At 41.8% G+C, this 57671-nt stretch carries 51 protein-coding genes and 1 pseudogene (1 of these 52 running past the window's edge); 26 read left to right on the plus strand and 26 right to left on the minus strand.

Features of this window, described 5'->3' with window-relative positions:
* Together PQR79_RS02885 and PQR79_RS02890 are read left to right on the plus strand one after the other, a co-directional pair.
* A partial coding sequence (locus PQR79_RS02885) for a transposase (RefSeq protein ID WP_274408377.1) occupies positions 1-277 on the plus strand: 277 nt, incomplete at its 5' end.
* Between the two features lie 336 nt (positions 278-613).
* A complete protein-coding gene (locus PQR79_RS02890; RefSeq protein WP_238104296.1) occupies positions 614-1015 on the plus strand; it encodes a hypothetical protein in 402 nt (133 codons plus the stop codon).
* 940 nt (positions 1016-1955) lie between these two features.
* Here PQR79_RS02890 and PQR79_RS02895 read toward each other — a convergent pair.
* Together PQR79_RS02895 and PQR79_RS02900 are read right to left on the minus strand one after the other, a co-directional pair.
* On the minus strand, positions 1956-2249 hold the full coding sequence (locus tag PQR79_RS02895; RefSeq protein ID WP_238104300.1) for a type II toxin-antitoxin system RelE/ParE family toxin: 294 nt from the start codon (positions 2247-2249) through the stop codon (positions 1956-1958).
* Complete coding sequence (locus PQR79_RS02900) at positions 2249-2488, minus strand: type II toxin-antitoxin system ParD family antitoxin (protein WP_238104302.1); 240 nt, start codon at positions 2486-2488, stop codon at positions 2249-2251. The genes PQR79_RS02895 and PQR79_RS02900 overlap by 1 nt, the downstream gene beginning before the upstream one ends.
* Positions 2489-3022: 534 nt before the next feature.
* Here PQR79_RS02900 and PQR79_RS02905 point away from each other — a divergent pair.
* Complete coding sequence (locus PQR79_RS02905; protein ID WP_238104304.1) at positions 3023-3325, plus strand: hypothetical protein; 303 nt, start codon at positions 3023-3025, stop codon at positions 3323-3325.
* Positions 3326-3888: 563 nt separating this feature from the next.
* On the opposite strand, the gene PQR79_RS02910 is transcribed toward PQR79_RS02905, so the two are convergent.
* Entirely contained in the window at positions 3889-4899 is a 1011-nt protein-coding gene (locus PQR79_RS02910) for an AraC family transcriptional regulator (RefSeq protein ID WP_238104306.1), read from the minus strand.
* Positions 4900-5054: 155 nt separating this feature from the next.
* Between PQR79_RS02910 and PQR79_RS02915 the strand changes: the two genes are divergently transcribed.
* On the plus strand, positions 5055-7244 hold the full coding sequence (locus PQR79_RS02915) for a molybdopterin-containing oxidoreductase family protein (protein WP_238104308.1): 2190 nt from the start codon (positions 5055-5057) through the stop codon (positions 7242-7244).
* Between the two features lie 465 nt (positions 7245-7709).
* On the opposite strand, the gene PQR79_RS02920 is transcribed toward PQR79_RS02915, so the two are convergent.
* Complete coding sequence (locus PQR79_RS02920; RefSeq protein WP_238104312.1) at positions 7710-7910, minus strand: hypothetical protein; 201 nt, start codon at positions 7908-7910, stop codon at positions 7710-7712.
* Between the two features lie 158 nt (positions 7911-8068).
* Positions 8069-8803 carry a glutathione S-transferase gene (locus tag PQR79_RS02925; protein ID WP_238104314.1) on the minus strand — a complete coding sequence of 245 codons (735 nt, stop codon included), beginning with the start codon at positions 8801-8803 and terminating at the stop codon, positions 8069-8071.
* A gap of 240 nt (positions 8804-9043) precedes the next feature.
* Between PQR79_RS02925 and trhO the strand changes: the two genes are divergently transcribed.
* The 3 genes from trhO to PQR79_RS02940 all read left to right on the plus strand — a co-directional run bounded on the left by trhO (position 9044) and on the right by PQR79_RS02940 (position 12231).
* Positions 9044-10060 (plus strand): oxygen-dependent tRNA uridine(34) hydroxylase TrhO, encoded by a 1017-nt coding sequence (trhO, locus tag PQR79_RS02930; protein ID WP_238104316.1) that lies wholly within the window; start codon positions 9044-9046, stop codon positions 10058-10060.
* A gap of 237 nt (positions 10061-10297) precedes the next feature.
* A complete protein-coding gene (gene yegD / locus PQR79_RS02935) occupies positions 10298-11704 on the plus strand; it encodes a molecular chaperone (protein ID WP_238104318.1) in 1407 nt (468 codons plus the stop codon).
* Positions 11705-11748: 44 nt separating this feature from the next.
* Positions 11749-12231 (plus strand): CreA family protein, encoded by a 483-nt coding sequence (locus PQR79_RS02940; protein WP_238104437.1) that lies wholly within the window; start codon positions 11749-11751, stop codon positions 12229-12231.
* Between the two features lie 56 nt (positions 12232-12287).
* Here the strand turns inward: PQR79_RS02940 and PQR79_RS02945 are convergent, their stop codons facing one another.
* The 4 genes from PQR79_RS02945 to pdsR all read right to left on the minus strand — a co-directional run bounded on the left by PQR79_RS02945 (position 12288) and on the right by pdsR (position 16914).
* Positions 12288-12713, minus strand: coding sequence for a hypothetical protein (locus PQR79_RS02945; RefSeq protein WP_238104320.1), 426 nt, complete (start codon positions 12711-12713; stop codon positions 12288-12290).
* A gap of 30 nt (positions 12714-12743) precedes the next feature.
* The gene (locus PQR79_RS02950; protein WP_238104322.1) at positions 12744-13934 is read right to left on the minus strand and encodes a cystathionine beta-lyase; all 1191 of its coding nucleotides are present in this window, start codon (positions 13932-13934) and stop codon (positions 12744-12746) included.
* A 115-nt stretch (positions 13935-14049) separates the two neighbouring features.
* Positions 14050-16221, minus strand: coding sequence for a proteobacterial dedicated sortase system histidine kinase (pdsS, locus tag PQR79_RS02955; RefSeq protein WP_238104323.1), 2172 nt, complete (start codon positions 16219-16221; stop codon positions 14050-14052).
* Positions 16222-16224: 3 nt separating this feature from the next.
* On the minus strand, positions 16225-16914 hold the full coding sequence (gene pdsR, locus PQR79_RS02960; RefSeq protein ID WP_238104325.1) for a proteobacterial dedicated sortase system response regulator: 690 nt from the start codon (positions 16912-16914) through the stop codon (positions 16225-16227).
* A 238-nt stretch (positions 16915-17152) separates the two neighbouring features.
* Here pdsR and pdsO point away from each other — a divergent pair, with 238 nt between their 5' ends.
* The 3 genes from pdsO (at position 17153) to PQR79_RS02975 (ending at position 20781) form a co-directional block, all read left to right on the plus strand.
* Positions 17153-17914, plus strand: coding sequence for a sortase-associated OmpA-like protein PdsO (gene pdsO, locus PQR79_RS02965; protein ID WP_238104327.1), 762 nt, complete (start codon positions 17153-17155; stop codon positions 17912-17914).
* Positions 17915-18001: 87 nt separating this feature from the next.
* Positions 18002-20164, plus strand: coding sequence for a marine proteobacterial sortase target protein (locus PQR79_RS02970; protein ID WP_238104329.1), 2163 nt, complete (start codon positions 18002-18004; stop codon positions 20162-20164).
* Between the two features lie 11 nt (positions 20165-20175).
* Entirely contained in the window at positions 20176-20781 is a 606-nt protein-coding gene (locus PQR79_RS02975; protein WP_238104331.1) for a class GN sortase, read from the plus strand.
* A 17-nt stretch (positions 20782-20798) separates the two neighbouring features.
* Here the strand turns inward: PQR79_RS02975 and PQR79_RS02980 are convergent, their stop codons facing one another.
* The 3 genes from PQR79_RS02980 to PQR79_RS02990 form a co-directional block, all read right to left on the minus strand.
* Positions 20799-21692 carry a LysR family transcriptional regulator gene (locus tag PQR79_RS02980; protein WP_238104333.1) on the minus strand — a complete coding sequence of 298 codons (894 nt, stop codon included), beginning with the start codon at positions 21690-21692 and terminating at the stop codon, positions 20799-20801.
* A 35-nt stretch (positions 21693-21727) separates the two neighbouring features.
* Complete coding sequence (locus PQR79_RS02985; protein ID WP_238104335.1) at positions 21728-23083, minus strand: MATE family efflux transporter; 1356 nt, start codon at positions 23081-23083, stop codon at positions 21728-21730.
* Between the two features lie 131 nt (positions 23084-23214).
* Positions 23215-24204 (minus strand): zinc-dependent alcohol dehydrogenase family protein, encoded by a 990-nt coding sequence (locus PQR79_RS02990; protein ID WP_238104337.1) that lies wholly within the window; start codon positions 24202-24204, stop codon positions 23215-23217.
* A gap of 324 nt (positions 24205-24528) precedes the next feature.
* Between PQR79_RS02990 and PQR79_RS02995 the strand changes: the two genes are divergently transcribed.
* The 6 genes from PQR79_RS02995 to PQR79_RS03020 all read left to right on the plus strand — a co-directional run bounded on the left by PQR79_RS02995 (position 24529) and on the right by PQR79_RS03020 (position 30141).
* The gene (locus PQR79_RS02995) at positions 24529-25374 is read left to right on the plus strand and encodes an enoyl-CoA hydratase/isomerase family protein (protein WP_238104339.1); all 846 of its coding nucleotides are present in this window, start codon (positions 24529-24531) and stop codon (positions 25372-25374) included.
* Positions 25375-25454: 80 nt separating this feature from the next.
* Positions 25455-26270: an SDR family NAD(P)-dependent oxidoreductase gene (locus PQR79_RS03000; RefSeq protein ID WP_238104341.1), complete on the plus strand. Its 816-nt coding sequence runs from the start codon at positions 25455-25457 to the stop codon at positions 26268-26270.
* A 10-nt stretch (positions 26271-26280) separates the two neighbouring features.
* On the plus strand, positions 26281-26523 hold the full coding sequence (locus PQR79_RS03005) for an HP1242/YdcH family protein (RefSeq protein WP_238104343.1): 243 nt from the start codon (positions 26281-26283) through the stop codon (positions 26521-26523).
* A gap of 259 nt (positions 26524-26782) precedes the next feature.
* Positions 26783-27658: a radical SAM protein gene (locus tag PQR79_RS03010; protein WP_238104345.1), complete on the plus strand. Its 876-nt coding sequence runs from the start codon at positions 26783-26785 to the stop codon at positions 27656-27658.
* 23 nt (positions 27659-27681) lie between these two features.
* Positions 27682-28290, plus strand: coding sequence for an NAD(P)H-dependent oxidoreductase (locus tag PQR79_RS03015; RefSeq protein ID WP_238104347.1), 609 nt, complete (start codon positions 27682-27684; stop codon positions 28288-28290).
* 3 nt (positions 28291-28293) lie between these two features.
* Positions 28294-30141 carry a monovalent cation:proton antiporter-2 (CPA2) family protein gene (locus PQR79_RS03020; RefSeq protein WP_238104349.1) on the plus strand — a complete coding sequence of 616 codons (1848 nt, stop codon included), beginning with the start codon at positions 28294-28296 and terminating at the stop codon, positions 30139-30141.
* 75 nt (positions 30142-30216) lie between these two features.
* Here the strand turns inward: PQR79_RS03020 and ilvN are convergent, their stop codons facing one another.
* From ilvN to PQR79_RS03035, 3 genes are all read right to left on the minus strand, one after another.
* On the minus strand, positions 30217-30711 hold the full coding sequence (ilvN, locus tag PQR79_RS03025) for an acetolactate synthase small subunit (RefSeq protein WP_238104351.1): 495 nt from the start codon (positions 30709-30711) through the stop codon (positions 30217-30219).
* Entirely contained in the window at positions 30711-32429 is a 1719-nt protein-coding gene (locus PQR79_RS03030) for an acetolactate synthase 3 large subunit (protein ID WP_238104353.1), read from the minus strand. Before PQR79_RS03030 ends, ilvN begins: the two co-directional genes overlap by 1 nt.
* Before the next feature lie 357 nt (positions 32430-32786).
* On the minus strand, positions 32787-33953 hold the full coding sequence (locus PQR79_RS03035; protein ID WP_238104439.1) for a multidrug effflux MFS transporter: 1167 nt from the start codon (positions 33951-33953) through the stop codon (positions 32787-32789).
* A gap of 419 nt (positions 33954-34372) precedes the next feature.
* On the opposite strand from PQR79_RS03035, the gene PQR79_RS03040 reads away from it, so the two are divergent.
* From PQR79_RS03040 to PQR79_RS03050, 3 genes are all read left to right on the plus strand, one after another.
* Positions 34373-36109 (plus strand): SulP family inorganic anion transporter, encoded by a 1737-nt coding sequence (locus tag PQR79_RS03040; protein WP_238104440.1) that lies wholly within the window; start codon positions 34373-34375, stop codon positions 36107-36109.
* Between the two features lie 207 nt (positions 36110-36316).
* Positions 36317-36940, plus strand: coding sequence for a 2OG-Fe(II) oxygenase (locus tag PQR79_RS03045; RefSeq protein ID WP_238104355.1), 624 nt, complete (start codon positions 36317-36319; stop codon positions 36938-36940).
* A gap of 358 nt (positions 36941-37298) precedes the next feature.
* Positions 37299-37703 carry a hypothetical protein gene (locus tag PQR79_RS03050; RefSeq protein ID WP_238104357.1) on the plus strand — a complete coding sequence of 135 codons (405 nt, stop codon included), beginning with the start codon at positions 37299-37301 and terminating at the stop codon, positions 37701-37703.
* Between the two features lie 73 nt (positions 37704-37776).
* Here PQR79_RS03050 and PQR79_RS03055 read toward each other — a convergent pair whose 3' ends face one another.
* The 6 genes from PQR79_RS03055 to PQR79_RS03080 form a co-directional block, all read right to left on the minus strand.
* Positions 37777-38109, minus strand: a complete 333-nt coding sequence (locus PQR79_RS03055; RefSeq protein WP_368389124.1) for a YdbL family probable chaperone protein — start codon at positions 38107-38109, stop codon at positions 37777-37779.
* A gap of 10 nt (positions 38110-38119) precedes the next feature.
* The gene (locus PQR79_RS03060) at positions 38120-38320 is read right to left on the minus strand and encodes a YnbE family lipoprotein (protein WP_238104359.1); all 201 of its coding nucleotides are present in this window, start codon (positions 38318-38320) and stop codon (positions 38120-38122) included.
* Positions 38321-38365: 45 nt separating this feature from the next.
* A complete protein-coding gene (locus tag PQR79_RS03065) occupies positions 38366-41512 on the minus strand; it encodes an intermembrane phospholipid transport YdbH family protein (RefSeq protein WP_274408378.1) in 3147 nt (1048 codons plus the stop codon).
* A 185-nt stretch (positions 41513-41697) separates the two neighbouring features.
* Positions 41698-42594 (minus strand): cytidine deaminase, encoded by an 897-nt coding sequence (gene cdd, locus PQR79_RS03070; RefSeq protein WP_238104363.1) that lies wholly within the window; start codon positions 42592-42594, stop codon positions 41698-41700.
* 44 nt (positions 42595-42638) lie between these two features.
* Positions 42639-44060 (minus strand): exodeoxyribonuclease I, encoded by a 1422-nt coding sequence (sbcB, locus tag PQR79_RS03075; protein ID WP_238104365.1) that lies wholly within the window; start codon positions 44058-44060, stop codon positions 42639-42641.
* A 146-nt stretch (positions 44061-44206) separates the two neighbouring features.
* Positions 44207-44416, minus strand: coding sequence for a hypothetical protein (locus PQR79_RS03080; protein ID WP_238104366.1), 210 nt, complete (start codon positions 44414-44416; stop codon positions 44207-44209).
* Between the two features lie 40 nt (positions 44417-44456).
* On the opposite strand from PQR79_RS03080, the pseudogene PQR79_RS03085 reads away from it, so the two are divergent.
* Together PQR79_RS03085 and PQR79_RS03090 are read left to right on the plus strand one after the other, a co-directional pair.
* Positions 44457-44576: pseudogene (locus tag PQR79_RS03085) on the plus strand (integrase arm-type DNA-binding domain-containing protein); the annotation flags it as partial.
* A 30-nt stretch (positions 44577-44606) separates the two neighbouring features.
* Positions 44607-45533, plus strand: coding sequence for a tyrosine-type recombinase/integrase (locus PQR79_RS03090; protein ID WP_274408379.1), 927 nt, complete (start codon positions 44607-44609; stop codon positions 45531-45533).
* Positions 45534-46115: 582 nt separating this feature from the next.
* Here PQR79_RS03090 and PQR79_RS03100 read toward each other — a convergent pair.
* Positions 46116-46676 carry a DUF922 domain-containing protein gene (locus PQR79_RS03100; RefSeq protein WP_238104370.1) on the minus strand — a complete coding sequence of 187 codons (561 nt, stop codon included), beginning with the start codon at positions 46674-46676 and terminating at the stop codon, positions 46116-46118.
* Between the two features lie 1715 nt (positions 46677-48391).
* On the opposite strand from PQR79_RS03100, the gene PQR79_RS03110 reads away from it, so the two are divergent.
* The 3 genes from PQR79_RS03110 to PQR79_RS03120 all read left to right on the plus strand — a co-directional run bounded on the left by PQR79_RS03110 (position 48392) and on the right by PQR79_RS03120 (position 50511).
* On the plus strand, positions 48392-49198 hold the full coding sequence (locus PQR79_RS03110; protein ID WP_238104372.1) for a hypothetical protein: 807 nt from the start codon (positions 48392-48394) through the stop codon (positions 49196-49198).
* A gap of 21 nt (positions 49199-49219) precedes the next feature.
* Entirely contained in the window at positions 49220-50053 is an 834-nt protein-coding gene (gene rlmA / locus PQR79_RS03115; RefSeq protein ID WP_238104374.1) for a 23S rRNA (guanine(745)-N(1))-methyltransferase, read from the plus strand.
* Positions 50054-50301: 248 nt separating this feature from the next.
* Positions 50302-50511, plus strand: coding sequence for a cold-shock protein (locus tag PQR79_RS03120; protein WP_011496716.1), 210 nt, complete (start codon positions 50302-50304; stop codon positions 50509-50511).
* 382 nt (positions 50512-50893) lie between these two features.
* On the opposite strand, the gene PQR79_RS03125 is transcribed toward PQR79_RS03120, so the two are convergent.
* The 4 genes from PQR79_RS03125 to PQR79_RS03140 all read right to left on the minus strand — a co-directional run bounded on the left by PQR79_RS03125 (position 50894) and on the right by PQR79_RS03140 (position 54321).
* Positions 50894-51793, minus strand: coding sequence for an ABC transporter ATP-binding protein (locus PQR79_RS03125; protein ID WP_238104376.1), 900 nt, complete (start codon positions 51791-51793; stop codon positions 50894-50896).
* On the minus strand, positions 51790-52623 hold the full coding sequence (locus PQR79_RS03130) for an ABC transporter permease (RefSeq protein WP_238104378.1): 834 nt from the start codon (positions 52621-52623) through the stop codon (positions 51790-51792). Before PQR79_RS03130 ends, PQR79_RS03125 begins: the two co-directional genes overlap by 4 nt.
* Before the next feature lie 91 nt (positions 52624-52714).
* Positions 52715-53368: a YceH family protein gene (locus PQR79_RS03135; RefSeq protein ID WP_238104380.1), complete on the minus strand. Its 654-nt coding sequence runs from the start codon at positions 53366-53368 to the stop codon at positions 52715-52717.
* A 119-nt stretch (positions 53369-53487) separates the two neighbouring features.
* Positions 53488-54321, minus strand: a complete 834-nt coding sequence (locus PQR79_RS03140) for a CvfB family protein (RefSeq protein ID WP_238104381.1) — start codon at positions 54319-54321, stop codon at positions 53488-53490.
* Positions 54322-54916: 595 nt separating this feature from the next.
* On the opposite strand from PQR79_RS03140, the gene speA reads away from it, so the two are divergent.
* Both speA and PQR79_RS03150 read left to right on the plus strand, forming a co-directional pair.
* On the plus strand, positions 54917-56827 hold the full coding sequence (gene speA, locus PQR79_RS03145) for a biosynthetic arginine decarboxylase (protein ID WP_238104382.1): 1911 nt from the start codon (positions 54917-54919) through the stop codon (positions 56825-56827).
* Between the two features lie 129 nt (positions 56828-56956).
* Positions 56957-57671: the 5' portion of an S-adenosylmethionine decarboxylase proenzyme gene (locus tag PQR79_RS03150; RefSeq protein WP_238104384.1), read on the plus strand. Its footprint extends 215 nt past the window's final position; the window shows 715 of its 930 coding nt (coding positions 1-715); it begins with the start codon at positions 56957-56959; its stop codon lies off the right edge, out of view.

Here is a 57671-nt window from a genome sequence, read left to right on the forward strand (position 1 = left end):
CCCCGATGAGTTTATCCGGCGTTACCTGTTGCATGTGCTGCCCAAAGGCGTGATGCGGATAAGGCATTTTGGTTTTTTGGCTAACAGTTGTCGACGTAAAAAGTTAAGCCTAATTCAACAACAAATGCCAACAAAAGCCCTTAAAGGCATCAAGGTCACTGAGCCGTTAGGGCACTGGTGTTGTCCGCAATGTGCCAATGGACGATTAATGTTTATGGGGCTGGTACCACTGCAGACCATGTTAGCGCGAGAGGCGAAGCTGAGGTTGTCAGGTTAATCAGAGACAGTCGGGCTGTCAGTTATAAAAGCAAACTTAGCTAACATTCAGTTGGGTGAGGCAGCCAAACACACCCTCAAGTGGACAAATCAGAAAATAGGACGATGAAAGAGCAATGATAAAAGATGAAGAATGACAAAACCTACCTTAAAAGGTGTAATCAGAACAGACAATTAGCCGAAAGGTTGTACAAAATACCACTACCGCAAAAAAGCAAATTCCTATAGCATAAAACATACCGATTAATTTGGATGTGGCATCGGCCAAGTCCAACAAGCGATTTATGCCTTGCAAACTGCGCAACGCATAAATACTAAAACGTTATGCGGTTAAAGCATGAAAACTCATACTATCGATTCAAGTTATAGACAGTTTTATGTCGCCGATGCTGGATTAGATCCTGACGCACCTGAAGATTGGAGTGATCAACACGTGCGCCAGCGATACAACGGGTTAGCCAACATTGTTGCTCTGTGTCCTGAAGGCGATATGACTGCAAGAGTGAAGTCTTTTGCTCCTGGAGAAAAATACCAGAGCGAACTGGAACCTGATTTTGAAGTGAGAACTCAAATAACTATTTTGAGTGGTCGGCTAGGTGTTTTTGGATGGCCAAGAGAGGCGCTTGAAGAGTATTGTGTGCAACCCGGTGAGTACCTAATTTATTTCCGAGGTTACAATCTTTGTCAGGTTAGCGAAGAACGTGATTTTTACACAGTAGAGTTCGAGCATGCCGCATAACAAGGCCCAGCAATTCGCAGCCTTTGGCTGCCGGACTCGCTACGCTCGCCGCTGTTGGCGGCGTTAGCTGTATCAATAAACTATGCGCATATTTCTTTATACATTTATCTTGTTCAGTTTTAGCTGTTCATCGAATTATATCCCTTACAAGAAAGTAGATATTGATTCTTATATTGAATTTGCCAATGCTGGTGATGTCGGATATTTTGAAGAGCAAATAGAATTAAATATTTGGCGGGTAAAATATATTGGGTTACCTAGTTCTCCATATAGTGAACTTAAATCGTTATTAAGCCAAAGATCAGCTGAACTTTGTAATAACAAAGGATTTCAATTATCAAATTACATAGAAACGGGTTCAGTGGTTGCCCATCGAACACCTGCAATTAATCGATATGTAGAAGCTGTTATCAAGTGTAGTGTGTAATACAGCTAACACATATGAGCCTTCCTCCAGTCAATAGGCGAACATAACTAATTTGACTGCTTTTGCAGTCAAATACCTTTAGTATCCAAGATGGTCAATCCACAAACTCATCTACTTCGTCTGTCATTTAGCTGTTAAATCATCGTGCTTTTAGTCACAACAGCCTACAAACAGATATAGAAGCTCTGTTAGTGCGATTTATTTTAAATGAAAGAATGCTGCCAGACGCTTTTCACGCCGTTGAAATATTAGGGTCACTATGACTAAATGGCTTTAGGTGGTAGAGCGACGCAGGATGCCCAAGCCGAGACATTTATTGGTTAACCCTAAGATGGCACTATTCAAGTCAGAGGTGCNTTTTGCACAGTTAGTTTCAGGCTCATTTAGGGTGTAAATCTTATAGCATAAAACAAACCGATTAATTAGGATGTGTCATCGGCCAAGGCCAATGTCCAACAAGCGATTTATGCCTGGCAAACTGCGCAACGCATAAATACTAAAACGTTATATTTTTCAGAGCGCGCGGTTAACATCCATACTTTTGTGAAATATTCTTACAATCAAAATTTGTTTTAATTGGTGCTCTTTATAATAAATGACGTGGCTACCTTGAGGACGTTTTCGGTAACCTTCTCTTATATAATCGCAATTAACTCCTAGCATTGGCTCACCTGCTAGTTGATGGAAAGTATTATCTAACAGTTTTAAGTAATCATTCCTTTGCGATGTTCCCCAAGTTAATTGAGTATATTTGGCTATTTTAACTAAATCATTTTTGGCTTTATTTGATAATTCAAATTTCGACATTAGCGGTTATCTTTATCCAGCTCAGAAATCAAAGAGTCATATGAATAATCTGCGACGCCACTGTTTTCACCTTCAGCTAGCATATTGCGTAAATTCATTATCTTTGTTTCCTGATCTTCTAAGACTCTTAAACCGGCGCGCACAACTTCACTTGCTGAACCATAGCGACCTGACTTAAGTTGCTTATTTATAAACTGATCAAAATGTTCGCCTAGTGTTACGCTCGTATTTTTAGCCATAATGTAAAACCCTATCGATACCAATATATATTGAATTATGGTATAAAAAATATGGCAAGGCAATTAAACGGACAAAAACAGTTGGTTTTTTGTTCGTGCCTCGCTTATTTTAACCAATAGTTTTAAGCCGCTTATTGCAGCGTTGAACTAAGCCGCTGCGCGGAGCCCAAAAGCCAGTCATTTGAACCACACTTACCTTAGTGGATTTCCCACTATCAAGGAGGTAAGTCTGTCACCCTCCCTTAAAATCAGAATGTGTTAAATAGAGTTTTCCATTTACACTAACCCCAATGGCTATTACCTCGAAAAACGCTATAAACCCGCCTAAATTACCCCTAAAGCGCACTGAAAAATTTACAAAAGGGCAAGTTAAGTAATAATCTAAAAATGACTAAACGATTGAATCAAAATATAAACTCAGATATTGTTTATTCATTAATCAACATGAGTTAAAACGAGTAATTCTACAGGCTCGTTAGCTGGCAAATCATAAGCATGGATATAAGGATCACCTAAGCACAAAGGATGCGTAAAATGAGCAAAGTGATTAAGTCAACACATGCGACCATACAAAATGGTGCGGCAAAATCAGATGGGAAGCTAACTCTTTCAGAGAGGCATATCAGCTTCGAGCCATACAATAAACAACTTGGTCTCGGCCCATACTGTTATGAGCGATCTCAAATATTGAGTGTTAAAAAGTCTAAGGCGAAGGGGGCGGGGATCTTACCTTTGTCTTCTGACGCTATTGAGATTCAATACAAAGATAACCAAAGCCAAACGTTTATTTTGGCAAGTAAGGATGAGTGGTTGGCTCTATTGAGCGTAGCCAGCTAACAAGCGTATCAAGTCGCTACCCTGAAAAGCGGGGCGCTGGGACATAAAATACGCGTTGATTAGTTTTGGTGCTTCGCCAAGTTTAAACCAATCGCCGCTACGATTTGCTGCCCCTGATGCGGGCGTTGGTATGTATGTATAATAATGGGTGGCAAATATTTCCTTGTTAAGCGCCAATAAGGTGTCATTGTTGGTAAAATCAAGTGCAGGCGATATAGCTTAAATAGTATTTGTCATACTGATGATGGTGATAAGTCATTGCTTCATTAGCTATATCATTCACGGTCATGCTCGCTTCTCTTTTTAATAAGCATCTGGTTAGACGTTCAACTCACCTAATTACGCGACTTATTCTGTTAAGTATCGTTGTTCATCAAACACCGTTTTGTTCTTCAGCATGAAATAGACTCAGCGGCCAGGCTTATGGGCCAGTGCAGACAATTATTCTTTTTTGTAATCGATTAAGGTAGTTACGTGCTTTTTAAGATAATGGTTGGTCAGGTCTCCTTTAAGATTTTTCTGGATAGATGAAAGGGGCAGTGTTCAGTTGCACTGGCTCAGACTTATGTTTGGCGCTTAATACGCTGCCTGTACTGGCTTGGGGTCATCCCGTACCATCTAATGTAGCTTCGGGTGAAAGCACTTTGGTTACTGTAGCCAAGTAATGCAGATATGTCGTTTAAACTGTAGTGGGTGCTGTGTAAATATTGATTTGCATGATGCAGTTTAATGGCTTCAAGTGTGTCACTAAATGATATAGAAGCGTGTTTTAAGCGTCGACGAAATGTTGCAGTGGAGTACCCCATAGCCTTTGCAATTGTACTCAAGTTAGTGGTGCTACTAGCCAAATATAACGGCAAGATTGCCTCTAATTGTGCTTTTAAAGAGGGTTCAGGCTTGCGTTCTATCATCAGGTTTGGTGCTTCAACCTGCACATCTTTTATGTTGACCTTGAGAATATCACTGCTAAATACTAAGCGTATGGAATCTGAACCAAATGCCACGGGGCAGCCAAAAAACTCGATGTGTTTCTTTTGTAACTTGGCATCATGTTCTTCTCGGGTAAAGTAACAACCTCGTATGGGAAATCTACCAACCATTAAGTTTCTGATTATCGATACGCAACTGGCGAGCAAGTAATTTTGAAATTGTTGCCTATGTATTAATTGCGGCATTTCAACGTGAAAAATCAGCTCTAATAGCGCCGAACTCGTTCTCACTTCAATATGTAAACCAGAGGTAATGATGTCGAAATAGTTAAGTATTCGATGCAGGGCTTCGCCAAAGGTGTTACATCCTTCTAAAAGCATAAATACCGGCCCGAGTGTATCAATTGACTGTCTCGCCGCGAGCTCAAAGGCAATTTCAGGGTAATTAAATTGGTTTGCCGCCTCTTCTAACAAACGGATGAATTTGTCGAATGCGACTAATTTGTTTTTTTGTGTGACGTCCTCAACGGGCAGTTCAACGGCTTGACAAAGCGCAGTGAGATCACCTCCATGTAACTGAACTAATTTAGGAAACTCGTGCAGAAAGCTGTTTAACAAATAAGGACTGTTATGAAGTTTGTGCATGCTTTACTCGCTAAGCTGTCGTGAATGTGGCTAACACGATCAGTGAACACAAATGGTAAAAGTGTGAACACAAATGGTAAATATAGCAGGTTATTTATTGTTAGTCTTACTGTCACTCGACTTATTAACTACTTGTTAACATTGAGGGCAGCCTAATGACGGAAACCAAACATGTATTATGCGCAACCTGTGATATCTCTTGCCAACTTGTTGCCACAAGAAAAGCGGGCGAGGCTCACTTTAAGTTAACTGGAGACTACGACAACCCTATGGCTCCAGGGGCTATTTGTGCAAAAGGCAGTTTGGCACAGACAACGTTTGAGCATCCTAACCGTCTGCTTAAGCCCCTTAAACGTGTAGGCCAAAGAGGTGAAGGTAAATGGCAAGAAGTGAGCTGGGACCAAGCGCTTGATGAGATAGCTGATAAACTGAAAAAAGTGATTGCACAATATGGCCCAGAAGCCTTTGTGGTAACCAGTGGCCCCTGGAATAGTTCAACCGAATCGGGCATGACACGAAGGTTTATGAACTTGTTGGGCACACCTAATTATCTTTCTCCTGTTGCACTTTGCCTTGGTAATACCGCCGCGGTGAACAGGCTCACCTATGGTTGGATGCCGCTTCCTGATTTTGAAAACACTCAGTGTGTGGTGGTTATGGGCCATAATACCAACAGCCAAAGTTGGGTATGGGAATACATTAGGCTGAAACTGGCAGAAAAACGCGGTGCAAAATTGATTGTTTTTGATCCCAGACTCAGCGCACAAGCGCAAAGGGCTGATATTCATTTACCCGTGAAACCCGGCACAGATGTGGCAATGTGCATGGGTTGGATTAACGTGATTATTTCTGAAAAGCTCTACGATAAACAATTTGTTGAACAGTGGTGCATCGGCTTTGATGCACTAGAAAAAAGAGTCAAGCAAGATTTTTCACTGGAGACAGTTTCGCAAATCACTGGGGTCTCTGTCGCGCTTATTCGCGAGTCCGCACGCATGTATGCTCAAGCAAATGGTGCCATTATTCCTTGGTCACCTATTACTGATCAACATGTGAGTAGCACTTCTGCCATTCGTGCGATTTCAATATTGCGAGCGATTACAGGCAATCTTGATAAACCTGGCGGTGAAATGTTGATGGGGTCACATTCTGAAGTGATCCCAGAGTCTCAGCTTGAGCTCACAGAGCTATTGTCAGAAGCACAAAAGAAAAAACAGTTAGGTTATGACAAGCATCCGGTATTTACATTTAAGGCTGCTGACTTACTCAAACAATACAGTGAAAAAGTCTTTGGCGAGGCGTACCCAAACTTGGTAAAAGGCACGCATATGGCTGTACCATCGCCAACGTTTAGTGCAATGGCCTACGGCGACCCGTACCCGGTAAAAGCATTTTTTGCGATCGCCAATAACGCCTTGATGGGTTATGGCAACCAACATTTAATAAAAAAAGCGATGCTCAACCAAGATCTAAACGTGTGTTTTGAGCAATTTATGACGCCGACAGCCAATTTATGTGACTACGTATTGCCTGGCGACTCGTGGATGGAGCGCCCTAATTTGATGGATACCTACAACTGGGCCACGATGATGATGACCTCTAATCAATTGTATAAGCCGCCAGGAGAGTGTCGCAATGTTTATGATTTTTGGCATGGTTTGGCGCATCGAATGGGCTTGGGTGAGTATTTTCCTTGGCAGTCGATTAATGAGTTATTTGATTACCGATTAACCCCGATGGGGATGGATTTTGAGTCGTTCAAAAACAAGTATAAGCTCAAACTTGAGGGCTATAAATACTATCGCTATCGTGACACAGGCTTTGCGACACCCAGTGGCAAAGTAGAGCTTTATTCGTCGGTTTTAGAAACACTAGGATGCGATCCTTTGCCTTACTACCGAAATATTGAGGTGTGTGATGAGTACCCACTGAAACTGTTTGTTGGGCTGCGCGAGCCGCAGTTTTTTCAATCTGGCCAGCGTCATAATCGAGTGCTGAGAAGGCGAAATAAGTTCCCTAGAACATTTATGCACCCTAATGATGCCAAAAAGTATGGGCTAAAAGAAAATGACTGGGCAACCATTGAAACAATTGTGGGTAAAATCCACATGTTAGTGACCTTTAGAGACGAATTTCCCGAAGGTCTGATCCGTGTGCCCCATGGCTGGTGGCTGCCAGAGGAAAAGGATCTTGGCGCATTTGAGCATAACGATGCCATTATTATCCCTGATTCCGATGATTATCTAGACAAGGAGCAGGGCATTCCGCATCTCAAAGGTGTCCCCTGCAAGATTTACTTACGTAAAGATAAGCGTGAATACATTAATCTGGAGGGCGTGCAATGAAGCAGAGGTTGAATGTCTTTAAGGCTGAGATGATGATGAAAGTGGCTGGTTTTATTTGCCAGAATCACACAAACCCCGCCATGAATAGGATTGCTAAAACACTAGGCTGGTTTAACAGAAAAAGATATGGGGCTCATGCCCTAGACTTTCTGGTCAGCGAGGATTCAATTGACCTGATAAGTGACGATGAATATGAGTAAAAGTGTTATCTCGTTGACTCGTAACATGGTCATATTTAGTTTGATGTTATCTTAAATGCTGATCAGCAAAAATCGCCCTTTGTTCCCATGCCTGTGTTTTATATGTTCAGTTGCGGAACATAACGAAACTCAGGCAAATCAGGCTAAGCCGTGTACTAATGGGTTCGTTCGCATCGTTGTGCTTATGAAAACGGTTAAAGACGGTACCAATGAGTTAATCGTATAAGAGTCGGATTGGTATTAAACCTGAACGCTTTGTTGCAAGCTATTCGTAAAAATCGAGTGGGATGAGGTTTTGATAAACGTAATAACCTAGTGGGCCCATTAACAAACTGAGCATTGACCAGACGATTCGTTGGGAATTTTTGATGTGTGCTTTTGAGGTAAAAGCGCGATAGCAAAAGTGAATATGCAACATCAATAATGCGATAAGCATAAAGACTAACGTAATATCCATATTGTTCATGTCATGTTCCTTTGCATGCTAGCAATGACTTCGTTAAGTGTAAGCCTAAGTTGAGATACTGCATATAAAAAATCAACATCCATATGCTTCTTGCAGTAAATCATTCTTACCTCACATAATTTACTGCAATTTAAGTCAGAATAATAGTCTGTAAATCATTAAATATTCATAATTTTTTCATTTTTACACAAAGGTATGATTTTTACATTTTGTTGTTGCGATTGTTTGAGCTGCATCATACTTCTTTCGGGTAACCACAATGAGTACTTATGCATGACGGCTTGAAATAGCGAACTGTTGACTAAAAGAGTTAACCAGCGATAGACATTGGGGTAGGGTAAAGCGTTAAACCAAACTGGTTCGACATTCGCAAACTGACGAATAAACGGAAAAATAGCAAAATCCGCCATGGTTGGGCTATCTGCACATAAAAATGCTTGTTGAGCTAATTTACTTTCTAATAATTGTAAAAATATTTCTGCCTGTTGGCGATACCAATTTTGGCTCTGTTCGGGAAACCTATCTGCATATTTGTATTTATCTAACCAGGGTTTAAAGTCATTGTCATTAGCATTTATCCAGATCATCGTTTGTGGTTTTGACAGCCAATCGAGCAATGTTTGGTATGCATCGGGTGTTAGCCAGGGAGAACTCAGGTCTGGGTATTGAGCCAATGAAAACTGCATTATTTCAATACTTTCTGCAATCACTTGTTGCTCAGAGGTGATTAACACCGGCACGGTTCCTTTTGCTGATACATTGAGCATCTCTTGCGGTTTATTTTTAAGTTCAATCTCACGCACGCTAGGGTTTAACTGGCTTAAGTGCAAACCAATACGGGCTCGCATGGCATAGGGGCATCGACGAAACGTGTACAAAATAGCTGAATTCATAAAGCAACTTATTAAATAGTGATGATAGTGAGTAATGTGAATTGCCGTAAATAAAAGTGGGTTAACAATATGCACTTTAACAATACAGTTTAAGGCTAATTTACTTGCAAATCGAATTTATGAGTGTGTTTTAATTGTGATTTAGGTATACTTTCCGCCGTTTTTTTTGACTTAGCGCATGGTGCGCTGTCTTTATATATGCACTGGAAATTAAGTTCCAGCCAGCGGAGTTGTCATTGTATGCAAGACATTAATATAGACCCAACATCCCCAGTTCAAGTCGTTGTGTGTGCCCTTTATAAGTTTGTTGCTTTGCCTCATTTTGAGTCAATTCGTCAGCCGTTATTGGCTGTGATGGAGCAAAACGAGGTGAAAGGCACATTATTACTGGCACAAGAAGGCATTAACGGTACCGTTGCTAGCTCACAGCAGGGGATCGATAACCTACTTAGTTGGTTAGACCAGCAACCGGGCCTAGATAATATTGTCACTAAGCTGTCTTTTGATGATGAAATGCCGTTTTATCGCACCAAAGTAAAGCTGAAAAAAGAAATTGTGACCATGGGCGTTGAAGGGATTGACCCGCGTAAAGTGGTGGGAACATACGTTAAGCCTAAAGACTGGAATGCACTGATTTCAGATCCTGATGTGGTCTTGGTTGATACCCGTAACGATTACGAAGTGAAAATCGGCACCTTTAAAAATGCGGTTAACCCCGTTACCGAAACTTTTCGTGAGTTTCCTGAGTACGTAAAACAGAATCTTGATCCTGCCAAACATAAAAAAGTGGCGATGTTTTGTACTGGCGGTATTCGCTGTGAAAAATCAACCGCGTATTTAAAAGAGCAGGGCTTTGATGAGGTGTATCACCTTGAAGGCGGCATTTTAAAGTATCTTGAAGAAGTTGAACAAGAGCAAAGCATGTGGGAAGGCGAGTGTTTTGTGTTTGATAACCGCGTGGCGGTTAATCACAGCCTAGAGAAAGGTCAATATGACCAATGTAATGCTTGTCGCATGCCGATCACCGAAGAAGAAAAGCTGACCGAAGCGTATGTACAAGGTGTGAGTTGTCCGCATTGTATTGACAAAATTCCTGCTGAGCAGCGTCAACGTTTTATTGAGCGTGAACGCCAAGTGCAATTGGCGTTGCAACGGGGTGAAGCACATATCGGTAGCGACGTTAATCAAGTGATTGAAGCGCGCCGTCAGAAAAAGGAAGCACAGCGTAAAGCGCAAGAGAAAGTGAATAAAAAATAACGCCTACTACGCCTTATTTAAAATGAGCCCAATCGGTCACGATTGGGCTTTTTTGTTGTGATTGTGTGCTCAAAGAATGCCAACCATCTGAGATAGCATATTTTCAGTACTTATTATTTAGGTTTTATTTATGGTGTTTGAGCAAAGTTGTTATTAAACCCGTATAAATGGTTTAGCAAGTGCTATAAGTGTGCTATTTTGAGCGCTTTTTTCGATTAGACGACTGAAGGTAAGCCAATGTTTGTTGGATTTGATTATGGCAGTGCCAACTGTGCAATAGGGGTAATGATTGACGGTGCGGTAACCTTACTGCCATTATCCGCCGATTCTGATTTTATGCCTTCAACCTTATATGCCATGGACCGCGAGCTCATTGCTGAAGCGGTATACCAAGGATTACCAGAAAGCTTTAAAGCTGAATATTCTCACCTTCGCAGCTCGCAATTAATGCGTGCTAAGCAAATGCGCCACGAGCTAGATTTGCTGCCTAATGAGCAAGCTGTGTTTGTGGGGCAAGCGGCCATTGATGCATACCTTGAAATGCCAGAAGAAGGATTTTATGTCCGTTCGCCAAAATCATTTTTAGGCGCTAACGGTCTGCGCCCAGATCAAATAGGCTTGTTTGAAGACATTGTCACCTTAATGATGCAACACGTGAAAACCCTGACCGATAACGCACTGCAGCAAAAGTCGTTGCCAGCGGCAACTCATGCGGTGATTGGCCGGCCGGTAAACTTTCAAGGTATAGGCGGTGAAGACAGTAACCAACAAGCTGAAACCATTTTACGTCTTGCGGCATCGCGCGCAGGCTTTACTGAAGTGACATTCTTGTTTGAGCCATTAGCCGCAGGGATGGATTTTGAGTCAACCCTAGACAGCGATAATACGGTATTGGTGGTCGACGTTGGCGGCGGTACAACGGATTGTTCAGTAGTAACGATGGGACCTTCGCACAGTAACAATACCGATCGTACTCAAGATTGTTTAGGCCATTCTGGCCAACGTATTGGCGGCAACGATTTAGACATCGCCCTGGCGATGACAGGCTTAATGCCGAGTTTTGGCGCAGATAGCGTAATGACTAACGGTAAACCTATGCCAAGAGCGCCATTTTGGAATGCCGTGTCGGTGAACGACATTAGTGCCCAGCGCGATTTTGTCAGCTTAGCATCGCGTAAATTGGTCGAGTCAATGATAAAAGAGGCGGAACAGCCACAACTACTCAAACGCTTACAAACGGTGCAAAAAAATCAAATGAGTTACCAAGTGGTACGCCAGGCTGAAACGGCTAAAATCAGTTTGTCTGACGTTGACACAACTGAGTGTTCACTTGATTTTATTGAAAAAGACTTGTTTGTCACTCTCACGGCCGCTCAGTTTGAACAAGCCATTAGTGATCCATTAGCTAAAGTTGAAGCGTTAATGAAACAAGCCATGCAAACGGCAATGACAGTTGCTCAACAACAAGATTGCGCAATACCAAGCTGTCCTGATATTGTTTATGTTACGGGTGGTACAGCGCGTAGCCCAGCGATATATCAAAAAATTGCCAGTGTTTATCCATCTGCAAAAGTGGTGGTTGGCGATCACTTTGGTTCGGTCACGGCTGGGTTAACCCGTTGTGCCCAATATGCATTTAACTAAATAGAGTCAATACTATGCTGAGTCAATTAAGGTTTAAGTTTGCAATGGATGCGTCTAAAACGGCATCACTATTTTTAGCAACATTGGTAGGTTGTGTAGTACTGAGTGGTTGTAGCGATGATGTGGGGAAAGTCAGCTTAGGGCTGTTTACCACCAAAGATGTGATTATTGACGCAAAACACGATCCTAAAATACCAGGAGTGACTTGTCATATTAGCCGTATTGAGGCCAATTTGGATTTAGCTGACCCGTCTGATATGAGCATCAGTTGTCGTCAAACTGGCCCGATTAGCCAGGCCGATCTCGCCAGCATTGACATGGGTAAAAATGGTGAAGTGGTGTTTAAGGAGTCTTTGAGCATTTTATTTAAAAGCCTAAAAGTGCGCCGTATTTTTGATGCTGAAAATCAAACCTTATTGTATTTATCATACTCAACCAAAGAAACCAATGGCAGCCATAAACATGCCTTGTCTACCGTGCCGCTATATGGCACTGCAGCTTGGCAAAAACCATTAACCACAAAATAAACGCATAATAAAAAAGGCAATCAAAATAGATTTCCTTTTTAATGATGAGCTGGCGGTTATACCCGTGCCGCACGTTTTAATATCCATAACCACAATACTGGCAATAGGGTGATATAGAAAAACATGGCAGTAGCGCCGATATCGCCCGACAACAAAGTGCTAAAAATAAACCTGACAATACCCATCGGGTCCCACGGCATGTAATGCAGATTACCGTGTAATAACATGGTTGCTAATACTACAATGGTCACCGCTAACCATTGTTTGCTTGGCTCATAGCTTTTAATCACAAATGCCGGAATAAACGCCACTAAACCTATCCCGACAACGTTTTGAGCTAAATGGGTGATGGTAGGATAGCCACTTAGGTTAAACCACCAAAATACATTACCCGCAGCAGACTGTCCTATCGCTGCGATGCTTAACGCGAAATAAGTCACCCCAATACATAAGCTGAGTATGATTAATCTGATAAAGTTCATTTGTGTCCTTTTAAATGATTGATAAAAAGCTTACTTGTTTAACACGGCATTGTAACGTTCAAAAGCCGCGTCAAGATCGGCAATTAAGTCATCGGTATCTTCTAAGCCGATGTGTAATCTAATCAACGGCTTGCTGCTATCCCACTGGGTGGCAGTGCGAATATTATTAATACCAAATACGCCTAAAATCAAGCTTTCAAAACCGCCCCATGAAAAGCCCATTTTAAAGTGTGCCATGTTTTCAACAAATGCGGTAACAGATTGTAAGTCACCTTGTTTTAATACAAATGAAAATAGACCATTGCCACTAGTAAAGTCGCGTTTAAAGAACTCGTGGCCGGGACATGTGTCAAACGCAGGGTGGCGGACGTGATCGACTTCTGGGCGGCTTGCTAACCAGTTTGCCACTTTAAGGGCATTTTTATTATGTTGCGCCATACGCACACCTAAAGTGCGTAAACCTCGGGCAGCAAGATAGACATCGTCTGGAGAGGTGGTTTGCCCCATTAAATAACTGTTTTCGCGCAGTTGCTCCCAACATTTTTCATTGGCGGTTGCGGTGCCCAACATGACGTCTGAATGGCCAACAATGTATTTCGTTGCGGCTTGAATCGATACATCAACACCCATGTCAAATGGGCGCGAGTTAATCGGTGATGCCCAGGTATTATCGAGCATGACAATCATGTCGTGTTCGTGTGCGATGCGGCTTAATGTTGGTACATCTTGCACTTCCATGGTGATGGAACCAGGAGATTCTAAAAACAGCACCTTGGTATTGGGACGAATAAGCTCTCGAATGCCTTCACCTATCATTGGGTCGTAGTAGGTGGTTTCGATACCAAATCCGGCGAGCATTTTATTACATAAATCGCGCGTGGGTTCATAGGCTGTGTCGACCATGAGTAAATGGTCGCCACTTTTTAAAAACGACAATAATGCACTACTGATTGCCCCAGCGCCTGATGGGTATAACGCCGTGCCCACACCGCCTTCAAGTTCACTGATGGCTTGTTGAAATGAAAAGTGGGTTGGGGTGCCGCGGCGGCCGTAAAACATTTCGCCGTTGGTTTTGTTTTTAATCGCAAACCGCATGTCATCCATGGTGTCGAATACCACTGTAGAGGCTCTAAATACGGGGGGATTAATCACACCTTTGGTGAATTTTTTCTCGCGGCCGACACTGACAATTTGGGTGGCGAGTTTGTCGTTTTTGCTCATGTGTTCACTTCCATATTCAGCCGTTTAGCGCTGACTTAGCATATCAAAAAATAAAATCTGGGTGTCATCCTAGCACCTACAAGCGTAAATAAAAGCGCCTAAGTGCTGTGGTTGACTATTTTTCATCAATTAAAGGCAGTGTCAGACAGATTTCGACACCTTGGATGTTATCTTCTAAAAGGTTAGTGGCTTTAATTTTGCCATGATGAAAATCGGTCACTAGGCGGGCAATATATAAGCCTAGCCCTAAGTGGGGTTTACCATTAACGCCTTGTGGACGAATAGACACCATGGATTCAAAAATTTGGCTGTCCATGTCTTTAGGCAGTAAAGGGCCGATATTACTGACCTTTAAAATGGCTTGCTTGTGAAGTTGTGTCAGGCTAACCGTAATAGCGCTGCCTTTATCGCTGAACTCAATGGCGTTATTAATCAGTTTATCCATTAGTTGGGCGATGTATTCGGGCACGCCCTGACATGGCATGGCTTTGTCTTCAATGTGGACGGTAAACAATTGTTCAGGATAAGTGATTTGGTATCCCTGCATGCAGCCGCTAATGACTTTTTTAAGCGAAAACCGACAGCTTTCTGCTTGGGTTAAGCTGGCTTCTAATCGTGTGGCTTCACTCAAATTATTTAAGATTAGGTGCAGACGATTAACGCCTTCTTGAGCGCGATTAACGTATTTTTGCGATGGCTCGTTAAGTTGCTGTAAGCCTAAATGTTCAAGCGAACTGCGCACAACCGCGACTGGGGTGCGTAACTCGTGAGACAAGCGTGAAGACATGTTTTCAAGGTAATGAGTGTATTGCCCTAAACGACTGACAATACTTGAAAAACTGCGTGATAAGTCGCCAATTTCATCCCGATTTTTAGACGCCACAATTTGTTGGCGAACCCGGCCCTGACTGTCGATGGCCAATTCAGCTTGGTCGCGTAAACGGCGGATACGGCTCGAGATGCTCGAGGCAAAAATAAACAGCGCCAGTGTGCCCATGCTCATAATGGTTAAAATCACGTTGAACAGCTTTTCAAGCGCGCGGTTACGTAAACTGCGAATACCATGGGTGGTTTCTTCGGCAATCACTACTCCCATTACTTTATCGTCAATCCAAATGGGGCTGGCTGCAGCCAATACAACGGCTTTATTGTCTGGGGTTAAGCGCCAGGTGGAACCTTGCTTACCACTTAAGGCTTTTTCAATGTGGCTGCCAGTCAGTTCGGTTGAGTCTTGCAGAGAGTCAATAAAATCTTGTGGGGGCCGGGTGAGTATTTTGTAGTACATGGGTAATAAATATTGTTGCTGAAAACGTTGCCAAAATGAATTGGGTTGACTCACATTCAAGTCGTCTGCCCAGGTATTGGACGAGGTGCGAATATCGCCCGACTTAGCTAACACACGGCCATGATTATCGACCACCCAAATGCGTGAGCTGTTGTGGCTCATGCCTTTAATAATGCTTTCGATTTCAGGCGAGGGCACTAATACCGTACCTAAACTGGCAACGGAGTCGGTGGCTGAGGTGCCAATCACATTAACCAATTGACGATTATTGGTATCGTTAACGTTATGAATGGCAAATCCCAATTTGCTGCCCACCATGGTGAGGGGCAGCCTAAACTCGATATTATACCCCTGATCTGTTTGCAACCACTGTCCCTGTATACGCGATTCAGGCTCAACAGGTGTCGATTGAGTGGGGTCGGCGGGCAGTTCAAATGCACTTAACCAACCGCTTTTGGTATTGGCAATAATGTAACGCCTAAATTGACCATCTGGCGACTGGGTGGCCATCACTAAATGATCGTTTCTGTCGATCCGTAAACTTTTACGGCTACGAAACACAACTTGTGGATCGTTTACCTCGAAATAGCCATATAAGTAACCGCCATATTTACCCACCATGTGGGTGAAGCTGATATTGGTGGGTTCGGATTCATTACGTCGATAAATGAGATGGTTATCGGCATAATTTAACGTGCGGTGTTGGTATAGGTCCCAGTCAGCTAATTTGCCGTCTAATTGAATTGGGCCAGCAATGGGATAGGCGTATAAATCGCGACCTTTTTCTACCTGATTTAAAAAACTGGCCTGATTATCAAACAGTTTTGGCCGCTCGTGTAATGCAGTGGCTAATGCTTGGGTGGTGCCCTCAAGGGTTTTTTCTTGACCATGACGCAGGTATTTTTCCATCTCCCATACGTACTCGTACCCAAGCCAAGGCAGGCAGAGTAAAAATAATGACAAGATAACGACTTTGGCTCGCAGCCCTAACGGTAAATACATAAATTAAATATTGTCCCAGCGGTAGCCCATGCCATAAACCGTGTCGATACAATCAAATTCATTATCGATGGCAATAAACTTTTTACGAATGCGTTTTACGTGGGAGGTAATGGTACTGTCGTCGACGTAGATTTTGGCTTCTTGCATTAAATCTTGACGGCTGCGTACATGCCCCGGGTGTTTGGCCATCGCATGGACCATCCAAAACTCAGTAACGGTAAGCTCAATAGGCTGGCTTTTCCAATACACCTGAATACGGTTGCCATCGATGGTTAAATGGCCGCGCTCGAGCAGATTGTCTTCAATTGGGCTTGAGCCAATCAGCTCTGAGCGGCGAAACAATGCGGCAATCCGTGCGAGTAAATGCGGAAAACTCACATCTTTAGTTAAATAATCATCGGCGCCTAAACGCAAGCCGCAAACCGTGTCGAAATCACTGTCACGGGCGGTTAAAAAGATAATCGGCAAGCTGCTCGACATGGCCCTAAGAGCTTGACACAGGGTAAATCCACCATCAATTTCATGTTCAAGACCAATATCAATAATGGCTAAATCGGGCAGGCGTGCATTAAAGGCCAACATCGCAGCAGGGCGATTCGGATAAGCTTGGACACTGTAACCTTGTTGTTGCAGTACATCTTTGTAGTTTTCGCGGATAGCCGCTTCGTCTTCAACAATGGCAATTCTTTTCATGGTGTGACTTCAATTCATAGGGATATAAATGGATACCCTGCTGACTATACAGGATTTTATCCACCAAAAAAGCCGTCACAGCCAATTGCCATATTGTTGCCACATTTGATCGCAACATTGCCATTTTTGCTCCCCAATAAAGCCATTTATATTTTGTTTAATAACGGCATAAAGTTATTTGGTTGCACGTTAACTCAATGACTTTCACTTTACACATTATTGCTAAAAGGGACTCATTATGAAAAAGCAACTTATCGCCGCCACTGTTATTAGCGCAATCTTATTACCACACACTGCATGGGCAACTGCCGTTGAGCCACAACATGAACGTGAACATACTGAAGAGTTGGTTGGTTTAAGCTCGGGGATATTACTCGGTGCTGTTGTCGCAGGTCCGGTTGGCGCAATCATTGGGGCGTTCACTGGCACCATTATTGGTAAAACGGTGGCCGATGAAGCTGAAATTTCCGATAAAAATCAACAGTTAGTAAAACAAGAACACGCATTGGTAGAGCAACAGCAGCAACTCATTGCCATGGATTTGCAACAACAAGAGTTAGTGCAGGTGTCTGAGAAGTATTATGAGTTACAAACTAACCTCGCTGAGCTAAAAGCCAATCAACAGCAAACGCTTAATGAACTCACTATTGGCATGAATGTGCAATTTAAAACCGGTTCGAGCCAAATAGAGCCATTATTTAAGCAGCAATTAGACAATGTGGCGTACATGATGACCTTATCGCCAGAATTGACAATAGATTTAACCGGTTATGCTGACCGCCGTGGTGATGACCAATATAACCAGGCGTTGTCGGAGCAACGCTTGGCTGAGGTTAGCCAGTATTTAGTCAATCAGGGTATTGATAAACAACGCTTACATGGCCAAGCCTACGGCGCGACATTGCCATTACACGCAGAGCAAAATCATGAAAATGACTTTTTCGACCGCCGTGTGACGTTGACCTTAATGTCACCTGATGCCGAACTCGCAGCAAACTAATTTCCCATTACTTCTTTTTATGATTTGTTAAATAGTGACCCTGTTACGCCATATGGCAGCATCAACGTAACAGGGTAAGGAGTTGCTATGTTTTGGTTATTTCAGTTTTCGTTTTTACCCGTACGTTTACGCCATCAAAATGGGTTTGTGAGTGTGTTGCTCTTGTTGATGTTGTCGGCTTCAGCACAAGCGTCACCATCAGCTATGACAGACGATGACATTACTCAAGGTACTTTGGTTTATTTTGCTAAAGATCAAGTGATACAAGCGTTAGCGATGGATACGCAAGTCAGTATGGATGTGTCTGGCTTACTTAATCGTGTCACGGTTAAGCAAGTGTTTATTAATGATTCAGACCAGTGGCTTAATGGTCGTTATGTGTTTCCGTTACCTGAAAATGCCGCGGTAGATAGTATGCAACTTCGTATTGGTGACAAGATAATTGCAGGGCAAATTCAACCTAAAAAGCAAGCGCTGCAGACGTTTGAAACGGCGAAAAAACAGGGTAAGCAAGCCAGTTTATTACAACAGCAGCGGCGCAATATTTTTTCCTCTGAGGTGGCCAACTTAGGCCCACATGATCAGCTCGTGGTGGAGTTAAGTTACCAACAAACGGTTGAGTTTAATGATGGCCTGTTTAGTCTGCGCTTTCCCATGGCCATTACTCCGCGTTATCACCCTGAGCAAAGCAGTGACAAAGATAAACAAGCGTTGGAGGTGGCGTATATCGATCCGACTATTATTCCTAATCAACTGAGTGAAATCAGCAGTGCTCAAGGGATTAATGTCAGCATGAAAGTGAATATCGATGCGGGCTTTGCACTCAATTCACTTGATAGTTTATATCACCCCATTAAGCAAAGTGTGAATGGCCAGCGGTACACCGTAAGCTTTGACGGTAAGCAAATCGCCGACCGCGACTTTGTATTGCAATGGCAGGCAGATGTAGGCGCATTGCCACAAGCGGCGACCTTTTATCAAACCGGTAAAACCCATAGCGTAGCGGGTAATTCGCATGACAATATCACCACCAACGCGGTTGATCAAAGCGTGTACTCATTAGTGATGTTAATGCCGCCTAGTGTTGAAGTGAGCGAGCAGCATTTAATTGGCCGTGAGTTGATTTTAGTGATTGATACCTCAGGCTCTATGTCTGGCCAATCGATTGTGCAAGCCAAGCAAGCATTGCAATTTGCCATTGCGGGGCTTCGTGATATCGACACGTTTAATATTATTGAATTTAACCAACATACAAGCATGTTATCGCCAGTGCCATTAACTGCCACGAGTCGTAACCTGGGCTTAGCGAATCGTTATATTGCCTCACTTGAGGCAAATGGTGGCACCGAAATGGCGCCAGCGATCACCGCCGCTTTGGTTGATACCCTTCAACCTGATGCGGTTAATGTGCGTGGTGAGTCTATGTTACGCCAGGTGATATTTATGACCGATGGCGCGGTAGGCAATGAGCAACAATTGTATCAATTAATTAGCGATCAACTGGGTGATAGCAGATTATTTACGGTAGGGATTGGCTCTGCGCCTAATTCAGACTTTATGCGCCGAGCCGCGACCATGGGCCGTGGCACTTTTACCTATATCGGTAAACAAACTGAGGTGAAACAAAAGATAACGCAGTTGCTGACTAAAATAGAGCAACCTGTACTGACGAATATTGGCTTGTACTATCTCGATGGTAGTGTGCCTGATTATTGGCCATCAACCATTAGTGATTTATACCAAAACGAGCCGTTATGGGTCAGCATTAAATCGCCTAGCCAGCTGTTACAACCTATCATAGTGTCTGGCAATATTAATGGCCAGTATTGGCAGCAACAACTTGATTTTACTGATAACCAACCCGCTAGAGGCATCGATTTATTGTGGGCAAATGCGCAAATTACTGCACTGGAGCTATATAAAAATGCGGCGAGTGGTCCAAGAGTCAATAAACAAGTTGAAGCATTAGGCATGCAATACCATTTGGTCACCAGCCAAACCAGTTTAGTTGCCGTTGATGTGACTCCCGTAAACCCAATGAGCGACACCACCATTGATGCCAAAGTGCAATCGCATTTACCCCATGGCTTGCAGGTGGGCAATCAGGCACAAGTGTTACCACAAACCGCAACGTCAAGTCGCTTGTGGTTATTGATTGGATTTAGCTTACTGGGCTTGGGTATCTTGCACTATTTATGGTTACGCCAACGTTTACCAGGACAAGTATTGGTGCTTGAAACCAATGCCTAAGGAGCGAAGTAATGAAGCCATCTTATTCCACAACCCATTTATGGATTATGGCGCTGATAATATTGCTGGGCCTTGGGCTCATTGTTCAAGGAGGATATATGCAAGCTAAAGCCCATTTTGCCCAGTTTTTAATTGAGCGCGCTTTTGAACAAACGCTGGTAGATAATCAGCCGCACAAGCCTTGGTCGTGGGCCGACACGCATCCGGTAGCCAAAATGCGTTTGTTGCAACACAATGCCCAAGGCACACAAGCATTAGGCCCCGATTTATATGTATTGGCTGGCGCATCGGGTCGTAATTTAGCCTTTGGGCCGAGCTTGATGTTAGCTGGTGCAGGTGTCGGCGAGCAGGGGAATACGATTATTGCAGGACACCGCGACAGTCATTTTATGCGCTTGCAATACGTTAATGTTGGCGACATGATTGAGCTATACAGTGCTACGGGAGAGTTACAGGTGTATCAAATCACTGCCACGCAAGTGGTACACGAAACCGCAACCGAGGTGCTCGAACAAACCGAAAACAGCCAACTCACCTTAATTACCTGCTATCCATTTGATCAGCTTAGCGGTAATGCCGAATACCGATATATCGTTGAGGCCAAGCCCATGGTGTAACAATTTTGTTTAACCGGTTATTTATCCCAATAGGGCGGGTTGCCATAATAATTGGAAAAGTAATCGATAAATGCTCTCACTTTGGGGGCTAACAACCGCGAGCTTGGGTAAACCGCCCAAATGGCAGCTTCGTCAATTAATGGATAATCCTCAAGCACTTGCACCATTTCACCACGTTTTAAATGCTCGTAAGCTATCCATGTGGCACATTTTGCAATGCCCATTCCATTGGCACAGGCATCGCGAACTGCTTCTCCGTGGTCAATACGAATTGAGCCTTTTATTTTCATGCTTAAGGGGCCATCAGGTGTGCTAAATACCCAGTTTTCAAGCCCTGCTTGATTAATACATTGATGATGATGTAAATCTTGCGGGGTTTCGGGTTTGCCATATTGGGCAACATATTCAGCTGAGGCACACATTATGCGTTTATCAACGGCCAACTTTTTGGCAATTAAGCTTGAATCTTGTAATTGTGCGTTACGAATAGCCACATCAAAGCCACCTTCAACGAGGTCGACAATAGAATCGGTTAAGCGAATATCGATATACAGCGCAGGATATTGGGCGACAAATGCCTTAAACGCCGGCATTAAATGCATACGGCCAAAAGACGCCGGTGCCGTGATCCTTAATGTCCCCTGAGGCTGGGCATCGCCACTACCGACTGCCGCTCGGGCAACCACAACGCTTTGAATGATTTCTTCTGCATGGGGTAAAAAAGCCATGCCTTCTTCGGTTAATGAGACCTTGCGCGTGGTACGGTGAATTAGGCGCACCCCTAGGCTTTCTTCTAAGCGATTGATGTGCATGCTGGCAACCGGAGGCGACAAGCCTAATTCTTCTCCTGCTTGGCTGATGTTGTGGGTTGACGCGACTCGGACAAACAGTTTTAGGTGTTCAAAATTCATCTTATTAGCCTGTATTAAGATAACGTCATGGCATATTAGGCGTTTGCAACACAAGGCTGCGCATGATCTAGGGTGCTTTTTAGGTAATTTTTAAGCTTAAACCATGCAAAGGTGCCTGCCAACATATTCGCGATTGTGGCGCCAATGAGGGTGTAAAACATATCACCTGTTGCAGTGCCAATCGCAATGGCAGGAATATACAAAACAAACAGTCTTGCAAATGACACCATTAATGCTGTTTTTGGGGTGCCTAACGCATTTAATACCGATACCGCCACCATGCATACTCCCAATGGCCCGTAACTGATGGGCATTATCCACAGTGCGGCGGTTAACCAATTATTTAATGGCGTCTCTAGGGGAATGAGTGTCAATAGTAAATCTGTGCTCAAGGCAAATAGCACGGCACTTATGGCGGTAAAACCAAGTAACAGTTTTGCCGCAGCGCTTAATAATGTGTCGATGGCATGATATTGCTGCGCACCAAAATACTGGCCAATCATAGGTGGCATCGACATGGTTAGCGCTAAAGTAAATACCAGTAAAAAACTTTCAATACGCGCCAATAAGCTCCAAAACGCAATAGCATCTGTGCCCAGTTTTGCAATGAACATCATGGCTAAAAATGCGCTAGCAGCGGGTAAAAATTGGTTGGTAATGGTCGCTGAGGTCATTTTTATCAGTTCTAAACAATAGTTAAGGGTGCCGACATGTCGCGGTAATCTAATAAACCACCGTCTTGGTTTGAGCTCAAACAGTACATAGATGGTGGCAATACCATAACCCAGGGTTGAGGCAATGGCGGCCCCTTTGATGCCCATATCAAAATAGAAAATCAGCAAAGGATCGAATATTAGGTTGATAATGCTGGCTGTGACAAACATCAAACCAGTGGTTTTGGTGTCGCCATGGGCTCGGTAAACACTGGTGAGTAGGTAAAGTACCGCCACGCTTAAGGCGCTAAATAACCAATATGGCCAGTAAGTGATAAATAAATTAACTAACAGAACATAATGCGGGTTATCGGTATTGGGGTGGATAAATACTCGCAATATCTGCGTGTCGAGTTGCCATAAAAGTAAACAAACCAATGACATCAATATTATGCCACCGTTAACCGATAACGTGGCAATCGCGCGGGCTTTGTACAGGGTTTGAGCACCAATTGCCTGAGACATAATTGCTGTTGCGCCTACGCCAATACCCACCTGAATACCAATTAACAATGTTTGAAAGGGTAATGTCATGCCGTGCACGGCAAGTTGGTTAACGCCTAATAAACCGATAAAAACGGAATCAACTAATTGCACCGACATGATGGCAAACAAACCAATGCATACAGGCAGTGTTTTATTGATAAGGCTACGAAGAGGCGAAGATACCACAAGCATATACTTTTCCGTGCAAATATGAGGGATAAATTAGCGGGTTACGCCATCGTACACATGGCTTAATCTCGGCTGAAAAAGGGAATATGTTGTAAAGTCAGGGCTCACATAAGCAATGTGAGCCCTAAAGTGGTTTAGTTAATATCAATAACCACTTTACCAATGGCCTTGCCGCTAGCTAAATGTTGATGTGCGGCAGTCACTTGCTCTAGGCTGAAGCGCTGTTCATCAACAACAGGAACTAATGCGCCAGCTTCAACAATCTTAGCCAGTTCAGATAAAATGTTGCCATGTACTTCACGGCCTATGTTGTGCATCATTGGGATTAACATAAAGACCACATGTAATGATAAGCCTTTCATGTGTACCATTGATAAATCTAATTCAATGAACGATAAGGTTGTGGCGATTTGACCGTTTAGTTTAGCGGCTTCAATAGAATTGGTGAGGTTTGCACCGCCAACAGTATCTAAAATAATGTCAAAGCCAGCACCGTCAGTGTGTTTGGTAACGTAATCGGCAACCGTTTCTGTTTTAAAGTTAATGGCTTTTGCGCCTAACTTTTCAATTAACGCTGCTTGAGACCCTTCTGCGCCGGTTGCAAAAACTTCAGCACCAAAATGTTTTGCAAGTTGTACCGCAACGTGGCCCACACCACCGGCGCCACCATGCACAAGTACGCTTTTACCTTCAGTAATGCCTGCGCGAGTTAAGCCCTCGTATGCGGTAATTCCCACCAATGGCAATGCTGCGGCTTCACGCATAGAGAGGTTTTTAGGCTTGTGGGCAATAAGCTTAGCGTCAGCTAACATGTACTGAGCAAGTGTGCCTGGTAAATCACCTAAACCGCCAGCACAGCCATAAATTTCATCGCCGACGTTAAAACCAGTAACACCTTCACCGACCGCTTCAATGGTACCCGCAAAGTCCATGCCTAATACTGCAGGGGCTTTAGGCGAGAAAGGCAATGCTTCGCCCATTTCACGGATCATCATGTCAATGGTATTAACACTGGTTGCTGCTAGGCGAACCAAAACATTACCGGCACTTACTGTTGGTTTAAGAATGTCTGCCGACTCGAAAACATCTGCAGCACCAAATTCGCGAATAATCATAGCTTTCATTGTGTAAAACCTCGTTGTGTTTGTGTGAGGCTAGTATAGGCGCTTGAGTGTTAATGATAATGGCCTTTGCACAACATTGTGTTTTAAGTTTTTATTAATAATCGGTATTGTTTTGAATGAAAAACAGCCAAATTAAGTTGAGATTATTAATAAGAAATTAGCTTAAGAACATTTCATACCATGTATTATTAATAATTAGTTAAAACTATTTATGCTGTAACGACAATTATCAAATGAAAGAGTCCTTGTTAATCTGATTAACGAAATGTACACATTTGCTCATCGCCAAGAAGTAATAACGAATAAATAACAAGGAACAATCCAATGAAATATCAAGGTTATACAACATTTAAAGCAAGCCAAGAGGGCGCTATTTTAACGGTTACATTTGATTTTGGGACTGTTAATGTACAAGGCCAAGAGATGCTAGCGGATTTAAATGGCTTAGCCATGCGACTTGAACGTGATCGCGACGTTAAAGTGGTAGTGTTTCAATCAGCCAATCCTGAAGTGTGGGTATCACACTACGACACTAATCTTTTAAAAGACATGTCAACAGAAGCTGTGTCTCGTGAAGATGTAAAGCTACTTGATTTACAGGTTGTGCTAGAACGAATTAGTAAGTTACCACAGGCGACTATTGCTAAATTAGAAGGTTTTGCGCGTGGCGGCGGGCATGAGTTTGCTTTAGCGTGTGACATGCGTTTTGCTGCTCGCGGTAAATATAAGTTTATGCAAATGGAAGTAGGCATGGGCATTTTACCTTGTGGTGGCGGAGCATCACGTATGGCACGTCAAACTGGGTTAGGCCGTGCATTAGAAATTATTTTAAGTGCACGTGACTTTACAGCCGATGAAGCTGAAGCGTACGGCACCATTAATAAAGCATTAGACCCAGACGAAATTGGTCCTTATGTTGATGCCTTAGCGCAGCGCATTGCTCAATTTCCTGCTGAATCAATTAATGCCTGTAAACAAGCGGTATACGAATCTATCGACAAGCCTATTGAAGAAGCATTAAAAGCCGAAGCCTATTGGTTGTATCAAGCAACCAGCAAAACGCCTGCCATTAAACGTTTTATCATTGCCGATGAGCAAGGGCTGGAGCACGACATCGACAATCAGCGTCATTGGAATGAGCTAGTGATGAAAGTCCAAGAAATTAACTAACCTTTATCGCGTGCCATGATCAACGCTGATGCAGTTTGTCGGCGTTGCTCATCCACTCAATGAAACGAGACGATACCACTATGAAAAGAATTATTTTAGTCACAGGTGCCACCGACGGTATTGGCTTAGCCACAGCCAAAATGTTGGTTGCAGAAGGGCATCACGTCCTTATTCACGGGCGTAATGCCCAAAAACTGAGTCAGGTTGAGGCCGAGCTAAAAGCCATACCAGGTGCCGGCGACATACAAAGCTACCGTGCTGATTTATCGAGCCTACATGAAACGGCAGCATTGGCTGATGCCATTAGTGCTCAGCACAATAAGCTTGATGTGATTATCAATAACGCCGGTGTATACAAAGTGGGGCAAATTACCAGTGTTGATCATTTAGATGTGCGTTTTGTGGTCAATACCATCGCGCCTTACTTATTAACGCAGCGATTAATGCCATTACTAGGCAGCACTGGCCGAGTCGTTAACTTGTCTTCTGCGGCGCAAGCTAGCGTTAATTTAGCCGCCTTAGCCAGCGCAAATGCAGGACCTGCTGATGGCGCGGTATATGCGCAAAGCAAACTGGCTATCACTATGTGGTCAGTGCATTTAGCGACAACATTACAACATCGCGGACCGGCTTTTATTGCCGTTAACCCAGCGTCATTTTTGGGCAGTAAATTAGTTAAAGAAGCCTACGGTATGGCTGGTGCTGATTTAAATATTGGCGCTGATATTTTATGTCGTGCGGCACTGTCTGATGAATTTGCACATGCATCAGGGCGTTATTTCGATAATGACCAGGGGCAATTTACTGCGCCTCATGCCGATGCGTTAAACATTGTTAAAAATCAACAATTAGTGGCAGCAATTGAATCAATTATCGCCCAAGTCAATTTAGGATAAAGAGGTTGTTATGTTAGGTGAAAACCATTGTTTAATTCTTGATTTCCCAGAATTTACCCAGCGTATTACTGAGTTAAATGCTGCCGACAGTCAATTTGCAGCAGATGCCAATCAGTATCATGAACTTGATCAAGAAATTCGCACCTTAGAGTTAGAGGGTGCACCAATTAATGACCAAGATATGCACCAGTTAAAGCATCGCAGGTCAATGCTAAAAGATATTTTATATCAACGAATTAATAGCAATAAATAATACGATTAGTCGTTATTAACCTAGCAGGATTTACGGCCCTCATAGGATGTTGAGGAGCATCTTATTCAATATTTTATGACTTTATGATGTGTCAGGTGAGATTGTCACTCGCTGGCGGCTTAATTTGGCACAACAAGCGGTTAACTCCATGGACGGGAAAAAGGGTCATTGTGTTGGTGACAGCCCTAATCACTTAATTACAGGGTCTGTTGTCATCGCCACAACATAAACCATCTAAAGAATGGTTAAGGGCAGAGATATGCAATACCAAGGTAAAGTTTATCGTCCGTGGATGGAGGCAAACAGTTTGCTTATTCAAGCCACATTAGGTTGCAGTACTAATCATTGTACATTTTGCACCATGTTTGATGATAAACGTTTTAAAATCAGAGAACTTGACGATATTTTTCGTGATATTGAACAGGCAAGACGTGCTAACCCTTGGGTGGAGTCGATATTTCTAATTGACGGAAATGTCATGGCAATTCGTACTGAAATACTGCTTAAAATTATTAATAAAGTGACAGCCACTTTCCCAGAGCTAACCCATTTAGCCTTGTATTCTGGCTTTAATGACTTTAGACGCAAGAGCATTGCAGATCTTAAAGCCATTAGAGAGGCTGGGGTAACTATTGCCTATTCAGGGTTAGAGTCTGGCGATCCTCAGGTGCTTAAGCTGGTGGATAAACGGATGACCCGCGAACATGCCATTGAAGGTATGGCTATGGCAAAAGAGGCAGGCATTAAAGTCTTAGCCTCGTTTATTCTTGGCCTAGGCGGTCGTGAGCGTTCTGTTGAGCATGCGGTTAATACCACGAGTTTATTGAATATTATGCAGCCTGATGCCATTGCCCCTATGGTATTGGCTGTGCAGCCTGGCTCGCAGCTTGAGCAACAAGTTAATCGCGGTGAGTTTATCTTGCCGACTCAGTTACAAGTATTGCAAGAAGAAAAGTATCTACTGGAAAACCTTGAGGATTTTGACTGCTACTACTGGGGCGACCATGGTAACAATGTGTCGCCGATGCGAGGTGAATGGCCAGCTATTCGTCAACCATTTTTACAACGAATAAATCAACATATTGAACATAATAACGCAGCCAATCATAACGTTATTCAAACTTTTGCTTGGTAATTGAGTTTGTTCGGGAGCAAGACATGAAGAAAATATTAATCAATTTCGCCCACCCAGCCAAAGGGCGATCTAACATAAATGCGCAGTTTAGGGCGGCCGTAGAAAACATTGAAGGCGTGACCATCAATGATTTGTACGCCAATTACCCTGACTTTTTAATTGATGTCGCTCGCGAGCAAACGCTGTGCGAAAGCCATGATGTGATTATTTTTCAGCATCCATTTTATTGGTATTCAACGCCTGCAATTGTTAAAGAGTGGCTCGATTTAGTGCTAGAGCACGGCTGGGCTTATGGAAAAACGGGCACGGCGTTAAAAGGCAAATGGTGCTTTCAAGCCATTAGTGCAGGTGGCGATGCAACAACTTACCGGGTTGAAGGAGCCAATCAATTTACTATTGCCGAGTTAACTTCGCCAATGCGTGCCACTGCTAATTTATGCTTAATGGATTGGCTACCGCCTTTTGCGGTCATGGGCGTTCATCGTGGCTTGCCCGCTGCACAAGTTACAGGCCATGCCGAAGATTATCGCCGCCTTATTATCGCTATTCGTGATGGCGTATTGGATAAAGAAAAAGCTCAACAAGCTGAGTTTTTAAATGCAAATATTGACGACATCATGTTAAAGGCATAAACAATGGAATACTTTTTACTGCAGTTATTTATTTTCCTCGCCGCGTCAGCTATTGCCGTCCCTGTGGCCAAACGTTTAGGCCTAGGTTCAGTACTGGGTTACCTTATTGCGGGTATGATCATTGGTCCATTTGGGGTCTCACTGATTGGTGATGTTGAAGTGGTGATGCACTTGACTGAGTTTGGCGTTGTGATGATGCTATTTTTAGTGGGCTTAGAGTTAAGGCCTTCTATGCTATGGCAAATGCGTACGCCCATTTTAGGCATGGGCGGTATGCAAGTGGTGTTGTCGAGTATTGTCATGGCGGCCATTGCATTGTGGGCTTTACCCTGGCAACAAGCTCTTGCTGTTGGGTTGATTTTGTCATTATCTTCAACCGCCATTGTGCTACAAACGCTTAAAGAAAAAGCCTTAATGAATACTGCCCCAGGGCGTTCGGTATTTTCGGTGTTGTTGTTCCAAGATTTAGCCGTGATCCCTATGTTAGCGTTTATGCCACTACTGGCCACGTTAAGCTTAGGCGATGATGGACATCATGGTTCGGTGTTATTTGATATCAATACCTTACCAGCGTATTTACAAGTAATCGCGACCCTGCTGGCTGTTGTAGGGATTTTAATATTAGGTCGTTATGCCAGTAGGCCCATATTTAGGGCCATTGCAGCAACAGGCGTAAGAGAAATTTTTGTCGCGGCGGCATTAGCGCTGGTGGTGGGGATCTCATTATTAATGACCGTGGTGGGCTTGTCGCCTGCGTTAGGGACATTTTTAGCCGGTGTGGTGCTAGCTGACAGTGAATACCGCCATGAACTTGAAAGCGATATTGAACCATTTAAAGGCTTATTACTAGGGGTGTTCTTTATTTCAATTGGTGCCAGCCTTAACTTCAGTTTAATTGGCGATAATGTGGCGCTTATTACAGCCTTAACCGCGGGCTTAATTGTGATTAAGTGGCTGATATTAGTGATTACTGGCAAGCTCTTTAAGGTGGCTAAAAAAGACAGGGCATTGTTTGCCGTTGCATTGGCACAAGGCGGCGAATTTGCGTTTGTGTTATTTCAATTTGCCAAGGTTAATGGGGTACTCGGCGCTGAGACAGTAGAGCCATTAATCTCGGCGGTAGCGATTTCGATGTTTTTAACCCCATTGATGTTTATGGCCTATGAAAAACTTGCGATATCGAAAGACGATACTCAATTGAATGCGCGCGAAGATGACCCCATCGACCACAGTGGCCATGAGGTTATTTTGGCCGGGTTTGGGCGTTTAGGTACTGATTTAGGACGTTTTTTAATTTCAGCCGGCGTTAAGCCGGTGATTATTGACCATGACTCAACCAACGTTGATGTGCTGCGCAAGCTGGGCTATGAAGTGTATTATGGTGACATTACCCGTTTAGACTTGCTTGAAGCTGCAGGTGCCAAAGAAGCTAAATTATTAGTGATAACCATTGGTGATATTGAGAAATCAACTACGCTAATTGAGCTGGTAAGAAAACATTATCCACACCTTAAGATTGTAGTAAATGCCGATGATCGTCAGGCGAGCTTTAAATTGATGGAATTAAATATTGATCATATCCGTCGTGAAACCTTTGGTAGTGCACTGGCGTTAGGCCAAGATGCTTTGCAACAATTAGGTGTCGACCCTTACGAGGCTTACCGTTTAGCACGAATTTTTCGTAAAAAAGATGAAGAAATGATGCCAGAATTATACAAGTGGCACTGTGAAGAAGAGCATTATATTTCTCACTATCAACAAAAGCATGCTGAGTTAGAAGCCTTAATGACACGTGATTTTGACAATGATGAGCTCGACAAAGCTTGGACCGCTAAAAACCCGACGTTATGAGGGTGTTTAACAAAAAGCCATTAAAAAAACCGCCTAGATTTTACACTAGGCGGTTTTTATTTGTGGTGCTCAAGGTTATGCGCGCATTGCTTTTTCACCGCGTGCTAATCCGACAACACCAGAACGAGACGTTTCTATCACTTTGGTCATGTCGCCTAACGCATGAATAAATGCATCGATTTTGTCGCTGGTTCCCACCATTTGTATGGTATATAAATGAGTTGTGACATCAACTATTTGACCACGGAAAATATCCGTAATGCGTTTTACCTCTTCGCGTTGTTCACCCTGTGCTTTTACTTTCACTAATGCAATTTCGCGTTCAATGTGCGCGGCCTCAGTGATGTTAGCCACTTTTAAAATATCGATAAGCTTGTGCAATTGCTTTTCGATTTGCTCTAACACGGTTTCATCGGCAATCACGGTGATGTTTAGTCTTGACAGCGTTGTGTCTTCAGTGGGGGCCACGGTTAAACTTTCGATGTTATAACCGCGCTGAGAAAACAGACCCACAACTCGTGACAATGCGCCTGGTTGGTTTTCAAGTAATACAGAAATAATACGACGCATTAGCTTTTCTCCGTTTTGCTTAACCACATTTCGTTCATTGCACCGCCGCGAATGAGCATAGGGTAAACGTGTTCAGTCTCGTCTACGCTGATATCCACAAACACTAATTTATCTTTCATTGCTAAGGCTTCAGCAAGCTTTGACTCGAGCTCATCGGGATGATTAATGTTCATGCCGACATGGCCATACGCTTCAGCAATTTTGGCAAAATTAGGTACAGAATCCATATAAGATTGTGAATGGCGACCTGAGTAAATCATGTCTTGCCATTGCTTAACCATGCCAAGGAAACGGTTATTTAAGTTGATAATTTTTACCGGAGTATCGTATTGTAAAGCCGTTGACAGCTCTTGAATATTCATCTGAATCGAACCGTCACCCGTTACACAGACCACGGTTTCATCAGGAAACGCCATCTTAACCCCCATAGCTGCAGGTAAACCAAAGCCCATGGTGCCTAGACCACCAGAGTTGATCCAACGGCGTGGCTTATCAAATGGGTAATATAGGGCTGCAAACATTTGATGTTGGCCTACATCAGATGCAACATAGGCATCTCCATTGGTCAGTTTGTGCAGTGTTTCAATGACTTGTTGTGGTTTAATGCGGTCACTTGTGCGATCAAATTCAAGGCTTTTACGTGAGCGCCAAATGTCAATTTCACGCCACCAGTGGTTTAAGGCTTCGGCGTCATTAGTGTCATCACTCTCATCTAATAGCGCTAACATGCTGTCTAGAATATTATCAGCAGAACCCACAATCGGGATATCAACACGAACCGTTTTAGAGATAGAGGAAGGGTCGATATCGATGTGTAAAATGGTTGCATTAGGGCAGTATTTTTCAACATTGTTGGTGGTACGGTCGTCGAAACGTACTCCAATACCAAAAATTAAATCGGTATTATGCATGGCCATATTGGCTTCATACTGCCCGTGCATACCCAGCATGCCTAAACTTTGCTGGTGGGTTCCCGGAAATGCGCCAAGGCCCATTAACGTACTGATTACAGGAATGTTTAAACGTTCTGCTAGTTTAAGGATTTGTGCATCGCAACCTGATATTATCGCGCCGCCACCCACATACAAAACGGGTTTCTTTGCGGCTAATAAGGCTTGTAATCCCCGGCGAATTTGGCCTTTATGGCCTGTAGTCGTCGGATTATAAGAGCGCATTTTAATACTTTCAGGATACACATAATCATGAAGCACATCAGGGCTTAAACAATCTTTAGGAATATCGATAACCACAGGGCCAGGGCGCCCTGATGCCGCAATATAAAATGCTTTTTTAACGATTTCAGGAATATCTTTTGCGTCTTTCACTAAAAAGCTGTGTTTAACCACAGGGCGTGAAATACCAATCATGTCACATTCTTGGAATGCGTCATTACCAATAAGGTTACTCGGTACCTGACCTGATAATACAACTAACGGGATTGAATCCATGTAAGCGGTGGCAATACCGGTAATGGCGTTGGTTGCACCTGGGCCAGATGTGACAAGTACAACACCGACTTTACCCGTAGCACGAGCATATCCGTCTGCCATGTGTACAGCAGCTTGTTCGTGGCGCACAAGAATGTGCTCCATGCCGGGAATTTTATGAAGAGAATCGTAGATGTCTAAAACAGAACCACCGGGGTAACCGAAGATGTGGCTTACGCCTTCATCGATTAAAGAGCGCACGATCATACTCGCGCCAGAAAGCTTTTCCATGAAATGAGTCCTTTTTAAGTTACCGTATGGTAAACAGTATCTTGTTATACAACGACGGTAATCGCTTTAAAAAATAAGTTTGAATGGTAATTCAAACCCGACGATTGAATTTAACAGTAGCTAAATTCAATGACTTGTTCACTTAGTGACTCAGCTGAATCACTGACTTCCATCTTATGTAAATTTATTTTTACTGCAAGCTCTTTCTTTAAATATTTTTCGAGGTTGAAATCATTTCATGTTTGTGATTTTTAAAATTATATTGTAGGGCGTTTTTTCACCAATACAGACATAATCAGGCCACCAATATTGGTAGCCTGATTATGTATTTTTAGGTTTTTAGCGATTAAGACAGGCCTAGATACTTTGTGTTCTAGGTAGCCGAGATTGTAAAAATTGACATACACCGACTAACAATATTGAACCCAGCATTAACATCGAAAAGGGCACAGCGCTGCCATCGTAAAAGTAGGCTAATAACGGGCCTGCGGTTGCGCCGAATCCAAAACGCAAAGTCCCTATTACTGCCGTTGCAGTGCCGGTTTCTTGTTTAAATTTTAATAATACGATGGCATCAGCGTTAACAGACATGATCCCAAGTGAACCCATTAAGGGGATAAGCATCAACACAGTAAAGTGGTAACTCAAACCCAATATGTTAGCCAGTAATAAGCCACAAGCAGAGAGGGTGCCAAAAAACGTGGCAACATGGAGCATTCGTTTAGAACCATAACGTCCCACTATTCGGGAGTTTACAATATTGGCTAGCATCAACGCACCCACGTTAGTGCTAAATAGAATGGCAAATAATGATTTATCTAAGTTAAACACTTCCATGTAAATAAACGGGGAAGCGGTTAAATAACAGAAAAAAGCGAAAGAGGTTAATACCCCACTAGTGATGTTGAGTTTGACTCCGCTTCGCGAAAATACCGTGTAATAAGCACGAAAAAACGATTTTTGACTGCGACTGTCAGCATCTTTATCGCTGGGCATTTTTAATTTAAACAGCACCAGTGCTAACAAGGTGATGGCGTAACAGCTTTGGCTTAAAAAGATTAAGTGCCAGTCACCCAATTCCATAATTAAGCTGCCAAGTGTGGGCGCTAACAAGGGAGCCAACATCATTATCAAGCTGACATAAGACATACCTTTGGCCGTGTTATCACCATAGACTTCTTTGATATAGCCGGGTACCACAACTGTGGCTGCTGCACCAATAAATGCTTGGGCAAATCGCAACAGCAAAAACTGTTCAATACTGCCACTTAGTGCAATAAGTAAACTGATTAGAGTAAAACCTGAGAGCCCAAAAATAACTAAAGGTCGGCGGCCAATTTTGTCGGCTAATGGGCCAAAAGTCAGCATGCCAACCGCATAACCCGCTAAATAAATACTTAATGATTGCTGCACTGTGGTGATGTCGGTATCAAACCCTATTGCTAGCACAGACATTGCAGGTAAATACATATCGATAGCTAAAGGAGTAATAGCCACAATTGCTGCCAGCATTGGGATTAACATTGCTAAGTTAGGAATGCCTGCTGCCACGATTGATGATGTTGATTTTACAGGCGTTACCACATAAACCTCGTGTATTTTTAAAACTTGAGCGCTCTTTGCTCAAAAGAGCGCATAGTTTAGCATGTATTAATGGAAAGATTGTCGATGGAATTGTTAGCGAGTTTTACAAAACGACCGTGCGTAAGTTAAGCCAGGTTTTATGCAACATTTGTATGTTAAAGTTTAATATCGGAAGGTTTATTGTTTTTATTATGCTCGGCAATGGCATTTCTTCTAGCGTTTTTCTATCGTTAACGGTTACCAATATTTCTCTATAAGTCATTACTTAATATGTCGTAATTAATTTGAAATAAAACTATGATTAACCCCAAAGCTAATGGGATGGAGTGGTTGTGTTTCTGAGTCGTTTGTATGGATTTATGCCTGGGTTAGAAACCTTTTCAGGTTATGAACGAAGTTGGCTTAAAGATGATATCGTCGCTGCGCTATCTGTTGCCGCCGTTGCACTACCTGTTGCTATCGCTTATGCGCAGCTAACCGGAGTGAATGCTGCCGTAGGCTTGTATTCGTGTGTGTTACCAATGCTAGTGTATGCCTTATTTGGCACATCAAAACAGCTTATTATTGGCCCTGATGCAGCCACTTGTGCGGTCATTGCCGCGGTAGTGACTCCACTTGCTGCTGGCGATAGCTTAATGCATTGGCAGTTAGTGATGACCATGACTGTGATGACTGGTTTTTGGTGTTTAATCGCCAGTCGGTTTAAATTAGGTGTACTTGCCGACTTTTTATCTAAACCGATTTTGATGGGCTTGTTAAACGGGGTTGCGGTTACCATTATTGTGGGGCAATTCTCCAAAATATTTGGTTTCACCTTTGATGAAAAATACTTATTAGAACGTTTAAGCGGCGCGCCGAGTTATTTATCACAAACCCACATTCCCACGTTTTTAATGGCAGTATTAACCGTGATTGTTTATTTTGTGATGAAGCGACTTAAACCGACATGGCCGGCATCAATGTTCGCTATTGCAGTGGGCGCGTTGTTAGTGTGGGGATTTAAACTTACTGAGTATGATATCGCTGTTATTGGCTCTGTGGCTGGCGGTTTACCTTCATTTCAAGCACCTGCATTTAATATTGGTATTGCCCGAGAACTGGTTATGCCTGCATTAAACTTAGCCATGGTCAGCTTTGTGAGTATGATGCTTACAGCTCGAAGTTTTGCGGCAAAAAACGGTTATGACATTGATGCTGATAAAGAATTTAAGGCTTTAGGATTAGCCAATATTGCCTCTGCCTTGTCGCAAGGCTTTGCGGTTAGTGGTGCCGACTCTCGTACAGCGGTTAATGATGCAAATGGCGGTAAAACGCAATTGGTATCGGTCATTGCTGCAGTATTGATAGCCATTGTGGCTATTTTTCTAACCGCACCACTTGAATACATTCCTAGTGCAGCCTTAGGTGTTGTATTGGTTATTGCTTCTGTTCACCTTATCGATTTTAAAGCGATTTGGGTGTTACGCCTGCGAGATCGCCAAGCGTTTTATTTAGCGCTGACCACACTATTTGCAGTGTTATTTATTGGTGTAATCCCAGGTATCACACTTGCTGTTTTACTTGGGTTATTTCAATTTTTACGCACGGTAATGCGACCAACAGATCAAGTGTTAGGACTCGATGTTAAAGGGATTATTCGCAGTATTGATGGCAGCGATAAAGCGGTTGCTGTGCCCGGTGTGTTTATTTATCGATTTAATTCGCCGTTGACTTATTTTAACTCAACTTATTTTAAACGCAGATTACTTGAACGGTTTGCGCGTCAGAATCAACTTGAGCCCGTAGATTGCGTAATCATTGATGCCGTGCCGTGCTTTACTCATTTGGATTTGAGTGTGATGGCCATGCTGACTGACATTGAGGCATTGCTGCGTAAACGCGGTGTAAGCTTAGTGTTGGCTGGCAGAAAACGTCAGCTAATCAGTTGGTTTGAACAAGCTGATATGGTGTCGGGAGATGACGGCATCACAATACGTTCTGATTTATATTTAGCATTAAAGTTACATCAAAGCCATTTGGCTGCAACGGCTGAGCCAACGGAAAACAAAGACAGTGCAGAATACCAACAGTCGGTTTTGATGCACAGTCAGATTTAGGATGAGTAGCTTTGTATAAGTCTCTGATTTTAAGGCTTTTTAATAATTGTTGTCTAGGGCGGTGTTATTCTATAAAATCGCCCGAACTAACTGAGGTATAGCAATCATACCTTGTAATGACGCCCCCTCGAAAATCAGGCTCTTAACTTCCTTTTTGAGCCCTTAAGTAAAGTAAAAAGCGTAGTCTTTCTGTTGGATGTGGCATGTATGGTTTCGCAAGTAAGTGAAGCAGTGCTGGATGTGATCGCAGATGCGTTAGTCGATAAAGGGTATATTCTTTTATCTGACATCATTCCTGATTATATAAGCTTAGCCTTGCTCGAAAAAATGCAAGCTGAGCAAAATATTAAGTTTAAAGAAGCCGCCATTGGTAGAGGTGTTGAACAACAAATCAACACCGATATTCGCTCAGATAAAATTAGTTGGTTAGACAATCAAGATCATACCGACCGTGAATACTTATCGATTATGAACCAGCTAAAAGATGGTTTAAATCGTCGCTTATTCATGGGGTTATTTGACTTTGAAAGTCATTATGCTGTGTATGAACCTGGCGCGTTTTATAAAAAACATGTTGATGCATTGCATGGCAGTCAAAACCGTATTTTGTCGACAGTGTTTTTTCTCAATCCTGATTGGCAAGAATGTGACGGTGGCGAGCTGGTGATCTATGACGAGTTTGACCAACCTTTAGATGTGGTTAGCCCTAAAATAGGTACCTTAGTACTGTTTTTAAGTGAGCGCTTTCCTCATGAGGTGCGTCAAACGTTTAAAACTCGTAATAGTATTGCGGGCTGGTTTAGGGTCAGTAATGCTAATCACGGTTTCTAATCGTAAGGTTATGATTAACAATAGATCATTTTGATGTTAAAACACAGATAACGTGTTGGATAACAATTATCTGTGTTTTAAATACACTCTTTTTATCGCGAAAAATCCCACATTTCTCTGTAAACCATCTTCATTGCCATGTTCGCTTACAATAAATGATACTGCTTACCCCCAGTGATACTTTTCAATTAGGTCATTATTGATATACGATAATGTGATGTATGTCGCGTTCGCCATTGCTTTATTTTGCGTGAGTTCAAGTTTTATTGGCCACCGCAAAGAACTCATGAATTTGAGGGTTTAGGTATTGGCGAACGAGACGCTAAAACAAACTATTTTGCATAAGGAAAACAATAGCATGTTCAAACCAGCTGTGTGGATTTTGGCTTCATCATTTGTGTGTTTCAGTACGGCTTCATTTGCAGAAGATGCAGCCGAAAAAGCCTTTACTAATGAATTGATTGAATGTGCTGCGTATTACCAAATTAGCTCTGAAGCCATTGGCGCTATGAATGCACCGCAAATGAAGGCGGTAGGGGAACGTTTAAAAACTTCTGCAAGCGATGCGGTAACACTTGCCAGTCAATATCGCGGTGTTGAACAAGTTGAAAAAGATGTTGCTGCAGCTAAGCAAGCACAAGTGAAAAAGTTAGCTGGTTCAAATAACCTTGGTGGCTTAATGGCTCAGTATAAAGACTCGTGTAAGACTTTAATTGACGATCCTCAAAAGCGCTTAGATTACTGGACAATGGCAACGATGTAATACTTGCATTGCCAATATTGTTGATATTTCAATTATATAGTGTCAGCTGCAAGTGAAAACGCTTAATTCAATCTTACTTAGTTAGCCATTCACCTTGCGGCGTTTGTATGATATGCCCAGGTTCAGCGGCTTCCATGGCTTTTTGTGCCGCAAGCTTAGCGACCGTATCAAGGGTTATGTGATTGCGATTTGCTATCGCTTGATAATATTGTTTGCGTTTAGCATTGACCGATAACACCAGTTGCTGTGTGGCTGGTGTATCAACCACCACGCCTAAATAGCCATTAGTTTGTTCTCCTACCCATCCCGATGATTTAGCCTGTTGTAATGTCACAGCCCAAGCATTTGAACACCACAGAATGCTACTGGCAAGAAGGGTCACAATAGCGAATGAAGCTTTCATCATGTTTCTCCGCTTAAAATAACTCATCGTTTTCAATCAAGGTGTCTAACTCTTTATCGACTTTTATTTTAATTTCATGTTCTATTTTAACATTGAGATTAATGACAATTGGCTTGTCTGGTGGCTCAATCTTTACAGTCGGTGTACACGCTGACATCACCAACGAGGCAAGCAGGGTGCTGAGACTAACAACGTATAGCGACGAATGTTTCACGAGATTTATCCTTTTGATGTTACTTAACTTATGCAAATGAACTTATTATTGAACTTTGGTTTCAATTTTGTTTTGCAACTGATTGCCAATCTGGGTGCTTTTATATAATTGGATCAGGTTTTCCTGGTGGTCGTAATTAAGGTGAACCGGGCGTTCAATATCACGGCTTTTCCCTTTGACGCCAACATAAATAGAAGCATCTCCGTTTGGTGTCATATCAAAGGTACTGGCTAACTCAGTGTAGTTAAGGTGCTCCAGTGCTGTAAACACCAATTCTAAATAGGGTTGAGATAAGGCTAATTGCTCCATCGCTGGGTTACCGGCCACTTCAATTAATCCTCCTGGCGCCCTGGCAGCTAATTTACCGCCGCTAATGGTAACTTTGCCATCTACAATCTCGGCCGGTAATACTCCATCGAAGATACCACTGGCTTTTACGCCAACCTGGGGTTGCTCTTCTAGCAATGTGGCCAAACTGAGCTCTTGAAGTAATAAATACCCGTGTGATTTTTCGTGCAGTTTGAGTACAAACTCAGGTAATAAAAAGCGCCCATCGAGCATGTCACCGCTGGCCGTGAGACTGACATTGGTTTCACTTAATCCGGTTAATTGTTGCAACCAGTTGGTTGGTTCTTTATTGCCGTCTTTATTTAACTCAATATTGGCGTTCATGTTGAGGTTGGTGAGCAAAATGCCAACGTTAGCTTTTTCTACGCTGATAGCAGTTTGCGGACAAACTAATTGGCTTTGGGCAAAATGCTGCTCAGCTAATGGAGTGTCAGGTTTGTCATATTGTTGCTGCCAGTTAAACTGGCATTGAGCAAACACATCACCACCAATAAAAGATTTGTCGGCTAAGCGGCCGCTTAATGATGATAACTGTTGTTGAATTTTCATTTCGAACTGGCTGGCGTTATTCAGTTCGCTTAAGGCAAACCCGGCAATTAAGCGACTGTGGCCGTGTAAGCTAAAGTGTGTTGGTAATGGTTGCACTTTTTTCAGAGTGGAAAGTGCGGTGTCGATATCGGTATCAAATGTCCATTGGCCAGCCAGCGACAACGGGCTTTTTTCATCGGCAAATTTCAATAAATGATAACTGCTCAGGGCGAGGGTATCTAATTGCCATTGTTCACTGCCGACGAGCAACCCTTTTGATAAATTGAGAGCTTGATTAACTGTAACGTTATTGAGTGCGACAAGCGGCTGCTTGCGGCTTTTACCAATTTGTTTGGCGGCATCGAGTTGGTTTATTTTCCACGTGACGCTATTGGTCGCAGGTGATTGCAACCACCGCTGCAGAGCTTGTGCTGCGGTTTCTTGGTCATTAATGGACACTAAGGTGGGTTGTTTAATTTCAATGCTGGCATTTTTGGCTGTTGCATATGTCGTAACTGATTTAACACCTGTCTGGTTGACGATCTGCTGACCAATAAACTTGCTGGCCGCCAGTGAGAAAGGGGCCAAATTGATTTCAATATTTTGATGTAAGTTTATGGTCGAGTTTTGGCCAACGCTAAGACTTAAATGAGCTAATTGTACGGCGATATTTTTTTGAATTTTATGAGTGCTTTTGTCGCCTTGTTGATCCGAATAAATGATTTGATCAATGGCGAGCGTTGAGCTAGGGTTAATACTGATAGCGATGGTGTCGTCATTTGGCGTATTGACTTCACCGTTTAAGTTAAGTACTGATTTTTCAAAGCTAAATTGTTCAATTTCGAGTTCTGGCACCCAAGATGTTAAGTCAAATGTGGGAGCGTTATTATCGATTTTGTTCGAGTTTAATTCAATATTCCATTCAAACTGACTGCGCCATTGATGGTCAGTATTAGCTTGCAAATGATGCAAAGTGAGCAGGCTTTGTAGATGATGACCATCAAGTTCTAAACTCACTTTTGGAATGCTCACTAACGTCGCGATATCGCTATTGTTTAGTGGTAACCGCACTTCAATGGGCTCCGGAACAGTAATGGATAATTGTGGCTGTTTATTGGTAGGAGACAACTGCGCCAATACATTGCGTATTTGCGTTTTAGTTGATGTGTCTGTTACCAGTAAATCAATGAATTGTTCAAAATCCGCTTTGTTGGGTGCTAACTGATACTCAAAAGGCGCAAGGTTCAGAGATAAGCCTAAAAATGTCGAGGTTTCAGTTTGGCTATCGTTTGCCGCAAAAGGATCGCGAACAGGATATTGGTCCATGGTGAGCATAAAATTGATGGGGTTTTCTGGGGCGAAATACACACTTGCCCAACGCGCTGAACGTAAGGATAAGTCACTAATTGATTGGTGGCTATTGAGCGTTGCACTGACTAAATCAAGGGTGGTGTGCGCGCGCCATTGCCCCTCAATGGTTAATTGTTGTTCGTCAATGGGCTGTAAAATAGATGATAGTTGCGAATGCAATCCTTTCAACAAATTATGATTATTGGCATTGTGATTAAATGAATTATCATTGAGCAATGCTAGGTAGTGTTTTAAAGAATCGAGCCCTTGGTAACTCAGGCCTAAATCAACTTGAGTATCAAACTCCCATGCTCGTTTGCCTAAGGTGGCATTGACACTGAACAAAGGGTAATTATCAAAGCGCCATAAGGTGTCGAGTTGACCTGCTTTAGACAAGGTTAAGTTATCCATGGTTAAACGATGTTTACTGGCTTGGTTATCATTTAACGTGGGTAATCTAATGTCTATTTGCCCTAAGTTTACAGTGGGTAATTTAGTCAGGTTTAATTGCAATGTTGCCGGGGAATCTTCGGTTTGCTGCGATTGTCGAATAAAAAAGCTCTCACCTAAATCAACATACACGCTTTGGGTTTTAATGCTGACAATGTCGTCGGCATTGAACTGCTGATTTCTTAGCATTTGAATACTGTCACGCAGTTCAAGATTAAACGCTTGTACGGCAATATGGCTGTCTTCAATTTTCAGAATAAGCCTGGGTATACGAATATGATTTAACGAGACATATTCTGCATCAAAGTTAAGCACTTCAATGTGGTAATCGGCCAGTAAATTATTAAGCAGTTTAACGGTAAGGGGCTTAGCATGTTCGATAATCGCCCACACTAAACCTACTGTGCATAACAGTATAAAAACGATAATCCGTTTGATGGTGAATATGCGCAATAGTGACTCGCTTTTTGCCGCTACAACAATATTAAAATGGCTAAGTATTGATGAGCTTAGCATGTTAATACTGTGATTGACGAAACCCATAAAAGATAATTAATTAGGCTTAATGTAAAGATGGTTTTTATCATGGCCTGGCTTTGCACTTAGGCAGTGATGAGGTCTACAACCTTGTGTGATACTACCCTTTCAAAAACCAATAAAAAAGGCGCAATTAAGCGCCTTTTAGGTATATTGTGCATGTATTAAGCTGGCATAGGCTCAACAACAATGTGTTCTAATTCAATGGCTGCAATCGCATGTAATGCATCCATAGTTGCGCCCACTAAGCTAATTTTCCCCTCAGAGGATTCTACCAATACAGCACGTTTAATTTCGCTGTATTGACGGTTATGTCTAATCAAATTCGACAACGCCATTTGCATCGGTTGCATTGATGGGTTAAATGCCGCGTTTTCTGCATAACGGCCACAGAATGTCGCTCCGTCCATGGTTTCAAGCACGACAGCAGCGTTACTGTTGGTGTAGGGCGCGTAGCTTAAGCCTGCTTGGTCTAACGCTTCAATGATCATTGGGTCGTCAGAGTTTAGGCTAAATTCTTTTTCACGTTTGCACAGTAGTGGCATGGTGACATTTAAGTCAGCAGGACTAAAACCATAAGGTAAGTAATATGATAAAGGATGAGTTTCTTGCTGTGGTAAATGGATCTTAATGTTACTGCCGTTGAATAACTCATTCATAAATTGACGGCAGTGGCCACATGGGCTGTAATTAACAATAACATCTAAAATTTCTGTTTCGCCACTCAACCATGCATGACTAATGGCGCTTTGTTCTGCGTGAACACTGTGAAATAACGCTTCACCGGGTAACTCAAGGTTAGCCCCCATATATAAGTCGCCACTTTTACCTTTGGCGATAGCACCCACATAAAACTCACTAATTGGAGGATTGGCTAGCGCTGCAGCAATAGGCAATAGATCCATTAACACTTGTTCTTCAGGCTTACCGCTAGCTTCTACAAGCATCGCAAATTGACTGGCATCAATATGACCACAAAATTGCTCATGTAATAATGGTGCTAACGCTGTCGCTAATGGTTTGTCTAGCATTGTTATGCTGGCTAAAAATCGATTTTGCATTCCCTTAATCCTTAAATGAAATAACTGGGCAAAGTGATGATTCACTATAATGACTGTAAGTATTGATATAGGGCTTTTAATAACTTTTGTTTGTGTTCATTCTCGCTGGTTTCTTCGACCAAGTTTTCGAGATTAATCACATAATCGGCATCCGACAAGCGTTGTTGGCAAAACTCACGCCAGCGGCGACTTTCATTGTCGGATAACGTTTCCGGGTAGTTACGTGCCCGAAAACGAAATAGCATTTCATTGATCCGAGGGTCATCAAATTGCAAGTCCAAGGCGGCTAAGTTGCGCGGCTCGGTGTGGCAAATAATGTCCATTTTAGTTTTATCTGCATGGCTAAAAAAACCGCCGCTATATAACATAAGATCGGGATCGGTTATAGGTTTACGATCTGATTCTAATTCAAATACTTGGTTAAGCTTTTCCCGTATTTCCGGGTGGTTTTTTAAACGCTTATATTGCTCACGTGCAAATTGTTTATCAAACTGTAATTTTGTGGCTACCTCGTCGTCAAGTAATTTTGCAGAACCAATGAAAGGACATTTATTTAAATGGATTTGTTTTACCGGAATGGCCAATTCATTTTCGGCTAATTCATGGCGAGGTGTATACATGCGTTCACTGATTTCTTGAGCTGTTAACTCAAGTAGCGGTGAGATGTCCATTGCTAAATTGACGCAAATAACGGCGTTTTTGTTCGTAGGATGGTAAGCCACAGGTGCAATTAGGGTTGTACAGCCCTGTGCTGCGCTAATTTTTGAGCTCACGTGCACTAATGGTTGCATTTTTAATACATCAATGTGCTCGGCTACAGCTTGTTTACGACGTAAATTAAAATAATAGTCATACAATTTAGGCTGTTTTTCTTTGATAAGTTTTGCCATGGCGATGGTGGCGTATACATCAGACATTGCGTCATGGGCTTTTTCATGGCTCAAACCATTAGCTTGCGTTAATAGCTCTAATTTAAAGCTAGGTGTTCCATCTTCTTTTAAAGGCCAATTAATTCCATCAGGTCTAAAGGCGTAGCAGGCTCTGACTAAATCGATAATGTCCCATCGTGAATTACCGTTTTGCCATTCCCGGCCGTAAGGGTCAATAAAGTTACGATAAAAACCATAGCGGCTGACTTCATCATCAAAACGTAATGAGTTATAACCGACAACACAAGTGTTAGGCTGACTAAATAAGTTATTGATACGGCGCATAAACTCGGCTTCAGGCACACCTTTCATATTGGCCAGCTGTGGTGTGATACCGGTGATTAAAATAGCTTCGGGTGACGGTAGGTAGTCTGGAGCTTGCTTACAATAAAATGTTTCAGGTTCACCAATAATATTTAATGCTAAATCGGTTCGAATCCCTGCAAATTGTGACGGTCGGTCTTTTGCTGGGTTTGCGCCAAAGGTTTCGTAATCGTGCCAGAAAAGCGACTGTTTTTTATCATGATTTGTATTCATTTTTTTTGACTCATTTTTGTATTTAACTTGATGTAAATCATAGTTAAATCAATTTAAAACCTTTCGCTTTTGTTTATATTGTTTTCGTTTGCTGTTCGTTGTCTTGTGTACCTAGCTGTGTACATATCATAATTTGTGTCAAAAACTCAGATGAGATTTTTACAAATATGTACACAGGCTTCTAAAATGTCTTTATCTGACATACAGTAACGTTCCATAGTAGGCAAACCATATTCAGGCAAACCATATTCAGGTAAACCATATTCAGGTAAACCATATTCAGGTAAACCATATTCAGGTAAACCATATTCAGGTAAACCAGAGCTAGCTGATCGAGATGGCCTAAGTGTTCGCATCACTGATGCTGGAACAATTACTTGACAATATCGATTTAGATATCGAGCCTCTCCTGGGCGCCTTACGCTTGGCCGCTATCCTGATATCAAATTAGCTGAAGCCAGAAAGCTTGTGCCTGAGCTAAGAAACGCATTAGCGAATGATACAGATCCACGAGTCTATTGGAAACAACGTAATACAAGACGTGGGATGGCAACAGTAAGATATTGTTGCGAACAATTTCTCATGAAGCAAGGCAGTTCGTTAAAGCTTGGAACTATTGCGACTTATCAATCATGTTTTCGTGTACATCTATTTTCTGCTTTTTCCGAGCGACTTGTTGAAGATATCACATTAGGCGAATGGATAGAGTTTTTTGATGATAAATCAAAAGTGAGTCGTGTCACATCGGGCACAATATTAAAGCAGTTAAAAACAGTATTAAACTGGTCAGTTCGTAGGCAGCTTATTTCGACAGTTGATGTTTTGCAACTTAGAGTGTCAGATATCGGTTCAACATCAACAGTTGGCTCACGTGTCTTAACCGTTATTGAGTGTGGCAAGATATGGCGTGAGCTAGATAAGACTAGGGCAACTAGGACTATAACTAATTCCATTAAAGCGTGCATGATGACAGGTGCTAGGGTTTCTGAGTTGTTAAAGTCTCGGCGTGACGACTTTGATTTAGACAGTATGGTTTGGACTGTGCCTGTTGTTAACAGCAAAACCAACTTGCCTATACGTAGGCCAATAAGCCCTGCATTTCTTGAGTTATTACAAGAGCAGTGGGCATTACATCGTTCGGATTGGACGTTTCCTGCACCTAATGATTTTAAAAAACCAGTTGGTATAGCATCAGTAAACAAATTGGTTCGGGAATTAAAACCTAGAGTAGATATACCTGATTGGCGCCTACATGATTTTAGGCGGACTATTTCTACTAGACTTTCTGAGCTTGGAGTTTTACCCCATGTGACTGAAAAAATGCTGGGGCATGTATTAGGCGGGGTAATGGCTGTGTATAACAAACATGATTGGTTAGATGAACAAGCATTGGCTTACAACATGTGGACTGAGCGTTTATTGTTAGCCGCTAAAGGTGATAGGACTGTGACCTTTTTAGAGAAAAGAGCTTAAATTTTATTGATAATGGTATTTGATTTAACTGTATCTTGCTGCAGGGTTGTTTATTAAATAGCAATCTAATATTGTGAGGTTACTTTTAACCTCTAGGATAAAACTTACGGCGTTCTCCAAAACCGTTGTCGATTAGCTGTGTTAACGAGAGTTGATTGCTATTAAATAATGACTCGATAGCAACCATCAGAGAATTAATGAGTTTTTTATGTATTTTAATGTATTGCTTTTGAGTGAATCGTGTAATATGTTGATACCATGAATGATGTAGGATCTAGTTTTTTGCAAAATGGATTAGTTTAAATATCATTATTTTTGTTTAATTATTTGAACCTCATCGAGTTTAACTGGGGATTAGCTGGGTGTTGGCGTTCTCAAGACGTATTGATGTCTCACCAGAGGGTAAAGAGCCAGATTGTTAGGGTTGTTCCATATTGAAGTATTAAATCAATTATATAAGGCTCATAGCAGGGAATGTTTCACAATTATGTCTGCAAATTCAATAATGAATCGACTAATTAGAGGTGCTTAAAGCAATCTTAATTTTTCTAATTTAGTTACCCTGACACGATTATGTCCATATTACAAATGTTGATAGATCCACGCGTTTTCAGTTTCTCCGTGGTTAGTAGCTCTATCATACTCATCATTAGCATCAGAGAGTTGTTCTATTAAATCTTTCACTAAAGAGTCAGCTATCTCTGTTAGCTTTTCACAATCTTTATTTGGTTTAATATCTTTCAACCCGCGGTATACTTTATTTGCATATAGCTTTCCTAGCTTAGCGTGTTCTTTCTCATGTAAAAGAAGATAAGGGTACCAATCATCCCAAACTGCTTGCACTTCTGCAGATTCGGTTTCTAATTTGGGCATAGTATAGGTAGTTGTCAAATTAGTTGTGACTTTAAATACTCTACATCTATTATGAAATGATTTCCAAGATATAGTCCACTTGATACTGTTATTTGTTAACCCATGAAATGGCTTACCACTCATGGAAATTGGTGTTGATAAGTTAAGTTCGGATAACAATGTATCTTTCGAGTTAGATGTAACTTTGTACTCTATTGTTTCCTCAATTATAGAAATCTTAGACAATGTATTGAATGAAATCAATAACAGTGAAAGTATTAAAATCCTCATAGATATCCTTATATTTTTGTTCAACCTAAGTTAAGATAGAAATCCGATTTAGATACGATTTAATTATTAATGATAAAGTTACTTAAAGTAGTTTTTCGTTTCGGTTCACTTTTTAAATTATCATTAGGGCCAAATCTGTCAATAGGCTTGCCATTCATTAAAAAACCAGAAAATCGACCGAGAAGTAGAGTGTGAGTACATATGAAAAGATATTTCATTATGTTGTAATTACTCTCATATAAAATTGATGTACTAGCTTTAACTTTCAAAGCCTAAAGCTAGGCACCTATTTTAGATGTTAACCATTACATTGTTTTTTATGGAATTTTTTCATTATAAAAACCACAATGGCTGGCATGATAAACATGATTATAGAGTCTTTTATCCCTATAATCATGAAATATCCATCAACTTTTTCAGAGTTACTTATTGCAAGAGCAAAAGTTATTATCGATATGGGCAAGCTGATAAAAAACTGATAAGTATCAGATTCTTACTCGTATACTTGATAATTAATAAACCAATTAATGCTGCTGCAATTGATACTGCAATAAAATGTGGGAACCCCAATTTTAACAAAGTTGAAAATGAATCGTTCTCAGATACATATGCTGAAGGTGACGGAGATACCGAGTACACTATTTGAATCATTACAAATTCAACATTTGCAAGAAACTTTTTATCATTGTGGTAACAAACTTTTCTATAACGTGATCTTTGTCATGCTCTGCTTTTTCGGTTCTATCTGTTATTGGTTATAAATTTAAAACGCTTAGATTTTGTATACATGTCATTTTGAGTAATTACTGACATAGCTAGATTGCTCGGGGTATTTTGGTTTTTTACAAATTTTAGCTGTGTATGTTGGTACATAAATCAAAACAACAATGAGTTCTTGTCAAAAGGTGTGAATAAAGATGGAGTTCAGAAGTTGATTAAAATTCATTTTTGATAGAGAACATCGGAAAGGTTATTTTAAAACCCAAATGCAAATAGCCACGCTAGAACCTGCTATTGATCTAAAAATGTTTTTACAGGGAAAGGGCGGTTATGTGGTGTATTTGGCTTTGTTTCCTAAGTCTGTAACCCTCCCTTAAAATCAGAATGTTTTAAATATAATGTTTCAGGTTTACCTAACCTAGTTAGCTTATTTAATGTTTTGATCATTGCGTCACTTACCTATTTGAAACATTGTAATCTCTCATGCCTGACGGTTTCAGAGATAGAACGACGATGGTCACAATAGCGATTTTTTGAACCGTGAAGTTTTGACAAACTCACAGCCAAATTGCGTGGATGTCCTTATTCCGTTGGTTACACCTTCATGTAAATGAATAAGGCTAAAGGTCCGTTTAGGCGGATAACTGCATGGTACTCTCGCGTATCAGAGGTACCCATTTCCTGAAATCGTATGGATTTTTCGATGAGTTTCTTCAACAAATTTGAAAACACTTCAAGATAAAAGTTGTTTTTTATCCCAAAATAGTGTTGATTGAATTGCATTAGCCATAATAAAGTAAAAATCCTTTCCGCGATTACCATCATATTAACATTTTTGTGCATCAAATAGGTAATGACGCTAACGTTTGAAACTTTCACTATGAAGTCCATAGCATTGCTGGTTACAATTTGGTAATGAGCAAATAAGAATAAGTCATACACTAAATATAAGTAATACACCTAATATAAGTGGTATAAATATAAAAGGACATTGAATGCATCAACATATATTTACTCAACCTATTGTCAGTGAAATTAAGCAACCTACGTTATTAACGCTGCGTTTATTAGACTCTGTGAGTGATTTGTTGGTGTTGTCAGCAATGAGTAACCCGTTAATTGAGTTTGTCATTAGTCAAGTTAATACAACTGAGGCCACATTAATCGTGCGACATCAGCCTTTTATTAGCTTAGTTTACGAGCATTGCCAAGCCGTCGCTGAAAAATATGATCAAGTCAGATTGATAGGTCAAGGTTCACGTTTATATCCAATGATGGGTATTGCACCAAGAGTGTGTATCGAACAACTGAGAAAAGGGTTAAGCCTAAATATTCAAGCAGATCAAAACGTTTATTTTAGTTTGGATAAAAATGCACGGTTTGAATTAATTTCTCTTGAGCAAGACTTACGTATTTTAAGTGAACCTCATGCGCTTGTGATGGCAAAGGCAATTTTAGGACGTAAGTTTGACTATGATGAACCTTCATCAATGTTGGCGGTTCATATCAGTGAGTTAGAACAAGTTCGCCGAGATTTACGGGATTATTTAAAAGGGGAGTCGGGCAAAATTCACCCAGGTGTGTCAACTGAGCTGTTAAAGCTTGATCATTTATTGCAAAATAAACACCAGTGGTTGCTCAGAACGTACCATCAATCATTAGAGCGCTCAAGCTTAGGCCGTTCCTCAAACGAGCAAATGTCTAGTATTGAACAATTACAGCGTAAACTTGATTGTTTTGAATTACTCGCGCCTCAAGATGTATCAGACATGGTGAATAAACTGTCTGATGACGAAATTTAAAAATCTATTTAGAGTCTCTTCATGCCTTATATTTGCCCCATTTGCTCTGCAGCGTTAACACTCAGTGATAAAAGTTGGGCATGCCCTAAACGTCATCAGTTTGATTGTGCCAAAGAAGGGTATGTTAATTTATTGCCAGTACAAAAGAAAAAAACCAAAGACCCTGGCGACAACAAAGAGATGATGATTGCCCGTCGAGAGTTTCTTAACAAAGGGTTTTATCAACCGCTGAGTGACAAGGTTAATCAATTAGCGATTGATTACGCTTGCCATGCTGAGACGATATTGGATATCGGTTGTGGCGAAGGGTATTATAGCCATCGTTTGTTTGAAACACTGCAACATTCAAGGCCAAAGTCGTGCGAACTTTACGGCTTAGATATTTCCAAATCTGCTATACGTTCTGCAGCAAAACGTTATCCCGAGTTACACTTTTGTGTGGCAAGTGTGTTTGAAATGCCATTTGCAGATGACTGCATAGATTTAGCCATCCGTATTTATGCTCCGTCAAAAGCAGAAGAGCTGCAACGTGTGATGAAACCCGGCAGTATATTGATTACTGTGTCACCAGGGCCAATGCATCACTTTGCATTAAAGCAAAAAATATATAGCAACCCACGGCTACATCCTCAAGAATCCTTGTATATAGAGGGGTTTAATTATCTAGCTCATGAATCGTTAACTTATCCGCTGACATTGACTCAAGCTGATGATATTGAACACTTCCTTAATATGACGCCATACGCCTGGAAGTTAAGTGATATGCAAAAGCGACAAATAATAGAGCAAGGGCTCGAATGTGAGATCGATTTTAAAATTGAAATCCATCAGCGCGAACAATCGTCAGGTGATTAAATGATGCAAATAACTATCTGATGCTCAAAGATAAACCGAATTGTTGATTCGTCAAAAAAATGTAGGCTATGGCTTGATGTTTGTTGACTTATTCTGAGAATGGTTTATAGTCTACTTAGCTTGAAGGTTGGGCTTATATTTATGTGTTTCAATACGACCAGTTTCGTCCTGTGAACATAAGTAATACCGGCATTTTCCAGCTTTACCGCCGTTAAGGCTTTAATTATATATTTTACAGGATTTATATCATGTCTCAAGTTACTGGTGTTGTTAAGTGGTTCAACTCTGACAAAGGTTTCGGATTTATCGAGCAAGAGTCTGGTCCAGACGTATTCGTTCACTTCCGTGCTATCAACTCTGACGGTTTCAAAACTCTTGACGAAGGTCAGAAAGTATCTTTCACTGTGACTCAAGGTCAGAAAGGTCCTCAAGCTGAAAACGTTTCAGTAGTTGGCTAATATTTCTATCTAGTTTCGACTAGATATAGATAATAAGACTGTAGCATTTATGCTGCAGTTTTTTTTTGCGAATTTAAACTGACTTAGTACGAATTCTATAAGCGACATCGGCGTTTAAACGAGATAAACCGCCTCTATTTTACTTCCTCTTCTGTTTTGATTTTATTACCATTTTTGATTACTCAGTCGTTGACGTTTCAACATCTAGAAGACACATTCGTGCTTAGATTGTAGTTAACTGGTCACGTAGAGTCTGGCTTAGACATTGAATGTGAGTAGATTTTAATTTGATATAACGTTCAAAAGAAGCGCATATTCCATGAAAAAGCCCATAAAAAAGACCCGCGTTAACGGGCCTATTTTACTGGCATAGTGCAATGGCTTATGAGAAAAGGGTTTCCTCTAGTGTTCGACCTTTGAGTATGGCTTTGTATCGCCATTGCTTTTCTGCTAATAAGCTTAAGATTTGTTGTTCAAGCTCAAAATTACGTTGTTTTTGATACTCAATAACATACTGCTCATCACCACTGCGTTTAACTTCAATGACTTGGTTTAATCCGAGTAATTGTTGATGCAAGCTATCCATATCGCACACTTGCATCGTCAATGTAATAAAATCAGTTGCCTGACTGGCTTTAATCGACACGGATTGCTGTAGTTTACCTTGTTCAAGATATACTACTTGATCACACAGTTTCTCAAGTTCATCCAAGTTGTGCGAGCTGATTAAAAAGGTTGTATCGTTTGATAAATCCTTAACGATTTGGCGTATTTTTTTGGCATTAGCAGGATCGAGCCCTGCCGTTGGCTCATCAAGTAGTACAATGCTCGGTGAGCCAATTAACGCTTGGGCAATCGATACTCGTTTACTCATACCATGGCTAAGGCTTTTAGGTTTTGCTTGTGCTGACTCAGCTAAATCGACTAGTGCTAAGACACGTAAAGCTTCTTGCTTGGCATCGGCTTGACTGAAGCCTTGCAGAGTGGCAAAAAATTGCAGCTGCGAAGCAATGGTAAAATGTGGGTCAAGTTCTGCATCTTGCGGTAGGGCAGATAGCACCCCTTGAAGCGCCTTACTACCAGGGGCATGGCCAAGGATGGTCAAGCTGCCTTGAGTCGGCTGAATGTAGCCACAGAGTAAGCTAAACAGTGTGGTTTTACCCGCACCATTTGGGCCAACTAATGCAATCGGTGCACCAGCGTCTAAGCTTAGGTTAATGTTGTCGAGAGCTAATTTATTGGGGTAGTGCTTCGATAAATTATTGCATTGAATTAGGCTCATAGGGCACTCCGTTTCATCAATAAATAACCTAAACCTAAAATGACAACAGTTTGCAGTAAAGGGATTGGCGAGTAAGCCAGTGACCCCAAACCTTGTGTATTTATCATGCTTGATATTTGAGAACCCGGTAATATCATGTTTAACCCGCTAAGTTGCGGAAATTTGAAATTAATCAACCCAATAATAATTGAGACAAGCGCCCAAAGAATAATCGCAAAAATACTGGCTTGTCTTGCTGAGTTAGCATGTAGTGACAAGAGGGCCATTGCTGCGGTGTATGGTAATACGACAATAAAAAGATTAACCATTACGAGTAGGCTGGTGGTGAGCGACGGAATGAATAAGCTCATATCGCGAGTAAGCACCATGGCGATGGTGGCCAGCAGAGTCAGTATAATTAACGACAGTTGGATTAGCATTTGTCCCGCGAAACGCCCAAAGAAAAGGCTGCCGCGACTCACTCGCAAGGTTAAAAAGCGTAAACTCCCACGCTGTTTGTCTGAGCTAAACTGGTCAGCGGCGATAAAGATGCTAAACATAGGAAACAAATACAAAGCCGCGAGCCAGAATACAGCGAATTCAGCGACAGGCCATTCAAATAAATGCTGTAAACTGCCCGGGCCAAATAGCGCTTCGGTAAAGCTTCTAAAATTAGGGCCCATAATAAATTCAGAGGCACTTTTGATTGGATAAAGTAATAAAATCGCCCAAATAAGCATAAAAGCAATTAGGGCGACCATGCCACTTTTATTAGTAAAGCGCTTAGTGAGCTCGTATTTGGCCAATAACCCAATATGGGACAGACCCGATGGGGGCGTAACGTGTTGCATAGTAATTATCCTTGGATGAAACGCATTAATGTTGATCTCAGTGATGATGCCCGTTGTGCCTTCACCTTTTTTTACACTATTGCTTAACGGGTTAGTCGAGTAATGTTTCTAGTTGAGCCATTTTTTGCTCTAGTGCGTTAACTCTTTCAGTTAATTCTGCGATGCGGGCTTCTTGAGCCAAACTGTGTTGAGTTTGAGCAGAGACTTGAATACTGTCACTACTATTAACTTGATGATCATCAATATTACCGCTAAAACATTCTAAAAAACGGCAATCTCGCTTGTTTGGTTCGCGAGCTAACTGCACAACAAGCGGGGTTTCGCGTTGGCTTAAGCCCAGTAATGCTGCTTCGACTTGGCTCACGTCGCTAAATTCATGTAAGCGCGGTGTTCGTGTTTTGAGTTCGCCAGGTGTTTGTGGGCCACGTAAAAGCAGTACACATATTAATGCGACTTCAGCGCTGCTGAGTTGTAATTCACTAAATTCGGTATTACAAAATCGATGTTTGTATTTAACTACGCGACTGCCAAACCCTGTTTGCTCACTGATTAAGCGTTTTTTAGTTAAGTCATCAATGATGGTTTGTACTTCTGATTCACTTAATGACATTACAGGTTCACGGCTACTTTTTTGATTGCATGCGAGGGTTAACGAATTAAGTGACAGAGGATATTGGTCGGGGGTGGTGAGTTCTTTTTCGAGTAAGCAGCCGATTACGCGGGCTTCTAATGACGTCAATTCCATACACTGTCCTTATAAAAAATCGATGTAATACTGGGTGTTATTCTTTGCGTTGGCCGAAGCATAAATAACATTATGAGCGAGTAAATACCCACTCATATTGTTTGTGCGATAACATTGATTTACATGGTTAGACGAATACCATCGCTGTCGATGCTGATGTCACCTGCTTTAAATAAACCGCCAATCGATTTCTTAAAGGCTTTCTTACTCATGCCTAATTGGTCGTAAATGATGTCTGCATCGGTTTTATCATGCAAAGGTAAAAATCCATCAGCGCTTCGCAGTTTATTAATAATCAGGCGGGCGTTTTTGTCTAAATCTTCTTTACCACTTTTTTGTAAAACCAAATCAATTTTGCCGTCACTGCGCATGGTTTTAATAAAGCCGGTCAGCTTTTGGCCAAAGCGCAGCTTTTGAAAAACCTCATTAGTGTAAATAACACCCCAATGCTTGTTGTTAATAATGGCTTTGTAACCTAAATCGGTGGTGCCACCGATGATTAAATTAACTTGTTCGCCGGGGGTATAATGAGCTTCAGTTTTGTCGACAAACTTATCCACTTTAGATGACGCCATAATGCGTTCATCGGCATGGTTGGCATGGACATAAACTAAATACGATCGGCCTTCTTCTGCGGGTTTGTGTTGTTCGCCAAAAGGTAACAGTAAATCTTTGTCTAAGCCCCAGTCTAAAAATGCGCCATATGGACCCGTAGCGACGACTTTTAAGTATGCAAACTCACCGACTTGTCCCAAGGCTTTTTGGGTCGTTGCAATCACAATGTCTTCAGAGTCGAGATAAAGAAATACATCGACCATATCACCGACATTACAACCGGTAGGGACAAATTTATTAGGAAGCAAGACCTGTCCTAGCTCTTGAGCATTTAAGTAAACTCCAAAGTTTACTTGCTTAACCACTTCTAATGAATGACGTTTACCGATTTGTATCATGAATGACTCTACTTAATAAAAAATGAAAAGGTGTTTTCAATCGATTAATTATACACGTAAATCAACACTAAGTTGTGTCATTTACCGTGAGTTGAAATCGATTTATTCGCTCAGTAGGTCATTGCGCTTAGCTGAGGGTAAAAAATCAGGCTTTTTGCAGTAATTAATGGGTAATTTACTTGCATTACACAGCATTGCAGGTTTTAATTGCGCCGATTTTAGCAAGCTGGTTTAACGTTGATAAAGTGATCTTATTTTTACTTTATGCAGTAAAACACTCGTTACAAAAATTGAGTTACGTCAAACCAGCAATATTTGCAAGCCATGCAGATGTATGACTAAGATGTGTTGTGCCTTTAATTAAAAGCATCATCATGTTCATAGGGGATGTTGTTCCTATAAAACTGATGGTATTGAGTCATAAACGTCATACCTCAACGAGCTTAAAGCGTCAGAGCACGACGTGAATTAACTCATGCTAGTGGCACAAAAATGGCAACTTATACTAGAGATAGCGCTTAGTCGTTATCTGGATTTTAACAAGCAGTCTTATAAAAAGTGCTGCTTAACTTTGATACAAATACGGAAAATAATTATGTCTGATTGGTCTATCGAAGATGCTCGCGCGGGTTATAACGTGACTCACTGGAGCCAAGGCTTTTACGGTATTCGTGAAGATGGCGAAGTCACAGTGTCACCCGATCCACAAAATCCAGATCATAAAGTCGGTTTAAATGAATTGGCTAGGGATATGGTTAAAGCGGGCGTTTCGTTACCGGTACTTGTTCGTTTCCCGCAAATTTTGCACCATAGAGTGGAAAGTTTATGCGAAGCCTTTAATGATGCGATTACTAAGTACGAATATCAAAATGATTATTTGTTAGTTTATCCCATTAAAGTTAACCAACAACAAACTGTTGTTGAAGAGATTTTGGCGAGTCAAAAATCTAAAGAAGTACCGCAATTAGGCCTTGAAGCAGGCAGTAAACCTGAATTAATGGCTGTATTGGCCATGGCTCAAAAAGCCAGCTCTGTGATTGTCTGTAATGGTTATAAAGACAAAGAATACGTTCGTCTAGCCTTAATCGGTGAAAAGTTAGGCCATAAAGTCTATATCGTACTTGAAAAGATGTCTGAGCTTAAAATGGTACTGGCTGAAGCTGAAAAACTCGGCGTGACTCCTCGTTTAGGTTTACGTGTACGTTTAGCTTTCCAAGGTAAAGGCAAATGGCAAGCAAGTGGTGGCGAAAAGTCTAAATTTGGTTTGTCTGCTGCCCAAGTATTAAAAGTGGTTGAGCAGTTACAACAAGCGAACATGCTTGAATCATTACAGTTATTGCACTTTCATTTAGGCTCGCAAATTGCCAATATTCGCGATATTCGTCAAGGCGTTGGTGAGGCGGGACGTTTTTACTGTGAGCTACGCCAACTCGGCGCTAAAATTGAATGTTTTGATGTTGGCGGTGGGTTAGCGGTCGATTATGACGGCACTCGCAGTCAAAGCAATAACTCAATGAACTACGGTTTAAGTGAGTATGCTAACAATATCGTGAATGTGTTAACCGATTTATGTAATGAATACGAGCAGCCTATGCCGCGTATTATTTCGGAATCTGGCCGTCATTTGACAGCACACCACGCAGTATTGATTACTGATGTTATTGGTACTGAAGCGTACATGCCTGAAGTCATTGAAGCACCTGCTGAGGATGCGCCGCAACTGTTGCACAACATGTGGCAGTCGTGGGAAGAAATCAGTGGTGGACACGACCAACGTGCCATAATTGAAATTTATCACGATACCCAAAGCGATATCGCAGAAGCGCATTCATTGTTCGCCGTTGGCCAATTTAGCTTAGCGCACCGTGCTTGGGCTGAACAAACACACTTGCGTGTATGTCATGAAGTGAAAGGTTTACTGAGCAATAATAACCGTTACCATCGTCCTATTATTGATGAATTGAACGAAAAACTGGCTGATAAGTTTTTTGTTAACTTTTCATTGTTCCAGTCATTACCTGATGCATGGGGTATTGACCAAGTGTTCCCAGTGTTGCCATTATCGGGTTTAGATAAAGCACCTGAGCGCCGTGCAGTAATGCTTGATATTACCTGTGACTCAGACGGTATTGTTGACCAATACGTGGATGGTCAAGGTATTGAAACCACATTACCAGTGCCAGCATGGAGCGCAGAAAGCCCATACCTCATCGGCTTCTTTATGGTCGGCGCATACCAAGAAATCTTAGGTGATATGCATAACTTATTTGGTGACACTAACTCGGCCGTCGTACGTTTAGACGAAGCCGGTTCAGCTAATATTGAGTCGGTTCTTCAAGGCGATACCGTGGCTGACGTTTTACGTTATGTAAACCTAGATGCAGACGAGTTTATGCGCACTTTTGAAGAGTTAGTGACGCAACATATCGTTGAAGACGAACGCGCCAGTATTTTAGAAGAGTTGCAAGTCGGTCTTGACGGTTACACTTACTTAGAAGATTTCTAAATGTAAGCGTAAAAATAAATGGCGACAGGCAAAAGGCTTAGTTATGAATAATAACTAAGCCTTTATTTATCTATGATGCTTAATTTATGATATTAAAGATATAACGTTGTTTGAGGGTGAATCACACTGATGTTTTTTGAAGGTTCTGAAAAAAAAATTGAGCTTATAACCGCATCGACTCATGGTTCATTGCGTGCGCTTGGTTCAGATTTTTGGACTCAAATTGCCAACCTTGCTAAAGCAGACATCATCTCGGTTATTCATAATCAACAATGCGATGCATATTTATTAAGCGAATCGAGTTTGTTTGTCTGGGATAACCGCATCGTTATGCTGACGTGTGGCTTGTCGACCTTAATAGACAGCTTACTAGCCATGCTCGAACATATCGGTGTTGACCATGTGGCGTTTGTGAGTTATCAACGTAAAAATGAATATTTAGCGCATTTACAAGCATCAACGTTTGCAGACGACATTGCTCGTTTACGTCAGTACATACCTGGTAAAGCTTGCCGAATCGGTCACTTAGACAGCCATCATCATTTTATTTTCACCAGTAACTCACCTTGCTTATTATCGACGCAAGATAACACTAGCGAACTATTGATGTACCACATTAGCGGGCCAGTCGCGCAATACTTAACCTCAACAAAACAAACAGTAGAGCAAGTTTGCGCCTTATTAAGTTTAAGTAAATTGTTTGATGGTTTTGATTATGATGCACATTTATTTACCCCGTTAGGGTTTTCTGTTAATGGCATAAAAGGTGAGCAATATTTTACCATTCACATTACCCCGCAAGAGCAGAGCTCTTATGTTAGTGTTGAAACCAATGTAGATGTTA

It is taken from the genome of Shewanella metallivivens, from assembly GCF_028750675.1.
GTDB classification, from domain to species: domain Bacteria; phylum Pseudomonadota; class Gammaproteobacteria; order Enterobacterales; family Shewanellaceae; genus Shewanella; species Shewanella metallivivens.

Bases quoted from the DNA above. Each gene is read 5' to 3' on its own strand.
- PQR79_RS02890 (WP_238104296.1), top strand. From the start codon at position 614: ATGAAAACTCATACTATCGATTCAAGTTATAGACAGTTTTATGTCGCC.
- PQR79_RS02895 (WP_238104300.1), bottom strand. From the start codon at position 2,249: ATGTCGAAATTTGAATTATCAAATAAAGCCAAAAATGATTTAGTTAAA.
- PQR79_RS02900 (WP_238104302.1), bottom strand. From the start codon at position 2,488: ATGGCTAAAAATACGAGCGTAACACTAGGCGAACATTTTGATCAGTTT.
- PQR79_RS02905 (WP_238104304.1), top strand. From the start codon at position 3,023: ATGAGCAAAGTGATTAAGTCAACACATGCGACCATACAAAATGGTGCG.
- PQR79_RS02910 (WP_238104306.1), bottom strand. From the start codon at position 4,899: ATGCACAAACTTCATAACAGTCCTTATTTGTTAAACAGCTTTCTGCAC.
- PQR79_RS02915 (WP_238104308.1), top strand. From the start codon at position 5,055: ATGACGGAAACCAAACATGTATTATGCGCAACCTGTGATATCTCTTGC.
- PQR79_RS02920 (WP_238104312.1), bottom strand. From the start codon at position 7,910: ATGAACAATATGGATATTACGTTAGTCTTTATGCTTATCGCATTATTG.
- PQR79_RS02925 (WP_238104314.1), bottom strand. From the start codon at position 8,803: ATGAATTCAGCTATTTTGTACACGTTTCGTCGATGCCCCTATGCCATG.
- trhO (WP_238104316.1), top strand. From the start codon at position 9,044: ATGCAAGACATTAATATAGACCCAACATCCCCAGTTCAAGTCGTTGTG.
- yegD (WP_238104318.1), top strand. From the start codon at position 10,298: ATGTTTGTTGGATTTGATTATGGCAGTGCCAACTGTGCAATAGGGGTA.
- PQR79_RS02940 (WP_238104437.1), top strand. From the start codon at position 11,749: ATGGATGCGTCTAAAACGGCATCACTATTTTTAGCAACATTGGTAGGT.
- PQR79_RS02945 (WP_238104320.1), bottom strand. From the start codon at position 12,713: ATGAACTTTATCAGATTAATCATACTCAGCTTATGTATTGGGGTGACT.
- PQR79_RS02950 (WP_238104322.1), bottom strand. From the start codon at position 13,934: ATGAGCAAAAACGACAAACTCGCCACCCAAATTGTCAGTGTCGGCCGC.
- pdsS (WP_238104323.1), bottom strand. From the start codon at position 16,221: ATGTATTTACCGTTAGGGCTGCGAGCCAAAGTCGTTATCTTGTCATTA.
- pdsR (WP_238104325.1), bottom strand. From the start codon at position 16,914: ATGAAAAGAATTGCCATTGTTGAAGACGAAGCGGCTATCCGCGAAAAC.
- pdsO (WP_238104327.1), top strand. From the start codon at position 17,153: ATGAAAAAGCAACTTATCGCCGCCACTGTTATTAGCGCAATCTTATTA.
- PQR79_RS02970 (WP_238104329.1), top strand. From the start codon at position 18,002: ATGTTTTGGTTATTTCAGTTTTCGTTTTTACCCGTACGTTTACGCCAT.
- PQR79_RS02975 (WP_238104331.1), top strand. From the start codon at position 20,176: ATGAAGCCATCTTATTCCACAACCCATTTATGGATTATGGCGCTGATA.
- PQR79_RS02980 (WP_238104333.1), bottom strand. From the start codon at position 21,692: ATGAATTTTGAACACCTAAAACTGTTTGTCCGAGTCGCGTCAACCCAC.
- PQR79_RS02985 (WP_238104335.1), bottom strand. From the start codon at position 23,083: ATGCTTGTGGTATCTTCGCCTCTTCGTAGCCTTATCAATAAAACACTG.
- PQR79_RS02990 (WP_238104337.1), bottom strand. From the start codon at position 24,204: ATGAAAGCTATGATTATTCGCGAATTTGGTGCTGCAGATGTTTTCGAG.
- PQR79_RS02995 (WP_238104339.1), top strand. From the start codon at position 24,529: ATGAAATATCAAGGTTATACAACATTTAAAGCAAGCCAAGAGGGCGCT.
- PQR79_RS03000 (WP_238104341.1), top strand. From the start codon at position 25,455: ATGAAAAGAATTATTTTAGTCACAGGTGCCACCGACGGTATTGGCTTA.
- PQR79_RS03005 (WP_238104343.1), top strand. From the start codon at position 26,281: ATGTTAGGTGAAAACCATTGTTTAATTCTTGATTTCCCAGAATTTACC.
- PQR79_RS03010 (WP_238104345.1), top strand. From the start codon at position 26,783: ATGCAATACCAAGGTAAAGTTTATCGTCCGTGGATGGAGGCAAACAGT.
- PQR79_RS03015 (WP_238104347.1), top strand. From the start codon at position 27,682: ATGAAGAAAATATTAATCAATTTCGCCCACCCAGCCAAAGGGCGATCT.
- PQR79_RS03020 (WP_238104349.1), top strand. From the start codon at position 28,294: ATGGAATACTTTTTACTGCAGTTATTTATTTTCCTCGCCGCGTCAGCT.
- ilvN (WP_238104351.1), bottom strand. From the start codon at position 30,711: ATGCGTCGTATTATTTCTGTATTACTTGAAAACCAACCAGGCGCATTG.
- PQR79_RS03030 (WP_238104353.1), bottom strand. From the start codon at position 32,429: ATGGAAAAGCTTTCTGGCGCGAGTATGATCGTGCGCTCTTTAATCGAT.
- PQR79_RS03035 (WP_238104439.1), bottom strand. From the start codon at position 33,953: ATGTTAATCCCAATGCTGGCAGCAATTGTGGCTATTACTCCTTTAGCT.
- PQR79_RS03040 (WP_238104440.1), top strand. From the start codon at position 34,373: ATGCCTGGGTTAGAAACCTTTTCAGGTTATGAACGAAGTTGGCTTAAA.
- PQR79_RS03045 (WP_238104355.1), top strand. From the start codon at position 36,317: ATGGTTTCGCAAGTAAGTGAAGCAGTGCTGGATGTGATCGCAGATGCG.
- PQR79_RS03050 (WP_238104357.1), top strand. From the start codon at position 37,299: ATGTTCAAACCAGCTGTGTGGATTTTGGCTTCATCATTTGTGTGTTTC.
- PQR79_RS03055 (WP_368389124.1), bottom strand. From the start codon at position 38,109: ATGATGAAAGCTTCATTCGCTATTGTGACCCTTCTTGCCAGTAGCATT.
- PQR79_RS03065 (WP_274408378.1), bottom strand. From the start codon at position 41,512: ATGCTAAGCTCATCAATACTTAGCCATTTTAATATTGTTGTAGCGGCA.
- cdd (WP_238104363.1), bottom strand. From the start codon at position 42,594: ATGCAAAATCGATTTTTAGCCAGCATAACAATGCTAGACAAACCATTA.
- sbcB (WP_238104365.1), bottom strand. From the start codon at position 44,060: ATGAATACAAATCATGATAAAAAACAGTCGCTTTTCTGGCACGATTAC.
- PQR79_RS03080 (WP_238104366.1), bottom strand. From the start codon at position 44,416: ATGCGAACACTTAGGCCATCTCGATCAGCTAGCTCTGGTTTACCTGAA.
- PQR79_RS03090 (WP_274408379.1), top strand. From the start codon at position 44,607: ATGGCAACAGTAAGATATTGTTGCGAACAATTTCTCATGAAGCAAGGC.
- PQR79_RS03100 (WP_238104370.1), bottom strand. From the start codon at position 46,676: ATGAGGATTTTAATACTTTCACTGTTATTGATTTCATTCAATACATTG.
- PQR79_RS03110 (WP_238104372.1), top strand. From the start codon at position 48,392: ATGCATCAACATATATTTACTCAACCTATTGTCAGTGAAATTAAGCAA.
- rlmA (WP_238104374.1), top strand. From the start codon at position 49,220: ATGCCTTATATTTGCCCCATTTGCTCTGCAGCGTTAACACTCAGTGAT.
- PQR79_RS03120 (WP_011496716.1), top strand. From the start codon at position 50,302: ATGTCTCAAGTTACTGGTGTTGTTAAGTGGTTCAACTCTGACAAAGGT.
- PQR79_RS03125 (WP_238104376.1), bottom strand. From the start codon at position 51,793: ATGAGCCTAATTCAATGCAATAATTTATCGAAGCACTACCCCAATAAA.
- PQR79_RS03130 (WP_238104378.1), bottom strand. From the start codon at position 52,623: ATGCAACACGTTACGCCCCCATCGGGTCTGTCCCATATTGGGTTATTG.
- PQR79_RS03135 (WP_238104380.1), bottom strand. From the start codon at position 53,368: ATGGAATTGACGTCATTAGAAGCCCGCGTAATCGGCTGCTTACTCGAA.
- PQR79_RS03140 (WP_238104381.1), bottom strand. From the start codon at position 54,321: ATGATACAAATCGGTAAACGTCATTCATTAGAAGTGGTTAAGCAAGTA.
- speA (WP_238104382.1), top strand. From the start codon at position 54,917: ATGTCTGATTGGTCTATCGAAGATGCTCGCGCGGGTTATAACGTGACT.